At 56.7% G+C, this 57671-nt stretch carries 47 protein-coding genes and 3 pseudogenes (2 of these 50 cut by a window edge); 22 read left to right on the plus strand and 28 right to left on the minus strand.

Annotated elements, in window-relative coordinates; translation table 11 throughout:
* Positions 1 to 753, plus strand: partial view of a Cof-type HAD-IIB family hydrolase gene (locus AFK24_RS24085; RefSeq protein WP_065835614.1) — the 3' portion only. The gene continues 66 nt to the left of window position 1, outside the view; the window shows 753 of its 819 coding nt (coding positions 67–819); its start codon lies off the left edge, out of view; the stop codon is at positions 751 to 753.
* A gap of 54 nt (positions 754 to 807) precedes the next feature.
* Positions 808 to 2628: a glycoside hydrolase family 15 protein gene (locus tag AFK24_RS24090; protein WP_065835615.1), complete on the plus strand. Its 1821-nt coding sequence runs from the start codon at positions 808 to 810 to the stop codon at positions 2626 to 2628.
* A gap of 16 nt (positions 2629 to 2644) precedes the next feature.
* On the opposite strand, the gene alkB is transcribed toward AFK24_RS24090, so the two are convergent.
* The 3 genes from alkB to AFK24_RS24105 are packed head-to-tail and all read right to left on the minus strand — an operon-like array spanning position 2645 to position 3859.
* Positions 2645 to 3325: a DNA oxidative demethylase AlkB gene (alkB, locus tag AFK24_RS24095; RefSeq protein ID WP_065835616.1), complete on the minus strand. Its 681-nt coding sequence runs from the start codon at positions 3323 to 3325 to the stop codon at positions 2645 to 2647.
* Positions 3326 to 3345: 20 nt separating this feature from the next.
* On the minus strand, positions 3346 to 3528 hold the full coding sequence (locus AFK24_RS24100; protein WP_065835617.1) for a hypothetical protein: 183 nt from the start codon (positions 3526 to 3528) through the stop codon (positions 3346 to 3348).
* Between the two features lie 25 nt (positions 3529 to 3553).
* The gene (locus AFK24_RS24105; RefSeq protein ID WP_065835618.1) at positions 3554 to 3859 is read right to left on the minus strand and encodes a DUF1883 domain-containing protein; all 306 of its coding nucleotides are present in this window, start codon (positions 3857 to 3859) and stop codon (positions 3554 to 3556) included.
* A gap of 169 nt (positions 3860 to 4028) precedes the next feature.
* On the opposite strand from AFK24_RS24105, the gene AFK24_RS24110 reads away from it, so the two are divergent.
* On the plus strand, positions 4029 to 4379 hold the full coding sequence (locus tag AFK24_RS24110; RefSeq protein WP_065835619.1) for a hypothetical protein: 351 nt from the start codon (positions 4029 to 4031) through the stop codon (positions 4377 to 4379).
* Between the two features lie 67 nt (positions 4380 to 4446).
* On the opposite strand, the gene AFK24_RS24115 is transcribed toward AFK24_RS24110, so the two are convergent.
* Both AFK24_RS24115 and AFK24_RS24120 read right to left on the minus strand, forming a co-directional pair.
* The gene (locus AFK24_RS24115; protein WP_044901730.1) at positions 4447 to 4728 is read right to left on the minus strand and encodes a hypothetical protein; all 282 of its coding nucleotides are present in this window, start codon (positions 4726 to 4728) and stop codon (positions 4447 to 4449) included.
* Between the two features lie 115 nt (positions 4729 to 4843).
* Entirely contained in the window at positions 4844 to 5032 is a 189-nt protein-coding gene (locus AFK24_RS24120) for a hypothetical protein (RefSeq protein WP_065835620.1), read from the minus strand.
* A 98-nt stretch (positions 5033 to 5130) separates the two neighbouring features.
* Here AFK24_RS24120 and AFK24_RS30185 point away from each other — a divergent pair, with 98 nt between their 5' ends.
* The 4 genes and pseudogenes from AFK24_RS30185 to AFK24_RS24135 all read left to right on the plus strand — a co-directional run.
* Positions 5131 to 5448 (plus strand): UDP binding domain-containing protein, encoded by a 318-nt coding sequence (locus AFK24_RS30185; RefSeq protein WP_240500437.1) that lies wholly within the window; start codon positions 5131 to 5133, stop codon positions 5446 to 5448.
* A gap of 44 nt (positions 5449 to 5492) precedes the next feature.
* Positions 5493 to 6326, plus strand: coding sequence for a UTP--glucose-1-phosphate uridylyltransferase GalU (galU, locus tag AFK24_RS24125; RefSeq protein ID WP_020293893.1), 834 nt, complete (start codon positions 5493 to 5495; stop codon positions 6324 to 6326).
* Positions 6327 to 6438: 112 nt separating this feature from the next.
* The gene (gene gorA, locus AFK24_RS24130; RefSeq protein ID WP_065835621.1) at positions 6439 to 7806 is read left to right on the plus strand and encodes a glutathione-disulfide reductase; all 1368 of its coding nucleotides are present in this window, start codon (positions 6439 to 6441) and stop codon (positions 7804 to 7806) included.
* A gap of 130 nt (positions 7807 to 7936) precedes the next feature.
* Positions 7937 to 9610: pseudogene (locus AFK24_RS24135) on the plus strand (ATP-binding protein); the annotation flags it as partial.
* On the opposite strand, the gene AFK24_RS24140 reads toward AFK24_RS24135, so the two are convergent.
* A complete protein-coding gene (locus AFK24_RS24140; protein WP_065835623.1) occupies positions 9601 to 10611 on the minus strand; it encodes a DNA-binding protein in 1011 nt (336 codons plus the stop codon). The pseudogene AFK24_RS24135 and the gene AFK24_RS24140 sit on opposite strands and share 10 nt — an antisense overlap.
* A 171-nt stretch (positions 10612 to 10782) precedes the next feature.
* Here AFK24_RS24140 and AFK24_RS24145 point away from each other — a divergent pair, with 171 nt between their 5' ends.
* The 3 genes from AFK24_RS24145 to ahpF all read left to right on the plus strand — a co-directional run bounded on the left by AFK24_RS24145 (position 10783) and on the right by ahpF (position 14088).
* Positions 10783 to 11736 (plus strand): site-specific integrase, encoded by a 954-nt coding sequence (locus AFK24_RS24145; RefSeq protein ID WP_065835624.1) that lies wholly within the window; start codon positions 10783 to 10785, stop codon positions 11734 to 11736.
* 101 nt (positions 11737 to 11837) lie between these two features.
* Positions 11838 to 12401: an alkyl hydroperoxide reductase subunit C gene (ahpC, locus tag AFK24_RS24150; protein WP_020293898.1), complete on the plus strand. Its 564-nt coding sequence runs from the start codon at positions 11838 to 11840 to the stop codon at positions 12399 to 12401.
* Between the two features lie 124 nt (positions 12402 to 12525).
* Positions 12526 to 14088 carry an alkyl hydroperoxide reductase subunit F gene (ahpF, locus tag AFK24_RS24155; protein ID WP_065835625.1) on the plus strand — a complete coding sequence of 521 codons (1563 nt, stop codon included), beginning with the start codon at positions 12526 to 12528 and terminating at the stop codon, positions 14086 to 14088.
* A gap of 66 nt (positions 14089 to 14154) precedes the next feature.
* Here ahpF and gloA read toward each other — a convergent pair whose 3' ends face one another.
* Positions 14155 to 14676: a lactoylglutathione lyase gene (gene gloA, locus AFK24_RS24160; protein ID WP_065835626.1), complete on the minus strand. Its 522-nt coding sequence runs from the start codon at positions 14674 to 14676 to the stop codon at positions 14155 to 14157.
* A gap of 154 nt (positions 14677 to 14830) precedes the next feature.
* Between gloA and AFK24_RS24165 the strand changes: the two genes are divergently transcribed.
* On the plus strand, positions 14831 to 15382 hold the full coding sequence (locus AFK24_RS24165; protein WP_065835627.1) for a DUF4946 domain-containing protein: 552 nt from the start codon (positions 14831 to 14833) through the stop codon (positions 15380 to 15382).
* Between the two features lie 474 nt (positions 15383 to 15856).
* Here AFK24_RS24165 and AFK24_RS24170 read toward each other — a convergent pair whose 3' ends face one another.
* From AFK24_RS24170 to AFK24_RS24195, 6 genes are all read right to left on the minus strand, one after another.
* On the minus strand, positions 15857 to 16219 hold the full coding sequence (locus AFK24_RS24170; protein ID WP_044901731.1) for a histone-like nucleoid-structuring protein, MvaT/MvaU family: 363 nt from the start codon (positions 16217 to 16219) through the stop codon (positions 15857 to 15859).
* A gap of 366 nt (positions 16220 to 16585) precedes the next feature.
* A complete protein-coding gene (locus AFK24_RS24175; RefSeq protein WP_065835628.1) occupies positions 16586 to 17686 on the minus strand; it encodes a tetratricopeptide repeat protein in 1101 nt (366 codons plus the stop codon).
* A gap of 135 nt (positions 17687 to 17821) precedes the next feature.
* Entirely contained in the window at positions 17822 to 19216 is a 1395-nt protein-coding gene (locus tag AFK24_RS24180; protein WP_065835629.1) for an efflux transporter outer membrane subunit, read from the minus strand.
* Positions 19213 to 22392 (minus strand): efflux RND transporter permease subunit, encoded by a 3180-nt coding sequence (locus AFK24_RS24185; RefSeq protein WP_065835630.1) that lies wholly within the window; start codon positions 22390 to 22392, stop codon positions 19213 to 19215. The genes AFK24_RS24180 and AFK24_RS24185 overlap by 4 nt, the downstream gene beginning before the upstream one ends.
* Positions 22393 to 22404: 12 nt before the next feature.
* Positions 22405 to 23649 (minus strand): multidrug efflux RND transporter periplasmic adaptor subunit MexE, encoded by a 1245-nt coding sequence (gene mexE, locus AFK24_RS24190; RefSeq protein ID WP_065835631.1) that lies wholly within the window; start codon positions 23647 to 23649, stop codon positions 22405 to 22407.
* Between the two features lie 188 nt (positions 23650 to 23837).
* On the minus strand, positions 23838 to 24473 hold the full coding sequence (locus AFK24_RS24195; RefSeq protein WP_065835632.1) for a LysE family translocator: 636 nt from the start codon (positions 24471 to 24473) through the stop codon (positions 23838 to 23840).
* Positions 24474 to 24617: 144 nt separating this feature from the next.
* Between AFK24_RS24195 and AFK24_RS24200 the strand changes: the two genes are divergently transcribed.
* On the plus strand, positions 24618 to 25100 hold the full coding sequence (locus AFK24_RS24200) for an Lrp/AsnC family transcriptional regulator (RefSeq protein WP_065835633.1): 483 nt from the start codon (positions 24618 to 24620) through the stop codon (positions 25098 to 25100).
* Positions 25101 to 25160: 60 nt separating this feature from the next.
* Here AFK24_RS24200 and AFK24_RS24205 read toward each other — a convergent pair whose 3' ends face one another.
* Positions 25161 to 26705, minus strand: coding sequence for a Fic family protein (locus AFK24_RS24205; RefSeq protein ID WP_065835634.1), 1545 nt, complete (start codon positions 26703 to 26705; stop codon positions 25161 to 25163).
* Positions 26706 to 27171: 466 nt separating this feature from the next.
* Here AFK24_RS24205 and AFK24_RS31670 point away from each other — a divergent pair.
* The 4 genes and pseudogenes from AFK24_RS31670 to AFK24_RS31675 form a co-directional block, all read left to right on the plus strand.
* Positions 27172 to 27414 (plus strand): annotated as a pseudogene (locus tag AFK24_RS31670) (8-oxoguanine deaminase); the annotation flags it as partial.
* 535 nt (positions 27415 to 27949) lie between these two features.
* Positions 27950 to 29032 carry a ComEC/Rec2 family competence protein gene (locus tag AFK24_RS24210; protein WP_065835635.1) on the plus strand — a complete coding sequence of 361 codons (1083 nt, stop codon included), beginning with the start codon at positions 27950 to 27952 and terminating at the stop codon, positions 29030 to 29032.
* Positions 29029 to 29853 carry a hypothetical protein gene (locus tag AFK24_RS24215; protein WP_065835636.1) on the plus strand — a complete coding sequence of 275 codons (825 nt, stop codon included), beginning with the start codon at positions 29029 to 29031 and terminating at the stop codon, positions 29851 to 29853. The genes AFK24_RS24210 and AFK24_RS24215 overlap by 4 nt, the downstream gene beginning before the upstream one ends.
* A gap of 117 nt (positions 29854 to 29970) precedes the next feature.
* A pseudogene (locus AFK24_RS31675) lies at positions 29971 to 30171 on the plus strand (competence protein ComEC); the annotation flags it as partial.
* A gap of 33 nt (positions 30172 to 30204) precedes the next feature.
* Here the strand turns inward: AFK24_RS31675 and AFK24_RS31680 are convergent.
* The 8 genes from AFK24_RS31680 to AFK24_RS24255 all read right to left on the minus strand — a co-directional run bounded on the left by AFK24_RS31680 (position 30205) and on the right by AFK24_RS24255 (position 40653).
* Complete coding sequence (locus AFK24_RS31680; protein ID WP_080482282.1) at positions 30205 to 30786, minus strand: RBBP9/YdeN family alpha/beta hydrolase; 582 nt, start codon at positions 30784 to 30786, stop codon at positions 30205 to 30207.
* A gap of 118 nt (positions 30787 to 30904) precedes the next feature.
* On the minus strand, positions 30905 to 33055 hold the full coding sequence (locus AFK24_RS24225) for a TonB-dependent receptor (protein WP_065835637.1): 2151 nt from the start codon (positions 33053 to 33055) through the stop codon (positions 30905 to 30907).
* Positions 33056 to 33340: 285 nt separating this feature from the next.
* Entirely contained in the window at positions 33341 to 33898 is a 558-nt protein-coding gene (locus tag AFK24_RS24230; RefSeq protein ID WP_065835638.1) for an RBBP9/YdeN family alpha/beta hydrolase, read from the minus strand.
* A 122-nt stretch (positions 33899 to 34020) separates the two neighbouring features.
* Positions 34021 to 35154 carry a cysteine desulfurase family protein gene (locus tag AFK24_RS24235; protein WP_430962177.1) on the minus strand — a complete coding sequence of 378 codons (1134 nt, stop codon included), beginning with the start codon at positions 35152 to 35154 and terminating at the stop codon, positions 34021 to 34023.
* A 54-nt stretch (positions 35155 to 35208) separates the two neighbouring features.
* Positions 35209 to 36156, minus strand: coding sequence for a cysteine synthase A (gene cysK / locus AFK24_RS24240; protein ID WP_065835978.1), 948 nt, complete (start codon positions 36154 to 36156; stop codon positions 35209 to 35211).
* A 278-nt stretch (positions 36157 to 36434) separates the two neighbouring features.
* The gene (locus AFK24_RS24245; protein ID WP_065835979.1) at positions 36435 to 37418 is read right to left on the minus strand and encodes an aldo/keto reductase; all 984 of its coding nucleotides are present in this window, start codon (positions 37416 to 37418) and stop codon (positions 36435 to 36437) included.
* A gap of 898 nt (positions 37419 to 38316) precedes the next feature.
* On the minus strand, positions 38317 to 39585 hold the full coding sequence (locus AFK24_RS24250; RefSeq protein WP_065835640.1) for a tyrosine-type recombinase/integrase: 1269 nt from the start codon (positions 39583 to 39585) through the stop codon (positions 38317 to 38319).
* Between the two features lie 153 nt (positions 39586 to 39738).
* Positions 39739 to 40653 carry a LysR family transcriptional regulator gene (locus AFK24_RS24255; protein ID WP_065835641.1) on the minus strand — a complete coding sequence of 305 codons (915 nt, stop codon included), beginning with the start codon at positions 40651 to 40653 and terminating at the stop codon, positions 39739 to 39741.
* Between the two features lie 470 nt (positions 40654 to 41123).
* On the opposite strand from AFK24_RS24255, the gene AFK24_RS24260 reads away from it, so the two are divergent.
* From AFK24_RS24260 to pgm, 5 genes are all read left to right on the plus strand, one after another.
* On the plus strand, positions 41124 to 42146 hold the full coding sequence (locus tag AFK24_RS24260; protein WP_065835642.1) for a zinc-dependent alcohol dehydrogenase family protein: 1023 nt from the start codon (positions 41124 to 41126) through the stop codon (positions 42144 to 42146).
* A gap of 686 nt (positions 42147 to 42832) precedes the next feature.
* Positions 42833 to 44338: a hypothetical protein gene (locus AFK24_RS24265; RefSeq protein ID WP_065835643.1), complete on the plus strand. Its 1506-nt coding sequence runs from the start codon at positions 42833 to 42835 to the stop codon at positions 44336 to 44338.
* A 103-nt stretch (positions 44339 to 44441) separates the two neighbouring features.
* On the plus strand, positions 44442 to 45848 hold the full coding sequence (locus AFK24_RS24270; RefSeq protein WP_065835644.1) for a PLP-dependent aminotransferase family protein: 1407 nt from the start codon (positions 44442 to 44444) through the stop codon (positions 45846 to 45848).
* A gap of 147 nt (positions 45849 to 45995) precedes the next feature.
* On the plus strand, positions 45996 to 48272 hold the full coding sequence (locus AFK24_RS24275; RefSeq protein WP_065835645.1) for an ATP-dependent DNA helicase: 2277 nt from the start codon (positions 45996 to 45998) through the stop codon (positions 48270 to 48272).
* A gap of 134 nt (positions 48273 to 48406) precedes the next feature.
* Entirely contained in the window at positions 48407 to 50053 is a 1647-nt protein-coding gene (pgm, locus tag AFK24_RS24280; protein WP_065835646.1) for a phosphoglucomutase (alpha-D-glucose-1,6-bisphosphate-dependent), read from the plus strand.
* A 74-nt stretch (positions 50054 to 50127) separates the two neighbouring features.
* Here pgm and AFK24_RS24285 read toward each other — a convergent pair whose 3' ends face one another.
* Positions 50128 to 50823, minus strand: a complete 696-nt coding sequence (locus tag AFK24_RS24285) for a pirin family protein (RefSeq protein ID WP_065835647.1) — start codon at positions 50821 to 50823, stop codon at positions 50128 to 50130.
* A gap of 358 nt (positions 50824 to 51181) precedes the next feature.
* Between AFK24_RS24285 and AFK24_RS24290 the strand changes: the two genes are divergently transcribed.
* Complete coding sequence (locus AFK24_RS24290) at positions 51182 to 53578, plus strand: UvrD-helicase domain-containing protein (protein WP_430962178.1); 2397 nt, start codon at positions 51182 to 51184, stop codon at positions 53576 to 53578.
* A gap of 3 nt (positions 53579 to 53581) precedes the next feature.
* Here the strand turns inward: AFK24_RS24290 and AFK24_RS24295 are convergent, their stop codons facing one another.
* The 5 genes from AFK24_RS24295 to AFK24_RS24315 all read right to left on the minus strand — a co-directional run.
* Entirely contained in the window at positions 53582 to 53839 is a 258-nt protein-coding gene (locus AFK24_RS24295; protein ID WP_065835649.1) for a DUF1652 domain-containing protein, read from the minus strand.
* 355 nt (positions 53840 to 54194) lie between these two features.
* The gene (locus AFK24_RS24300) at positions 54195 to 55178 is read right to left on the minus strand and encodes a 2-hydroxyacid dehydrogenase (RefSeq protein ID WP_065835650.1); all 984 of its coding nucleotides are present in this window, start codon (positions 55176 to 55178) and stop codon (positions 54195 to 54197) included.
* A gap of 16 nt (positions 55179 to 55194) precedes the next feature.
* Positions 55195 to 56511: an MFS transporter gene (locus AFK24_RS24305; protein WP_065835651.1), complete on the minus strand. Its 1317-nt coding sequence runs from the start codon at positions 56509 to 56511 to the stop codon at positions 55195 to 55197.
* 65 nt (positions 56512 to 56576) lie between these two features.
* The gene (locus tag AFK24_RS24310; RefSeq protein WP_065835652.1) at positions 56577 to 57542 is read right to left on the minus strand and encodes a sugar kinase; all 966 of its coding nucleotides are present in this window, start codon (positions 57540 to 57542) and stop codon (positions 56577 to 56579) included.
* Positions 57535 to 57671, minus strand: the final stretch of a protein-coding gene (locus tag AFK24_RS24315; RefSeq protein WP_065835653.1) for a sugar phosphate isomerase/epimerase family protein. The gene runs 661 nt beyond the window's last position; only the last 137 of its 798 coding nucleotides appear in the window; its start codon lies off the right edge, out of view; it ends in the stop codon at positions 57535 to 57537. Before AFK24_RS24315 ends, AFK24_RS24310 begins: the two co-directional genes overlap by 8 nt.

The raw sequence follows: 57671 nt of genomic DNA on the forward strand, positions 1-57671 counted from the left end.
CCCGATCATAGCCTGAGTCAGGCCAATATCGACGCCGTTGCACGGCTCAAGGCCGCCGGCATTCTCTTCACGGTCGCGAGCAGTCGTCCACCCCGTGCCATGCGGCAGCAGATTGAAGCCTTGGGTATCGATCTGCCCTCGGTGGCCTTCAATGGCGGCAATATCATCAACCCTGACGGCAGCGTGCTCAAAGCCTACCGAATAGCCGAGGAGGCGGCACGCACCTGTATCAATCTGTTTGCCGATTACCCGGTATCGCTTTGGGTATTTGCCGATGATCAATGGTTCCTGATTGATCCTGCGGGCGACTACGTTGACCACGAGCGCACGACATTGGGTTACGAGCCGGTGCAGGTGGAAAGCTTCGAACCCTACATTGGGCGAGTCGACAAAATCGTCGCAGCGAGCAAGGACTTCGAACTGCTCAAGCGTCTTGAGTCGCAGCTCAATCCGCTTATCGCCGGGCTGGCGCTGGCTGCGCGTTCGCAGCTGTATTATCTGGACGTCACGGCGCTGGACGCCAATAAAGGCAAGGCGTTGTTAACCCTGGCAGAACTGTTTGGCATCGAGCCAGCGCAGACCGTAGCCATTGGCGACGGTGGCAATGATGTTGCCATGTTCCATCAGGCCGGTTTGTCGATAGCCATGGGGCAAGGCGAAGAAAGCGTGCGCCGAGAGGCGGATCACGTGACGGGCAGCAATCTCGAAGACGGTGTCGCTGCAGCGATTGAGCGCTACATCCTGCCGCGCTGATCAAGCTGGGCAGAGCGCAGGTAACGAACACTTCCACGATGGCGGACGTTTTTCATGGCTGCACTGATCGAAGACTACGCATTGCTCGGTAACTGCAAGACTGCCGCGCTGGTCGCCAGGGACGGGTCGCTGGACTGGTTATGTTTCCCACGGTTCGATTCGCCGGCCTGCTTCGCAGCATTGCTCGGTTCGAGCGATAACGGCCGCTGGAAGATCTCGCCAAAAGAGCCGGTTATCTTTACCGAGCGACGGTATCGCGAAGGGACCTTGATCCTGGAAACGGTCTTCCAGACCGCAGGCGGTCGAGCCATGCTCATCGACTTCATGCCCGTCGACGAAGGCAGTCACGTGGTACGGATCGTGGTCGGGCTTGAAGGTGAAGTCGCCTTCGGCATGGACTTGGCCATCCGTTTCGATTACGGCAGCACCGTTCCGTGGGTGGAAAACAGAGATGGCGAGACATTGACCGCGATTGCCGGTCCGGAAATGCTGGTGTTGCGCGCCACGGAGACCCTGCACGCGCTGGATCACCATACTGGCTGCGATTTTCGCGTCACGGCGGGCCATCGCGAGACGTTCATATTGAGCCATCAGGCTTCCACTGAAACCCTGCAAACAGCCATTGATACCGAGCAGGAGCTGCAGCGCACCGAGGGTTTCTGGCGCGAGTTTTCGGATCGCTGTCCTGACGTCGGGCAGTGGACTGCGCAGGTCAAACGCTCGCTGATCACCCTCAAAGCCATGACCTATGCGCCCACTGGCGGCATCGTCGCGGCGGTCACCACGTCGCTGCCCGAGCAATTGGGTGGCGAGCGCAACTGGGACTACCGGTTTTGCTGGCTGCGTGATGCAACGATGACGTTGCTCGCGTTCATGAACCTGGGGTATTTCGAGGAAGCGTCGGCGTGGCGTGAATGGCTGCTGCGCTCAGTGGCCGGTAATCCGGAACAGATTCAGATCATGTATGGGCTGGGTGGCGAAAGGCGCTTGCCGGAATACGAGCTGCCCTGGCTAAGCGGTTACGAAAACTCCAAACCGGTACGCATCGGCAACGCGGCGGCGACGCAAATGCAACTGGACGTCTATGGCGAAGTCGCTGACGCCATGATACAGGCGTTGAAAGGCGGCCTGCCACGGCTGCCGCGCAGCGTAGCGATTTCCAAAGTCATCATGCCGTTCCTTGAGAAGGTTTGGCATATGCCGGACAAAGGCATCTGGGAGATTCGCGCTGAACCACGGCATTTTACCCATTCCAAAGTCATGACCTGGGTCGCCTTCGATCGCAACGCGTCGCTGATTGCGCAGACTGCTGTCACCGATGAGGACCGGGCATTGGCCCAGCACTACCGCAGCGTGGCTGACCAGATACATGCAGATGTGTGCCTGAATGGATTTGATTCGGCGCTGGGCAGTTTCGTTCAGACCTACGGCGCCAAGGCGCTGGACGCCAGCCTGCTGCAAATCGCGTTGACGGGGTTCTTGCCGGCTGATGACCCACGGGTTGTCGGGACGGTCGCGCAGATCGAGCGCAGCCTGATGCAGGATGGCTTGCTGTTGCGTTATGACAGTGATCGTAGCGCGGACGGCGTTTCCGGCAGTGAAGGGACTTTTCTGGTCTGCTCATTCTGGCTGGCGGACGTCTACGTCCTGCTGGGGCGGCGCCAGGAAGCCAGGGAGTTGTTCGACCGCTTATGCGGGCTGAGCAATGACGTGGGGCTGCTGGCCGAGCAATATGACCCTCGCAGCAAGCGCATGTTGGGCAATTTCCCCCAGGCGTTCAGTCACATCGGCATTATCAACACGGCTTTGAACCTGCACCGCGTGATGTGCCCGGTCAAGGCTCGGGCGATGTGCGAGGCTACAACTGCCGAATAACCGGTCAACTGCCGGGTTACATGGCTTTTCTGAACGTGATATTGATCCGCTGTTCGCCCAGCAGCGGGTGCTCCGCTGGCTTGATCGGCAACACGCCGTGAAAACGCAGGCGATCGACACCGCCCCAGACCACCACGTCGCCGTGCTGCAAGACGATCCGCTGTGCCTTGTCGGCGCGCTCGAAGCCGCCAAACAGAAACACCGCCGCAATTCCCAATGACAGCGATACCACCGGCCATTGCAGATCCTGCTCGTCCTTGTCCTGATGCAGGGACATTTTCGCGCCCGGAATATAGCAGTTGATCAGGCAGGCGTCGGGGGTAAAACCGGGGAAGCCGGTGGCCGATGCCGCTTCGCGTGCCAGTTGCATCAGCACCTCGGGTATTGGCGGCCAGGGCTGGCTCGTTTGTGGATCCACGGCGCTGTAACGATAGCCGTGACGGTCGGTAGACCAGCCAAAACTGCCGCAACTGCTGAGTGCGGCAGACATGGTGAAACCGCCGGGAGTCACCATGTGCCGAAACGGCGCCTGGGCCAGCACGCTCTCCAATGCGGGAAGCACGCGCTCGATCCAGGGCGTCGCAAAGCTGCGCAATACCCAGGAGCAAGGACCGATCTGTTCAACCGCAGGCTCCACCTGCTGCGGATCATCGCTGAACAGATCGAAGGTGAGTGGAGTATTGCCTTCACGCTTCATGGTGTGCAGACGGGCAGGGCTTACAAAGCTTTGCTGACTTTGACATCAGAGATGGTGTCGCCGCTCTGATCGTGCATTTTTTCCAGTGCCGCACGCGCTTCGTCAACCGAGGCTGAACTCAGTTGAGCAAATTCGAAGCGGCGCTCGCCGTTGAGTTTGTAGCTGATGGCGAACTTGGTAGTCGGTGTCGCAGGCGTATTCAAGAGATCTCCTTGATGAAAGCTGTGATCAGCTCAGTCGTGTGGTCGAACGACGGACGATTTTGATCGAGTGCGTGAACGTGCTTTTACGCCCGCCATTGGTGTCCAGCTTGCGACCGGCAGTATCAATAGTGATATTCCAGAAGCCAGTGCTGGGCGCAGCGATCTTGGCCGGGAATTTGTCGAAAGCACCGCCATGATAGGTGTGGCGGCCTCCGTTCTTGAAGCTGCGGAAGTTTGAATCGTTCATTAGGCGAATATTGCAGAGCTGGGAGCACTCGATAACGACCAGGTCGTCTTCGTTGAGGTGCTCGCGCTGGTGTACGAATTTCATGAATGTCTCCGACGATAAGGCTTTTTTCGAAAAACCAAAACGATAGCACGGTGAGCCCCGGCATTACCCGGCGATTGAAACTTTATTGCAGTGTTTCTGGCTAAAAGTGCCCTAACCGGGATTTAATCGCCCCCACGCTTGTCGTAGCACTTTTATTTGGGAGGATTGTATGAAATTGGGTGTTGTCATTTTGGCTCTCGCGATGACCGGTTGCGCCACCGTCGCGGACATCGAACACACACCGGCCACGATGAACGTGATGTCTGGCAAAAATCCGCAGGAATATGCCGAGTGTTTCGTCAAAAAAATTGCCGACAGTCGTAAGCCGCCGACCATTGAGCCGCATCACGATGGTTTAAGGGTGATCGTTGCGCAGAAACTCAACAAAGACCCGGCCGCCATTCTGGATATCGAAACGCGCTCCGGCGGCAGCTCCATCAAGGTCTACGAACGCTTGTCGAATTTGCCGCTGCGGCCTAAAGATGTACAGCGCGCGGCCACTGCCTGTATTTCCGGTTGATTCGTTCTGGCCGCTGAACAGCGGCCTTCACCAGGAATGACACTACGTTGCGGGGCTGGAGAAACGGCTATTTGCAAACCACCAGCACACTGCGGCTTTTGAAATTGCCTACGTCCACCCCCAGCGTCTTGTCAGCTTCTTTGGGCTGCGGCGTGCCGTCGGTCCCGACAATCTCGTAACCTGTGCCGGCACAGGAGGCGTCAGCCTTCTCGTAACAGCTGGCCCATGACATGGCTTCGCCCGAGCAATCAATGCTCAGGCCTTGCTTACCGTTTTTCATGTAGGTGTTAGATGCAGTCGCACAGCCAGCAAGGCCCAGTACAGCAATAACGGACAAAAGTCTGATCATGTTTTTTTGCGCTTCATGGTAAGGCTAATTGGGAAAAGTTGCGGTTCGCAGGTTCGACACAGCGAATATGCCATCGTTCCGACATCATTCGGGCAACCTTACGATCAAGGCGCGATCAAGGCTTGGTGCTGGACCGACGACGTGCCGCCTTGGGTTGATCCTGCAAGACCGCAGCCACTTCGATGGCTGCACTCTCAGTGGCGAATGGTCCGGCAATTGACTCGCCGTCGGCGGCGGTTACCCACCATTGGCCATCTTCAAGTTTTTTGATCAGATACCCGTTTACGCTTTTTACGTCCGACATCGAAACTGCCTCGTTCAGTAGTGTTCAAGCCGCGCATGATAAAGCGCCTGCCATCTAGCTGTCGCCCCCGCGTCACAGGGTCGCAACGGGTTCACGTTGTGAAGGCCGAGGCTCGACGTGATGGTCCGGACCCTGCGACCTTAGCAGCGCAATATTCCCGCGCAATCCAGACGCTTCAGCTACGCTTGCACGAATCGTTGTACAGCTGTGTAGAAGGCGCAGATGCAGTTGTTCTGGTCACCGATTTGAAGCAGTTTCGCCAGCCAGATTTAGCCCGGATACGTGGTTTGATGCGTATGCTGGTGCTGTTCGATGGTCGCAATATCTATGATTTTGCGGAACTATCTGCTCAGGGATTCCTCTACCATGGCATCGGACGGCCAGTGGCGGGGCATTGTAAGGTGACCTCCGCCTGATTAGACTGCGCCGCAAACACCCACAGCCCTTATCAAGGACTCTTATGATCAAAAAATGCTTGTTCCCAGCAGCCGGTTACGGCACTCGCTTTTTGCCAGCGACCAAAGCCATGCCCAAGGAAATGCTGCCGGTGGTCAACAAGCCACTGATCCAATATGGCGTGGAAGAAGCACTTGATGCAGGTCTGAATGAAATCTCCATCGTCACTGGTCGTGGCAAACGCGCTCTCGAAGACCATTTCGACATCAGCTATGAGCTGGAAAATCAAATCAAAGGCACCGACAAGGAAAAATACCTGGTCGGTATTCGCCGCCTGATCGACGAGTGCAGCTTTTCCTACACCCGTCAGACCGAAATGAAAGGTCTGGGTCACGCGATCCTCAGCGGTCGCCCGCTGATCGGTAACGAAGCCTTCGCCGTGGTTCTGGCCGATGACTTGTGTGTAAACCTCGACGGCGAGGGTGTACTGGCCCAGATGGTCAAGCTGCACAAGCACTATGGCTGCTCAATCGTTGCCATTCAGGAAGTTGATCCGAGCGAAACCCAGAAATACGGTGTTATTGCCGGTGAAGAAATCAAGCCAGGTCTGTTCCGCGTGACGGACATGGTTGAAAAGCCGAAACCAGAAGATGCGCCGTCCAACCTGGCGATCATTGGTCGTTACATTCTGACGCCGGACATCTTCGAAAAAATCGAGGCGACAGAGCCGGGCAAAGGCGGTGAAATCCAGATCACCGACGCCCTGATGAAACAGGCGGCTGAAGGCAACGTGCTGGCTTACAAGTTCAAAGGCACTCGCTTCGACTGCGGCGGCGCTGAAGGTTACATCGAAGCAACCAACTTCTGCTTCGAGCATTTCTACAAGAAAGGCAGCTAAAGCTCTGAGATTCTTTCAGACTTTCTTGTAGGACAAAGCCACCTTCGGGTGGCTTTGTCGTTTCTGACTGAGCGCTAAGCGGTTATGCTGTCGTTCTGTTCAGGAGACTCACATGGCTTACGATTTCGACCTCTTTGTAATTGGCGCTGGCTCCGGCGGCGTACGTGCTGGCCGATTTGCTGCAGGATTTGGTGCCCGCGTGGCGGTTGCCGAAAGCCGTTATCTGGGAGGTACCTGTGTCAATGTTGGCTGCGTACCCAAGAAATTTCTGGTTTATGGCGCCCATTACGCGGAAGACTTCGAGCAAGCCAAGAGCTTTGGCTGGACCAGTGGCGAACCGGGTTTCAACTGGTCCACACTGATCGCCAATAAAGACAAGCAAATCCATCACCTCAACGGCATCTATCGCAATCTGCTGGTCAACAGCGGCGTAACGCTACTTGAAGGCCACGCACAGCTGACCGGGCCGAACCAGGTGTTGATCAACGGTCAGACCTACAGCGCCGAACATATCCTCATCGCCACCGGCGGCTGGCCGCAAATGCCCGACATTCCAGGCCGTGAGCACGCGATCAACTCCAACGAAGCCTTCTTTCTAAAAGAATTGCCCAAGCGCATCGTCGTTGTCGGTGGTGGTTACATTGCGGTGGAATTCGCTTCGATTTTCCATGGCCTGGGCGCCGACACCACGCTGATGTATCGCGGCGAGCTGTTCCTGCGAGGCTTCGATGGCAGCGTGCGTACGCACTTGCATGAAGAGCTGACCAAGCGCGGCATGAAGGTTCGTTTCAACTCGAATATCGAGCGTATCGAAAAACTGGCCGATGGCACTCTGCAGGCGCATCTTGAAGATGGCAGTTCCTTGAGCACCGATTGCGTGTTCTATGCCACCGGGCGCCGGCCGATGCTCGACAACCTTGGCCTGGAAACAGTAGACGTCAAGCTCAACAAAGACGGCTTTGTTGATGTAGACGAGAACTATCAGACCTGCGAGCCCTCAATCCTGGCGATTGGCGATGTGATCGGTCGTGTGCAGCTCACGCCGGTTGCACTGGCTGAAGGCATGGCCGTGGCGCGGCGCCTGTTTCAACCTGATCAGTATCGTCCAGTGGATTACTCGCACATTCCGACCGCGGTATTCAGCCTGCCGAACATCGGTACGGTTGGTCTCACCGAGGAAGAGGCGCGCAAGGCCGGTCACGAAGTGCAGATCTTCGAAAGCCGCTTCCGGCCGATGAAGCTGACCCTGACCGACAATCAAGAGCGCACCCTGATGAAACTGGTGGTCGATGCCACTACCGACAAGGTTCTGGGATGCCATATGGTCGGTCCGGATGCCGGTGAAATTGTCCAGAGTCTGGCAATCGCGCTGAAGGCTGGCGCGACCAAGCGCATTTTCGACGACACCATCGGCGTACATCCGACACTGGCTGAAGAGTTTGTGACGATGCGTACTCCGGTCTCCCCCAAGCAAGCCTGATTAACGCGAACACGCGCTAACCCGAGATTCAGGATGAAACTCGGGAACACCCTATATTTGTGGAAGGACCCGGCCATTGAGCAGAAATCACCCTTGGGCAGTACTACCACTGCACCCTGCCGAGCAAGACGAAGACTCTATGCGCAAGATAGATGCGTTGCGTGAAAGCGAACGACAATTCCGTATGCTGGCTGACAACATGAGTCAGCTGGCCTGGACTGCTGATTCGGCGGGCAATGTCTATTGGTACAACGAGCGCTGGTATACCTACACCGGCTCATCCCTTGAAGCCATGCAGGCTCTGGGTTGGCGGTCGGTGCATCATCCTGATCACGTGGAGCGAGTCACAACCCGGTCGGCGCATTGCTTTGCTACCGGCTCGATCTGGGAAGACACATTTCCGCTGCTGGGCAAAGATGGCACTTACAGCTGGTTTCTGTCCCGCGCATTGCCCATGCGTGATGAGCAAGGTCATATCACCCACTGGCTGGGGACCAATACCGACATCACCGCTCAGGTGAGTGCCGAAGAGGCTTTACGCGAGCTCAATGAAAGTCTCGAGCGCCGGGTCGCCGAGCGGACTCGCGAACTGGCCACCATCAACGAACTGTTGCAAAGAGAGATGGCCGAGCGCGAGCAGGCCCAGGAAGCGTTGCGGCACGCGCAGAAAATGGATGCCATCGGCCAATTGACTGGCGGGATCGCCCATGATTTCAACAATATGCTCACCGGCGTATTGGGCGCTCTGGACCTGATCCAGCGCCGAATAGCGGCTGGACGTGTCGGTGAAATCGACCGTTATATTCAGGTCGCAGTAACTTCCGCCAATCGCGCCGCCGCGTTGACTCACCGGCTACTGGCCTTCGCACGCCGCCAATCACTCAACAACCGCAACGTAGACGTCAACCACATGGTGACGTCCATGGAAGAATTGTTGCGCCGCACCACGGGTGAAAGCATCGAGTTGTGCATCGACCTGGACCACGACCTGCGGCAAACGCATACCGATGAGCATCAGTTGGAAAATGCACTTCTGAATCTGGTCATCAACGCCAGGGATGCGATGCCCGAAGGCGGTCAATTGATCGTGCGCAGTCGCAACGTCGACATTCGCGCTCCGCAGGGCGTGGTCAGTCCTGGCGAGTATGTGCAACTCAGTATTGAAGACACTGGCTGCGGGATGTCCGCAGACGTTATCGAACGCGCTTTTGATCCCTTCTTCACCACCAAACCCATTGGGCAGGGCACCGGCCTGGGCTTGTCCATGGTTTATGGCTTTATCAAACAAGCCGGCGGCCACGTTCAAATCGACAGCGTTGAAGGGCGGGGTACGCGCATCGATCTTTATCTGCCATGCCGGTTCAAGGAAGCTGTGCGGGATGTGGCGGAGGCGGGTGCCGCCCATTCGCCCCGAGCTGTCGAGGGCGAGCGCGTACTGGTCGTTGAAGACGAAGATGCAGTCAGGATGCTGGTGATCGATGTGTTGCGCGAGCTGGGTTACTCAACCCTTGAGGCCAGTGATGCCAAGGTGGCGTTACCCCTGTTGCAGGGCGCCGAGCGTATTGATCTGCTGATCACCGATGTAGGCTTGCCTGGCATGAATGGCCGACAGCTTGCGGAGATTGCTCGACAGCAGCGTCCGGCATTGCAAGTGCTGTTCATTACCGGCTACGCGCCCAGCGCTGAGAACCGCAGTGACTTCCTCGACTCAGGGATGGACATGTTGGCCAAGCCGTTTAGTGTCGATGAGCTTGCACTGCGGATTCGGAAAATGATCGAAGGGCGCATGCCGGTTCACGCCTGAGCCGGCGGCGGGGCTTCTTCTTCAGGTGATGCCAGATCCTTGCGCAGATTATCCAGCGCCAGCTCGGTTTTGATCAGAATCAACTCCAGCACCCGGCTCTGTTGCTCCTGATCGGTCAGGCGTTGTTTCAGTTCTCCAACTTCCTCATGACTGTTGTGCAGTCGCTCTTCCAGCAGCGCCCGCTGGGTCTGCGCTTGTTGCAGTTGCTCTACTGCGCTGTTGGCCTGGATGGTCAGTCTGGCCAGTTGATCCTTATGCGTGTCCAGTTCGCGGGATGTGCTGCGGCTTTCAGTGAGCAGCCGCTCGTTGGCGCGATTGAGCTGAGTAATTTCCTCCTGTCGCACCAGCGCGCTTTGCTGGGCCTGGCGCAACTCCATCTGGACTTGCTGCACCTGACCTTCGTGGCGCCGCTGCTCCTGGTCGCGCTGTTCCTTCACCGAATTGCGGTAATGCTCAAGGGCATCGCGGGCATGCAGGTGCTTTTCTTCCAGCGAGCGGATTTGTCCATCCTTGTCTTCAAGACGCGTCGCCATGTCCTGGCTGGCTTGCTGAAGCCGCGCATTCTCGGTTTGCTGGCTCTGTAACTGCTGGCGAGTGTCGAGCAGCGCAGCAGTATGCTGATCAATGATTTGAGTCTGATCGGCGCAACGCTGACTCGCATCATTCAGCTCTTTCCTGGTGCTATTCAGCTCCTCTTGCAACGTACGTTGCTGTGTATCGAAGGCCGTCTGCGCCTGATCGATACGTTCCTGGGCCTGTTCCTGCAGGCGCTGTGCGAGGCGGGCGACCAGCTCGGTCAGCTCATCGCCAATCGTTTCCTGGGGCGCGCCACGGCGCAAATCGGTTTCATCCAGCTCCCTTAAATAGCGATGGATCGTGGTTTTCGAGCCGGTATTGCCCATCTCCACGCGTACTGCATCGATGCTGGGATGCTCGCCTCGGGCGATAAGCGCCAGGCGCGCCGTCTGCACTGTTGCCTTGTTTACACCGCCGCGAGCCATGTTGCCTCCTACGATTATGTACTGTGGTATGTACTCTGTAATTACATACTAACTCACGGACTTTAAATTTGATAACAAGGATTAATACTACACGGGATAATGGCGTATTATCCCATGTCAGCAGCTAATTGGCCGTTAATACGCTTGAAACCAGTACGCAAGGGAGCCGCCATGAGCGACATCGATCGCTATATTGAAGCCGCGACCCGGGACAACACCCGACGCAGCTATCGAGCGTCCATCGAGCATTTTGAAGCGACGTGGGGCGGTTTCCTGCCTGCCACCAGCGAGGCCGTGGCTCGTTATCTCGCCACCTATGCCGGTTCGTTGTCAGTCAATACGTTGAAACTGCGGCTCTCGGCTTTGGCTCAGTGGCATAGCAGCCAAGGCTTCCCGGACCCGACGAAAGCGCCGGTTGTTCGCAAAGTGCTCAAGGGCATTCGCGCATTGCACCCGGCTCAGGAAAAACAGGCGGAACCGCTGCAGTTGCAACATCTGGAGCAAGTCGCGCTTTGGCTTGAGCATGAAGCCGCGCAAGCAACGGCAGAGGGTGATCGTCCACGGCTATTGCGCTGCCGACGAGACAGCGCGCTGATTTTGCTGGGGTTCTGGCGGGGGTTTCGCAGCGATGAGCTGTGTCGCGTACAGATTCAGGATGTGCAGGCGACAGCGGGTTCGGGCATCACCCTGTATCTGGCCCGCAGCAAAGGCGATCGAGACAATCTGGGCAAGCGCTACCAGACACCGGCTTTGCGGCGTCTCTGCCCGGTGCAGGCGTACGTGGAATGGATCAACTGTTCTGCGCTAGTGCGCGGCCCGGTGTTTCGCGGGATCGATCGCTGGGGCAACCTCAGCGAAGAGCCGCTGCACGCCAACAGCATCATTCCTTTGTTGCGTCAGGCGCTGGAACGAGCAGGCGTCGCGGCCGAGTTGTACACCAGTCATTCCCTGCGTCGTGGTTTTGCAACCTGGGCTCATCACAATGGCTGGGACCTCAAGTCGCTGATGAGCTATGTCGGCTGGAAGGACATGAAATCGGCCATGCGCTATCTCGAGGCCACACCGTTCGCCAGCCGGGAAGAAAATCTCATGCAAATTTCGTCTATTAATAAAGATCTCTTATAGTGAAAAGCAATCAGGAGCATGAGCTTTGCCAATGAGCCCATGCCGACGATTGTGCGTAAGCTCCACGTCATCGAATTCAAAACCCATCAGGAGATTCACCGATGCCTATCATCAACAGCCAAGTAAAACCGTTCAAAGCCACTGCATTCCAGAACGGCGCGTTCGTCGACGTCTCTGAAGCTGACTTTAAAGGCAAGTGGTCTGTCGTGTTCTTCTACCCAGCCGACTTCACTTTTGTATGCCCGACCGAACTGGAAGACCTGGCTGACAACTACGCCGAGTTCAAGAAACTGGGCGTCGAAATCTACGGCGTGTCCACCGACACCCATTTCGCACACGCTGCATGGCACAACACCTCGCCAGCCATTGGCAAGATCCAGTACCCACTGATCGGCGACCCGACTCACCTGCTGTCGCGTAACTTCGACGTTCTGATCGAAGAAGCAGGTCTTGCTGACCGTGGCACCTTCGTGATCAACCCAGAAGGCCAGATCAAGATCGTTGAGCTGAACGACGGCGGTGTTGGCCGTGACGCTACTGAGCTGCTGCGCAAAGTCAAAGCCGCTCAATACGTTGCTGCCCACCCAGGCGAAGTTTGCCCAGCCAAATGGAAAGAAGGCGAAGCTACTCTGGCTCCGTCCCTGGACCTGGTTGGCAAGATCTAAGTCGATGATTCGGCTGGGGGCTTTGAGCTCTTGAGCACGTAAACCGCATCGCCCCTAAAAAACGCCCGGGCGACCATCGCCTGGGCGTTGTTTTTTCTACCCTCTTAAAATGGAAATCGCCCGCATGTTGGACGCCAATCTTAAAGCCCAGTTGAAGTCGTACCTGGAACGGGTCACACAACCGATCGAGATCGTCGCGTCCCTTGATGACGGCGCGAAATCCCAGGAAATGCTGGCACTGCTCAACGACGTGATCAGCGTTTCGAAAGACATCACCCTGAATGACAGCGGCACCGACGTGCGCACTCCGTCGTTCTCGCTCAACAGCCCGGGGAAAGACATCAGCCTGCGTTTCGCCGGCATTCCGATGGGCCACGAATTTACCTCGCTGGTGCTGGCGCTGCTGCAAGTCGGCGGTTATCCGTCCAAGGCCAGTGCCGAAGCCATCGAACAGGCTCGCTCGCTGCAAGGCGAGTTCAGGTTTGAAACTTATTTCTCCCAGTCTTGCCAGAACTGCCCGGACGTCGTCCAGGCGCTGAACCTGCTGGCCGTACTCAACCCGAACGTGCATCACGTGGCCATCGACGGTGCGCTGTTTCAGGATGAAGTGACCGACCGGCACGTCATGTCGGTGCCTAGCATCTATCTGAACGGTGAGCTGTTCGGCCAGGGCCGCATGGGCCTGGAAGAAATTCTCGCCAAGATCGACACCGGTGCCGGTGATCGTCAGGCGGCCAAACTCAACGCCAAGGAAGCCTTTGACGTGCTGGTGGTCGGCGGTGGCCCGGCAGGTTCGGCTGCAGCCGTTTATGCAGCCCGCAAAGGCATTCGTACTGGTGTCGCGGCAGAGCGTTTCGGCGGTCAGGTGTTGGATACCATGGCCATCGAAAACTTCATTTCGGTACAACACACCGAAGGCCCGAAACTGGCCGTAGCCCTTGAAGAGCACGTCAAGCAGTACGAAGTCGACATCATGAACCTGCAACGCGCCGAACAGCTGATTCCCGGCACGGACGGCGCATTGCATGAAGTGAAATTTGCCGGTGGCGCCAGCCTCAAGACCAAGACCGTGATTCTGGCGACTGGTGCACGCTGGAGAGAAATGAATGTTCCTGGCGAGCAGCAATACCGCAACAAGGGCGTAGCTTATTGCCCGCACTGCGACGGTCCGCTGTTCAAAGGCAAGCGCGTTGCGGTGATCGGCGGCGGTAACTCCGGCGTGGAAGCGGCAATCGACCTGGCCGGTATCGTCAGCCACGTCACACTGCTGGAATTCGATGTGCAACTGCGCGCCGATGCTGTTCTGCAACGCAAATTGCACAGCCTGCCGAACGTGACGGTCATCACCAACGCGCAGACCTCAGAAGTGACGGGCGATGAGCTGAAGGTCAACGGCCTGCGCTACAAGAACCGCTTGAATGGCGAAGAAGTGGCGGTAGCGCTTGAGGGCATCTTCGTGCAGATCGGTCTGCTGCCCAATACCGATTGGCTCAAGGGCACCATCGAGCTGTCACCACGGGGCGAAATCGTTGTCGACTCTCGCGGCGAGACGTCGATCCCAGGGATCTTCGCTGCTGGCGACGTGACCACCACGCCTTACAAGCAGATCATCATTGCTTTGGGCGAGGGTGCCAAGGCATCGCTTAGCGCCTTCGATCACTTGATCCGCACGTCCGCGCCAGCCTGATACTCATCGGCAAGGCAAAAAAAAGGCCTCATGAGCAATCATGGGGCCTTTTGTCATTTCAGCGCATCACAGCGGCGCTGGCTGGATGATCTCTACCCAATAGCCATCCGGATCCTTGATAAAAGCGAGGCTGTTCATGCGGCCGTCAGCCAGGCGTTTCTGGAAGTCCACACCCAGGGTTTCGAAGCGTGCGCAGGCAACGTGAACGTCTGGCACCGAGATGCAGATGTGGCCGAAACCGCGAGGATCGGTATTGCCATTGTGGTAGGCGAACGCCGGATCGTTTTCCGTGCCATGGTTGTGGGTCAGTTCCAGGATGCCGGGGATCGATTTCATCCACAGTGTGCGCGCCGCAGCGTCAGCCGGGATCTGCGCCTTGTCGACCAGTGCAAGGAAATACAGGCTGAATTCGGCTTCTGCGAAATCGCGTTTCTCCACCAGGCTGAAGCCCAGCACGCGGGTATAGAAATCCAGCGAGGCGGTAATGTCTTTCACGCGCAGCATAGTGTGATTGAACACGAACTGTTGGGTCGCAGCTTCCGGTTGCGCTGTCACGCCGGGAAAAGTATTGAGGTCTTGCAGGCTCATGAATAGCTCCGGTTGAGTGTTCAAATTGGGTCAAATGATACGGGGCATGCCGCTGAAATGCCAAATGCTCCGATGGATGTACTGGCATTGCTCTTGTTCATGAAGGCGTTGCGCGTCAGACTTTCCTGCTTATGCCTTCAGGAAAGCGTCCGTCATGCTCAGCCGGTTCTCCCACGTATCGATTGCAGGCCTTCTCCTGTTATGTGCTTCAGGCTTCGTTCAGGCGGACGATGCCATGATCACCTGGCCTGAAGGGTGGCAGATTGAATCCATGCCTCCCGAAGCAGACGCCACCGGCAAACCCGCTGCGCAGTTAAGACAGCGAGCGGTCAAGAACGATCAGGCGGGTAATCCGATGATGGTCATGGAGCTGACCCAATCGGCTCTGGTCGCGGGGCATCAGGTCAATGTCGAGGGTGTGCTGCTGGAGATGCGCAAGGCGATCCAGGTGATGTTTGCCCGAAGCGGATTTCAAAGCGTTTGTACCCGAACCCGGCAGGGCACCTTGAGCCAGATACCTGCGCTGGAAACGACTTGCACGATTACCCAGAACGGGGTGCACGTAATGACTCAAACGTTGGTAGCCGCAGCCAGCAAGAACATGGCCTGGTCGCTTTCCTACGCGGGTTCCGCTGACGGTTATGCGGCGACCAAGGAAGAAGCCCGGCGGATTCGCGATGGCGTGCGCCTCGGTGGCAGTCAGTAGGCGCGACTGGGACAAATTTCAGGCAAAAAGAAGCCCGCCGAAGCGGGCATTGGGGCGCTAATCCTTTAGCAGCCTCTATCCTGAGATACCGGGTGTGAAAAATTCGTGAACCATTCGTTCAAAATTCGGATGGGGGGACGCTTAAAAATCAGAAGTTTCTGACAGATTAGAACGAAGCAACTGACGATTTTCATTTTTTTATATCTTGGATTTCTATCAGGCCGCCGCTCATAACGAACCGATATTTAAAAATTTTCGAAGCGGAATTTCGCGCTCGGTAATCACCGCTAAATAGAGTCAGACATGCCAAGGGACTAATACGATAGTTCTAACATAATGAAACGGTATTGAACGAAATTGAACGCTCACTGGCGCTGCCTGCTGTACTCGATACCGCCGATGTATTCGGCACTATTCATTGACGTCAATAAAAAAGCCCTGCAGAGCAGGGCTTTTTATATTCAATGGTTTCGCTCAAGCGCGAAGCCATGAATCGACGGTATCAATACCGTATTGTTCTTTCCAGGACTTCAGACCGCGATGATTTCCACCTTTGGTCTCGATCAGTTCGCCCGTGTGAGGGTTTTGATAAACCTTGATCACTCGGGCCCGGCGGCGCTTGGGCCCGGCAGGGGCGGCCTGGGCGGAAGAGCCTCTAGGGTCGAGGATTGCGATGATGTCACGCAGGCCCTTGTCATAGCTGCTCATCAAGCCCTGGAGTTTCTGCTCGAATTCAATCTCCTTTTTTAGTCCGGCATCGTTCTTCAAGGATTCCAGCTGTGCCAGCTGCTCTTGAAGGGCTTTTTCTGCTGCTCGAAACTCGGCAAGTCTAGACAAATAACATACTCCGACAGTGTAGTGGCTGTAACCGGCCAACAACGCATCCAGAAAAAAGCGGTTGGCTGGTTCGCTCGCGAGACGCATTACCCTGGGACCAGGTGCACAGTGCCTTGATGAACATAAAGCTGGCTGTCAGTCCCGTCCCGAAGAGAGGGTAGTTGCATCGGCTGCGTGTAAATCATGCACGTTTTTTTTCAGTTAGAAAATAGTCTGGGGATAATTAAGTATAAGAACGACTGATGAGGAGTTGCCGGTTTTTACCCGGCCTTGTGTTATTGCGTGAAGCGAGACGTAAGTAATTTCTGATATTAGAGCCCGCCGGGAAAAGATCGAGAGGTCAACCCCGATCTGATTTGCGCAGCGTTACAAGCCCTGCTGCAAGACTGGATCGTCCGGATTCTGCTGCTCCAGCTCGGCCAAAAGCACCTGGACCATCTGTAATTGCCCGTTCTCTTTCCAGTAATTGATCAGCAATACCCGTGCGCGTCGGTTTCCTGGCTGACGCTTGAGAATTTCGATCAACTGTTTTTGCGCGGCCTCCAATTGGTCCAGATCATGAAGGGCAACCGCCAGGTCATAACGATAATCGTTGTTTTCCGGCTCCAGCTCCAAAGCCTTCGCCAGCCCCAATAGCGCGAATTCGGTCTGATCGTGCTGCAGCAGCCACATTCCCAACGCATGCTGCAGTCGCGCCGACTGCGGATGCCGCTCCAGAAGCTGCCTGAACAATTGCCGCGCCTTGTCGGTCTGCCCTTGTTTGTCCACCAGCTCGATCTGCGTCAAGGCGGCGTCCAGATTGTCCGGTTCAAGGGTCAACGCTAGCTGCACGCTGGCCAAGGCTTGAGCCGGTTGGCCCTGATGCATGGTCAGTCGTGCCAGTTGCAGTTGATTGGTAACGCTGGGTGGCTCGGTTTTCAAAGTAACCGCATAGTCTTCGGCGCTTTTTTCCAGCGCTGCGTAATACAGCCCCAGATCATCAGGAGAAAGCCCGAGCAAGGCGCGGATTGCGCTGAACTTTACCGCTGGCTCCGGATCATCCAGCAAAGGACCAAGCAACAGGCTGCGCTGGTTGGGTGAAACCATCGTCGTGACCACTGATACAGCCGCCTGGCGCACCAGCGGTGAGTCGTTGTGCAGGTCGGCATCCACCAGTTTCAGGGCATTGGGACTGGGGTAATTGCCCAGTTCGGCCAACAGACTGGCGCGTCGGATATCCGACAGGTCGGTTCGTGCCAGTTGCTGATAGAGCACGCGAGCGGCGCCTGGCTTGCCGTTATGCGCCTGTTCGAGGGCCTCGGCATAGGTATGACCCAGCGGGGCCGAGACGTTGGTCGACGGCGAGCTGCGCCAGACGAAAAATCCGAGAATCAGCAGGATCGGCAGAAGGGCAAGTGCGCCTCTTTTCAGCCAGAGACGTCGAGCAGTTACCTGAGAGGAAGAACCTGGTAAAGGCGATTTGGGCATACCGGTATCCGAGTCATGTCGGGTTGCAGCTTCGGGGAGTGATGGCCGACTGTCAAACGGCATGGCATAAAAAAGCCCCGCGACCGGACAGTCGCGGGGCTTTCACATCCAGCTATTCAGCTACCTGACGGTGAGTCAGGCCCGAGGTTGCCAACCGCCGCCCATTGCCTTGTAAATCGCGACAATGCCACGGTACAAGTCGATTTCGGCCTGGGCCTGGGAGTCTTCAGCCGCCAGACGCTCGCGCTCTGCATCGAGCAAGACGAGGAAGTCTGCGGTGCCTTCCCGGTATTGAACCGAGGCCAGATTCGCCGCCGCGCGACTCGACTCGCTTTGGCGAATGATCGACAGCAAGCGTTGCTGGCGTTTGTCGTAGTCGCTGAAAGCGTTTTCCGATTCCTCCAGCGCCAGCAGCACTTGTTGCTCGTAGTTGGCCAGTGCGCCTTCGGCATCTGCATCGGCACCGCGAATGCGAGCCCGCACGCTGCCCAGATCGAACGCAGCCCAGGTAATGCTCGGCCCTAAAGCCCAAGCCTTGGCTGCCGAAGAACCAATCTGCGAGCCGCGTCCGGCGGTGAAGCCAAGGAAGCCGCTGAGGCTGACTCTCGGAAACAGATCAGCGGTTTCCACGCCGATTCGTGCGGTCGAGGAGGCCAGCTGCCGTTCGGCGGCCCAGACATCGGGGCGATGACGCAGCACCTGGGTTGGATCACCGATAGCCAGCTGTTTGGAAATGGCTGGCAGCTTCGACGGGCTCAAGTCGACGCTGAGGGTTTCCGGCCGCTCACCCAACAAGGTGGCGATCCGGTTACGCTGCCGGACCTGCTCGGCCTGCAGTTGCGGCACTGAAGCTTCCACCGCCGCCAGTCGCGCATCGGCACGCACCACGTCCAGCTCGTTGCCCACGCCTGCATCACGCAGTTGCGCTGTTACACCTCGGGAATCCTGTTGATTCTTGAGGTTGTCACGGGCAATGCGTTCGCGAAGCTGTGCGCCGCGCAACTGGCCGTAGGCATCGACCACTTCGGCAGTCAGAGTGACTTGCAGGTCGTACAAGTTGGCTTCGGCGGCGTCCTGATCGGCGTTGCTGGCTTCCAGTTGACGCTGGATGCGCCCGAACAAGTCGATCTCCCAGGCCATGTCCAGACCCAGGTCATAACGTTCGCTGTGCACGCGCTGCTCGGTGATGCCCGGTTGTTGCCCTTTGGCCTGGTCACTGCTGACCCGGCTGGTAATGACCGGCATCGCATCGTTGCTGACGTCGTCGCGGATGGCGCGGGCGGCCTTGAGTCGGGCGAAGGCCACGCGCAGTTCGCGGTTACCGTTGAGCGACTGAGCCACCAGTTTATTCAGGGTCGGGTCATCGAATTGCTGCCACCAGATGGCATCCAGACGGCTGCGATCATAATTGCCCTGAGCGGCCGCCGCGACTTTGGCCGGGGCCGTGTCGGGCGTTTTGTAGTCCGGTCCGACAGCACAGGCGGCCAGGGCCAGAACCAGCAGGCTCGGTAGAAACAGTTTTACGCTCATTGATGCGTCTCCAGCTTCAGAGCCTTGTCAGCCTTGCGGGTTTCTTTACGTTCAACAAAGTTGCGGATCAGCACATAAAACACTGGCGTCAGCAGCAAGCCGAAGAAGGTCACACCCAACATCCCGGAGAACACCGCTACACCCATGGCGTGGCGCATTTCAGCACCGGCGCCGCTGGAGAACACCAGCGGCACAACGCCCATGATGAACGCGAAGGAGGTCATCAGAATCGGGCGTAACCGCAGGCGGCAAGCTTCGAGCACCGCAGCCAGTGGTGTCATGCCTTCGCTTTGTTTGTCCTTGGCGAACTCGACGATCAGAATCGCGTTCTTACAGGCAAGCCCCACCAGTACGATCAGTCCGATCTGGGTAAAGATGTTGTTGTCGCTGCCGGTCAGAATCACCCCGGTAATGGCCGACAACAGCGTCATTGGCACGATCAGGATCACCGCCAGCGGCAGGCTCCAGCTTTCGTATTGAGCCGCCAGGACCAGGAACGCCAGCAGTACACAGAGCGGGAACACCAACAGCGCCGTGTTACCGGAGAGGATTTGCTGATAGGTAATCTCGGTCCATTCGTAGGTCATGCCGTTGGGCAATTCATCCTTGAGCAGTTTTTCCATGGCTGCCTGAGCCTGGCCCGAGCTGTAGCCCGGTGCTGCCGCGCCGTTGATTTCCGCAGTGATGAAACCGTTGTAGTGCATGACCCGGTCCGGGCCTGCGGTATCGGTGACATTGATGAAGGTTGCCAGCGGGACCATCTCGCCGACGTTGTTGCGGACCTTCAGCTGACCAATCTGATCGGCATCCTGACGGAACTGTTGTTCTGCCTGAACGTTGACCTGATAGGTCCGACCGAAGCGGTTGAAGTCGTTGGCATACAGCGAACCCAGGTAAACCTGCAGGGTGTCGAAGATGTCGCTGATGGCAACCCCGTGGGTCTTGGCTTTTTCGCGATCGATTGCCGCATCGACCTGTGGCACGTTGACGGTGTAACTGGTGAACAACGCGGCCAACTCAGGAACGTTGTGGCTCTTGGTGATCACGTTCATGGTTTCTTTGTACAGCTCGTCGTACCCCAGGTTGCCCCGGTCTTCGATCTGCAGACGGAACCCGCCGATGGTGCCCAGACCTTGTACCGGCGGCGGCGGGAAGATCGCCATGTACGCGTCCTGAATGGCGCCGTACTTGCCATTCAGCGCCCCGGCAATTGCGCCGGCGGACTGGCTGGCGTCCTTGCGTTGGTCGAACGGTTTCAGCGTCACAAACACGATGCCTGCGTTCGGGCTGTTGGTGAAGCCGTTGATCGAAAGACCAGGGAACGCAATCGCGCTCTCAACACCGTCCTGTTTCAGGGCGATATCCGACATGCGCTTGATGACATCTTCAGTGCGGTCAAGGCTTGCGGCATCTGGGAGTTGCGCGAAGGCCACCAGATATTGCTTGTCCTGCGGCGGCACGAAACCGGTTGGCGTGGTAGCAAAACCAAAATAGGTCAGCACCATCAATCCTGCGTAGAGGATCAGCGCGATACCACTGCCACGGATCACGCGCCCGACGACGCCTACGTAGCTCTTGCTGGCCCGTTCAAATACTCGGTTAAAAGGCTTGAACAGCCATCCGCCAAGGATTCGATCGAGGAATTTTGAAAAGCGGTCTTTGGGGGCGTCGTGAGCCTTGAGCAGCACTGCCGACAATGCCGGTGACAACGTCAGTGAGTTGAACGCCGAGATCACGGTCGAAATCGCGATTGTCAACGCAAACTGCTTATAGAACTGCCCCGTCAACCCGGAAATAAAGGCTGCTGGCACAAATACCGCACAGAGTACCAGCGCGGTGGCAATGATTGGCCCGGTGACTTCACGCATGGCGCGCTTGGTCGCTTCGACGGGGTTGTGCCCCAGTTCGATATTTCGCTCGACGTTTTCCACCACCACGATGGCGTCATCGACCACGATCCCGATGGCCAGTACCAGGCCGAACAGCGACAACGCATTCAGCGAGAAGCCAAAAAGGTGCATCACAGCAAAGGTGCCGATCAGGGAAACCGGTACCGCAACCAAGGGGATGATTGACGCCCGCCAGGTCTGCAGGAACAGAATGACTACCAGAACCACCAGGATCAGTGCCTCAAACAGCGTATGAATTACCGCTTCGATAGAGCCTCGAACAAAGACAGTGGGGTCATAGGCGATGGCGTAATCCATGCCCTCCGGGAAGCCCTTCTTCAGTTCGGCCATTTTGGCGCGAACACCGTTGGAGATGTCGATGGCGTTGGAGCCAGGGCGTTGGAAAATCGGAATGGCCACGGCGGGCTGATTATCCAGCAGCGAACGCAAGGCGTACTGGTTGGAACCCAACTCGATCCGGGCAACATCACGCAGGCGAGTGATTTCGCCATCCGCGCCAGCGCGGATCACGATGTTCTCGAATTCCTCTTCACTGACCAGACGGCCCTGGGTGTTGATCGACATCTGGAAGCTGGTCGCAGACGGCGAGGGCGGAGCACCCAGCTGGCCGGCGGCTACCTGACGGTTTTGCTCGCGAATCGCGTTGACGACGTCGGTGGCGGTGATATTGCGCGAAGCGGTCTTGTTCGGATCCAGCCAGACCCGCAACGAGTAATCGCCCATGCCGAACAGCTGCACATCACCTACGCCGCCAAGACGCGCCAACTCATCCTTGATATTAAGGATGGCGTAGTTGGACAGGTAGAGCATGTCGTAGCGTTTGTCTGGCGAGGTCAAGTGGACCACCATCGTCAGATCCGGCGAAGCCTTGTCCACCGTGATACCGATGCGCGTTACTTCTTCGGGAAGTTTCGGCTCGGTCCGGGTCACACGGTTTTGCACCTGCACCTGGGCGTTGTCCAGATCAGTGCCCAGCGCGAAGGTGATCGTCAGGGTGATCTTGCCGTCAGCGGTGGATTGCGAAGACATGTACAACATGTTTTCGACACCGGTAATGGCTTGCTCAAGCGGTGCTGCGACGGTTTCACCGATGACTTTCGGGTTGGCACCCGGGAAGTTGGCGCGCACCACAACAGTGGGCGGCACGACTTCGGGGTATTCGCTGATGGGCAACTGGAACAGCGAGATGGCGCCAGCGATCAGAATCATCAACGACAGTACTGCCGCGAAGATGGGTCGCGAGATAAAAAATTGCGAGAAATTCATCTATATAGTCCCTTAACCGCGTGGCGTAGCAGTGCTGGCGACTTTGACGGCCACTTTAGGCGGCGTCACTTGCGGCAGATTGCTGGCTTCGAGGGCTTGGCGTTGTTTGAGAAGAGCGGCGAGGGTTTCAGCACTGGCCATCTGCGTGACTTCCGGGTCCACAGGTTGACCGGGACGTACGCGCTGCAGGCCTTTGACGACAATGGTGTCGTCTTTATTCAGGCCGTTGCGCACGATGCGCAAGCCTTCGACCTTCGGCCCCAGTTCAACCGGGCGATAAGCCGGTTTGTTGTCCTTGTCCATCACCAGGACAAATTTCTTGCCCAGATCGGTACCGACGGCCTCGTCGTTGATCAGCACCGCTGAATACGTGCCGCTGCCGACCAGCTTGAGCCGCGCATACAAGCCTGGGGTATAGCTGCCGTCGGCGTTATCAAAGACTGCCCGACCGCGAATGGTGCCGGTTTTCGGGTTGACCTGATTGTCGACGAAGTTCATCTGGCCTTCGTGGGGATTGCCTGTCTCGTTGGACAGCCCCAGATAGACCGGAGTGGTCTGGCCGCGTTGGCCCTTGCGTGCCAGGTCGGTGTACTTGAGGAACACGCGCTCGTCGGCATCGAAATAGGCGTAAACCTTGTCAGTCGATACGACGCTGGTCAACGCAGTGACATCGGCAGTCACGATGTTGCCTGCGGTGATTTCTGCACGGCTGACGCGGCCGCTGATTGGGGAGGTCACCCGGGTAAAGCTCAGATTCAAACGGGCCAGATCAAGTTGGGCCTGGATCGCTGCCACGCCGGCCCGTGCTTCCTGGGCGCTGGTAGTGCGCGACTCGGCCAGTTCGGCAGAAATTGCGTTGTTGGTGCGCAGACGCTCGCCGCGTTGGGCTTCGTTATCAGTGCGGGTTGCGGTAGCGCGAACTTGCTGAAGCTGGGCTTCGAGGCGGCGAACCTCAGACTGGAACGGGCGGGGATCGATCTGAAACAGCAGATCGCCTTTCTTGACCAGGGCGCCATCGGTGAAGGCAACGGAATCTATCTGGCCGGAGACCCGTGGGCGGATTTCCACAGTTTCCGGCGCTTCGAGGCGTCCGGTGAACTCGTCCCATTCATTGATCGGTTGCTCCAGCACCTTGGCGACGCTGACTTTGGCAGCTGCCGGAGCCATCGTCGCCTCAGGCGCCCGACCGCAGGCGCTGATCACCACCAGGGCCAAGGCGGCGAGGGGGTAGCGCAAATGATTGAATGTCTGAGCCATTGGAGAATCCGCCGATAGTATTGAGATGGGCGGATTCTGTTCTGAGGGGTGTTATTGCACGAATCGAATGAAGCAAAGGTGAATATCATTCGGAATGATATTGACCATCCTCCATCCGGTAACAATCGAAGACTATCAAAGTAACCGGCTGACAGCAGGATCACCCGGCTAAAAAATCAGTCAGACGGTTACTGGGGTCTGCCAGCCAGGGCCAGGCGGGCTCCGAACGCGATAAGCATTGCTGCGAATGTCCAGCGCTGCACAGTCTGCATCATCGGATGCCGTTCTATCCAGTAGCCCAAGGCGACGCCCGCCATCGCATAAATGAAATCGAACAGCAGCCCGATCACCACCAATACCACGCCAAGCAACAGGAATTGGCTGGGCACGCTGCCAGCGTCGGCCTGCACGAACTGCGGCAGCAACACCGAACAGAATAGCAGCGCCTTAGGATTGGTGATGTTGGTCAACAAACCGCGCCTCATGGCGGCAAGGTAGGCCATCGATGATGCGTCGGTTGCTGCCGTGGAGAGTTGCGGTGCGAGGGATGAGGCCCGCGCCAGCTTGATTCCCAGCCAGACCAGATACGCCACACCGACCATTCTGACCACCTCAAAAGCCCAGGGCACCGTGTTGAGGAGTGTTGCAAGACCTGCCGCCGCCAATGTGACGTGGGCAGCGCGCGCCAGCCCCAAACCTATTGCGGTAGCTATTGCTTGTCCGCGTCCTTGGGTGCTGGAGGTCTGCAGCAACAACACCATGTCAGGCCCTGGTACGAGAAAAACGACGAACAATGCGCCAATGAACATTCCGAGATTCGCCATGCCTGCAAGCCGTCCGCCATTAAATGAGTAAGCCGGAATTATAATTTCTGACGGACCGGGGCATGTTGCGATGTACGTCGTCACGAGGGTGATTATTGGCATATCATGCTATTAAACATCATAGATAGTTGAGTTTATGCCAATATGAAACTCGATAACCTTGACCGGCGAATTCTCAGTGCACTTCAGCGCGATGCCCGATTGACCAACGTGCAGCTCTCGGAAGAAGTGGGCTTGTCACCGTCCCCATGTCTGCGCCGTGTTCGCCTGCTTGAGGAGGCCGGCATCATCCGTGGTTATCACGCCGATGTGGATCGAGCCGGCATTGGCTTGGGGTTGACCGTATTCGTGGGAGTGAAGGTGGAGCGTCATCATGACGAGGCATGGACCGCCTTTCGCAATGCGGTGGTTCTTTTGCCCGAGGTGGTGTCGTGCCACCTTGTATCCGGCGAATCCGATTTTCTCTTGCAGGTGCTGGTGCCGGATTTGTCGGCCTATGAGAGTTTTCTGCTCGGCTCGCTGCTGAAGCTGCCGGGCATCAGGGACATTCGGAGCAATTTCGCCATTGCCACGGTCAAGGCACAGGCAGCCATCCCACTTGGGCATCTGCCACACGCGACGCAATAATCTCAATACGTGGTCAACAGGCGAGCGGGTCTGTCGATTACAAAGACGTGAGGTTGAAGATCACTCTTCGCCGCTCCCCACTTCTCGTTCTTCGAATGCGGAGCGCACAGCTTCCACAACACGTTCCGCCCGGTGAGCGTCGTCCAGCTGCGGATACGTTTTCTTCAACTTGCCGGAGACCTGCCAGCCATTTTCCTTGAGAGAGCGAATGATGCGGTTCGCGTCCTGATCCGGCATTTCCAGCACCTCTTTGAGTCGCTGCTGGGCGTGCTGGAAAATGACCAGAACACGGGCCTCATCGGCCATCTCGGTACGGATCGTATGCGCCACGACCTGGGCCGTGTACAGGACGTGTTCGGTCAAATCGGGATAGCGCCATGCGAATTGCGCGTCGTCATAGTCATCGAAAATCAGGTTGCTCGAGGTTCCATCCTCGTAGACGACGAGTTCGCCAAACCGATGGGACGCTGCGTAGCGCTGCATGAATGGCCGCGAAAACACCTCCAGCGTGCGATCGTAGCGCGCCCGGAAATCGATCGAACTGGTGATGCTGGCCGACACCGGCAGGATCACGCCATCAGGCACTGCCTTATCGCGGATCAGGGTGTCGTTGATCAGGAAGCGATGGATCCGACCATTGCCGTCCCGCATGGGGTGGATATACACAAAGGCGAAGGCGATTGCAGCTGCCCGGGCCAGCGGCTCGGCGCCCCGTGTTGCCAGCTCGAATGCCTTCAGACCCTCGAGCAGTTGCGGTATCTGCTCAAATTGCGGCGCGATGTAGTGCACGATGTCCTCGCGCATGGTCGCCTGTCCTACGAACACCGGCGATTGCCGCAGACCCAGCCCGAAGGACTCATGACCCAAAATAGCGGCTTGCAACGTGTGCAGGCTATCGTTGCTCAGCGGATCCTTGATATGGCCACAGTACTTGGCGATCACGTGGGCAAACCGTTGGATCCTGTCGGCCTGGTCGGCCTCTTTCTCGATCAGAAAGCTCGCACGCGACTCCTTGAACGTCAGCCAGCTGGCCGTGCGTATCAATATGTCGGCGCCAAAGGTCTGGTTCAGCTCGCGCAGTGCCGCATCCAGGTCAAATTGCAGCGCTTGCTGTACGGTATCGGTGCGGCGGACCAGGGGGCAGAACTCCGGCACGCCGGGCAGATTATCGTTGATGCGCCAGCGCCGTATCCGCAGTGGCTCGACGCGGGTCAGGTACTGCTGCGATGAAACGGCATCGACATAGCCGCCATTGGTCACATCCGGCACATCCAGATGCTGTCCGGTTAGCCACTCGTACAGGAATCCGCTGCGGCGGGCATATTGGCCAAAGGGCGCTTGCCGGCACCAGGCTTCGATGGACTCTGGGCCGACAGCGGCAAACAGACGGGCGAAAAACTCGAGGTGAATTTCTTCGTACTTGAGCCCAAACTCGAAATGCCCCGCGAAATTGTCCACCGGCTGGTAGCTGGCGGGATACTTGTTCTCGACATGTCCGTTGCTCTCGCGGCTCATCCGTGTCGTACCGATCACCGATTCCACACGTAGGGGTTGTGCAAGCGCGATAGCGTAGCGATCGGCGAGTGCCTTGAAGCCTACTTGCATGCTCGAATCCCCTAACGAGAGCTAAAAAATGATAACCAGAAGGGGATAGTACGCGAAAACACTAATTTAGTGGGCGCGGAAACGTTAACGCTCACATGAATTCGATAATTATTAAGCTATTTCTATCGAAAATGATAAAAGGGCAAGACATCCGTTGGAGACGTGCGTTGTCGGCATTGCTGCCAATCAGAGACTGTCCGGATCGCCGAAAAACATTTTGACTGGGCTCTAGGGCGGTAGTTACAGCCTGAAAAAATCGAATTGTGCCCCCAGTTTTGCCCCCATTCGCATCGGGTGTACAAGCGATCGCGAACGGCGATTTTCAGCGGTCCCAAGTCTGGCAGTGCCTGGATCAGTGTATTCCGTTTGGGCTTCGGTGTAGGTTGGAGGTTTCTTCGCGTAAATTAGTCTATGGTTGTTTGAGATGAAGGTTTGATCAGCCACTTTCCATAGCGGCCATCGGTTCGGTGGCGCCCAGTGCCCGTGCTCGAGCATACGCCTGGCGTCGGGCAACACGCCAATCCGCAAGATGCGCAACCGCTGTGTGCCGGTGGGTCTTGGGGGGACGCTGGGCTTTCAACAATGACGCCAGCATGAGCGGTGAGGTGCACCAAACCTACTGTCGGAGCAGGTCGGTTTCGGCCTCTATGCGATAAATGCGTGCGAAGCACCGGAATTTGGCAACTTGGGCGGTGCCAAGGAGCTCAACCCTTAGAGTATCGCCGCCTTGGCCCCGTGCATATCTAGCTACCCCATGTATGGGGTGCTAGGGGTCGAGTGTTCGAATCACTCCGTCCCGACCATATTATTCAATGAGTTAGCCCAATCTTTTCAGGTTGGGCTTTTTCATGCCTACAAAATTACTCCCACATTTACTCCCACGGATATCTTGGATCTTGGTGGCGCTGCGAGCTGAGATGGCGTATTTGTGTTCGAGTCTCGTCCGCTGCACCATATTTGCTTCCACAAGGCTCGCTGAAGGCCTGGAAGCCACGGAAATAGAGGCTTTTCGGCGCTTTTTTCGTTTTCTGAATTCCACTGGAATCTATCTGTCGCCAGCACTCTGGGCCTCGCTCATGAAATAAATTTCACGTCTCCCCTTGAAGAAATTGGATCCATCCCAAAATCGATTGATCTGTAGTGGCCATTGGCTGCGTTTCAGCTCTCGCTTATCGATATTCTGGTGGACAATCACGAAAATCGGGCCGCGGCAGCTCAACGAAACAATACTTGGGGAGCGCGATATGGCTGAGAGCATTGAGATTGACTTTCTACCGGTGGGAAAGGGCGAGCATAGCGGCGATGCGATTGCGATCCGCTGGCGTGAAAATGACGAATATAAAGTAATGGTTTATGACGGCGGAACCCGAGATTACGGCGTCGCACTGGTCAAGCATATCCAAGAGCACTTTGAAACCAACTACGTCGACTATGTCGTCAATTCTCACCCTGACAATGATCATGCCGGAGGACTGCTGCACGTCTTGGAAACTCTCACGGTTGGCGAGTTATGGATGCACCGCCCTTGGGAGTACAGCGACCAGATCCGAGATTATTTTCACGACGGCAGAATGACTGACGAAAGCCTGGCAAACCGACTGAAGCAGAAAATGTCGGCTGCCCACGCGCTTGAAGAGGCTGCCTTGAAGCGGGATATTCCGATTCAAGAACCGTTTGCGGGTGACCAGATCGGGATCTTCACAGTTCTATCACCCGGTAAGTACCGTTACGTACACGATTTGGTCCCGGCTTTCGAGAAGGCTCCTGAGCTCAAAGAAAACCAGAGCGCTATTGCTTCTGTACTTGACGCCGTTAAAGGTGTTGCAGGCTATGTTGCTGCGAAATGGGGTATGGAATATCTGCCTGAAACAGTGATCACCTCAGCAGAAAACGAAAGTAGTGCGATTCTTTTTGCTTCCATAGGTGAACGAGGGTACCTCCTGACTGGGGACGCCGGAATTGAATCGCTCAGAGCCGCTGCAATTTTTGCCACTGAAAATGGCATTGACCTGCCTAATCGCGTGACCTTCGCCCAGATTCCCCATCATGGCGGTCGTCACAACGTCTCTACAGAAACGCTGAACATGCTTGTGGGGGATCCGCTTGCTGAGATGCCCGAGAATCCAAGCCGCCGAGCCTATGTATCTGCGGCAGAGAAAGCGCCACGTCATCCGAAGAAGGCTGTAACGAACGCATTTGTTCTTCGCGGTTTCAAGGTAGTTAAGACAAAGGGACAGTACATCTCCCACCGCTCTCCTGGCGGGGCTAAGCGTGAAGGATGGGGACCGGCTAGCTACGAGCCTTTCCATGAGGAAATCGAAGAATGAGCGAAGGAGCCGGAGTTTCAGGCTTTGCCAAAGCCATCACTCAGTTCTCGGACACCTATGAGCGCCAAGCCCGGCTGTATCCTGCTCTGCTAGCACTCTCGCCCATTATTGTGACTGCGATGGCATTGTACGGGGATAGACTCGGACTGATTTCTGGGGTCGTATCGCTGCTGGTCGCGTTCGGGCTACTTCACCTGCTTTCCGACTACGCGAGAAGCCGGGGAAAAGAAAACGAGCAGGCGATGTGGAGGAAGTGGGGCGGGCCTCCTAGTACGCAGGTATTGCGCCATCGCGATGGAATTTTCGAGCCAGGGGAGCTACTTGGTTATCACGTCAAGCTTGCCACACTGATGAACAAACCTTTCCCTTCGAGTGCTGAAGAAGCATCCGATCCTCAAGGTGCCGACGCGGTGTACGCGGAAGCCTGCGGAATGCTACGCGCCGCCACGCGGGATACCAAAAAATTCAACCTGTTGTTTAAGGACAATATCTCCTACGGTTTCCGTAGAAATGCTTTAGGTCTTCGAAATATTGCCGTGGCTTCGTGCTTCGTCAGCTTATTCTGGGTTGCTATTCGCCAAGGCCCTTCGATGTGGGTATCTCGTTATCAAGCAGCAACGACTCCAGAGGCGTTTTTTACGGTCAACGAAGTCACAGCCATTGGGGCGTCGCTAGTCATGCTGCTGATGTGGACGACATTCATCACGGAAAAGTCTGTCCGAGCGGCGGCTTTTTCCTACGCCCGGATGCTTGTCTCCGCCTGCGAGGTTTTGGCCGCGAAGCCTAAGGCTAGTCGAGGGAAGAAAGAAACGGTGAAGTGAGCCCTCTCACTTCCGTTTTGGTACTTGGAAGTGCGTCGAGCTGTCAGCAGGTCGATGCCACCCTTAAAACCTTGGCCTCCCTACAACTCACTAGCCATCGCAAAGCAGGAAGTTGCAATGTCGCACATAGAGATCGATTTCATCGGTGTAGAGACCGCGAAAAGCGGTGACGCAATTACCATTCGTTACGAGAAAAATGGAGTTACGGGCGTTCATGTAGTGGACGGAGGGTATGTCGACACTGGAGCTCAGGTCATTGAGCAACTCCGCAAATTTTACGGTACCACCAAGATTGATAACGTAGTCCTAACTCATCCAGACCTTGATCATGCCAACGGTCTGCGGGCAGTGCTAGAGGAGTGCGATGTCGGTAAGCTTTGGCTCAATCGACCTTGGCTCTATGCTGATGAATTGATTGACAGGTTTGCCACCTATACGTCCGTGGATGCGCTTGAGCGAAAGCTCCGATCTGTGTACAGCACCGGCAATTTCGAGGCGAGCGCCCCACGCGTCGGCGAAATGCTGCGCGCGCGGCAAACTCACTTTCGGGTCGTTGGTACTGGCGACCACTACTGTCTTGAACGGCAGTAACTTCAGCGGGAGGGGTGAAAACCCCCTGATGCCTGGCGGGTAATCAGGTGCTTCAATATCGCTCGGAGCGACCAGCAGCGCAGCAAGCACTGGTCCGCTGTAACGCTTGGCCCAATGGGCGACCAGGATAACGGAAAGTGAATGCGCGATCAGAACCACCGGGTCGTCATTTTCGCTTATGACGGCTTGTAATGTGTTTACCCAGTCTTCGAGGTCCGGATTTTGCCATTCCTTTTGCAGTACCCGTTCATAGGACGGGTTGTTATTCTGCCAATGGGTTTGCCAATGACCCTCTCCGGAGTTGCCCCGTCCTGGAAGAATCAGAACGCGTACATCTGTCATCTGTGAATCCTCGCTAAGCTGGTTGAACGACGCGGGTGAGCTCTGCAGGTGTTCCGCGCAGTGTGGGGGGCTTTTGTAGGGGGACGTTTAAATAGTTGGATTTTCCGGTAGTGCGCCGTCAGAAGTCGTAACGAGCGCCGGCGAGCCATGTTCGGGGCGAGTTGTAGTAGTAGCCGAACGCGGAGGGCGTCTCATAAGTTTTGTCTAGAAGGTTTTTTCCCGAAACGAACAGCGTTAGCGATGTTCCTCTAGGGGTGTAGAAAGCGCCGAGGTCGACATAGGTTTGCGCCGGGGTCTCGAAGGTATTTTCAACACCTGTATAAAACTTGCTGGAACGGCGGACGTTCCCGTTCAGGCGGAGATCGCCGCCAGGCACTGAAACGTCGTAAACCGTGTTCAAGTTGTAGGTCATGCGCGGTGCGAATGGGAGCTCGTTGCCGGTGTAGTCGGCGGTCGAAGAGACACCGCCTGGTAAGAACTGGTCAATCCCGGTCCGTAGGTAGGACGCCGAAAAACTGGTCTTCCAGTTGGACGTAATCTGAAAAGAAGACTCCAGCTCGGCACCGTAGGTGTGTGCAGAATCAGCATTGGCGAGCACGCCGCCTATTACGGGCACTCCGTTAAATACTGGATTGCTTAAGCTGGTCTGGTAGTTGTCGTATTTGTTGTAGAACATCGCAATGTTGTTTTGCACGCGATTATTGAATGCCGTGGTTTTTATTCCCCACTCATAGGACGTGACTTCTTCCGGGTCTATCGGGCGTTCAACCAGATCGATGCGGTTCACCGGCGCAGGGTTCCACCCTCCGGAAGTTTCGCCTTTGGCCCAAGTGAGATAGGTGAATACATTCGGGCTAAAGGTGTAATCAAGGATAAGTTTCGGGGTGAGAGAGCTGTTTTTTTCGCTCCAGTTATTGAAGGTAAATCGTTGGGAGAGCAAGTCACCACCGGCATTACTGTTGTAGGCATCGCCGGACAGGATGTGCTCCTCGCGCGAATAGCGAAGCCCGCCTGTAATGCCGAAGGCATCGGTGACCTTGTAGTGCAGTTGGCCGAAAATCCCCTTGCTTTCCTTTTCGTTGCGGGAACTGGTGGCTTGCCAGGCAGGCGCCGTGCCGAGTGCGGTCAAGCGATCAAAATCAAAATTCTCGTGGAAGTAAGTCGCTCCCGTGACAAAATCAAATCGCTCGTACTCACCGAGCAATTGGAACTCCTGGGAGAACTGCCGCTGATTCACCTCCTGATAAAATTTGTTGAATGTGTACGTCTCGCGGCCGTCGCTGTCCCACGGCTGCCCGTCTTTGATTCGACGAAACGCGCTGATCGACTTCAAGGTCAAGTTGTCATTCAACTGGTCGGTGATCTTGAAAGAAATGCCACCGTTGTTCTGATCCGTACGAGTGTCCCAGGAAGCAAGGGTACGATTGTCCTTGAGGTGAGGCGTGAGTGGCGAAGGAACACCATTGTCCGAGTGGTCACTGGCTTCATCGATGGCCAAATCGAAGCGTAGGTTTTCGGATGGGCGGAATAACAGCTTGGCCCGGACTTGATCCGTATCAAAACCGTTGACGTCCTTGTTCAAGGTGTAGTTGTGGGCATAGCCGTCGCTCTTGCGACTGGACACTGCCAGGCTGCCCAGTAACACATCCGGGATTAGCGGCCCGCTGAAATAGCCCTTGGATTCGAAGGTGCCAAAGTTGCCGCCACCCCCTTCGACGAAACCCGTAAACTGGTTACTGGGGTCCTTGCTGATGATTTTGAGCGCGCCTGAGCTGGTGTTTTGTCCATACAGCGTACCCTGAGGGCCCCGCAGAATTTCCACCCGCTCGATATCTGGAAGATTAGAGAACGCATTACCAAATTGTCGGGCGATATAGACGTCATCAAGGTATACCCCGACCGATGGATTGCCAGCTGGGCGGGAATTGCCGATGCCGCGAATAAAGACATATTGTTGATTGATGTATGGGCTCGGTAGGGTAACGCCTGCAGCCTGGCCGGCGAGGTCGGCCAGTGAGTGGACCTGACGTTCCTGCAGTTGGCTCTCTCCAACTGCACTTACCGCTACGGCAGTTTTCTGTAGATCAGTTGTTCGGCGCTCGGCCGTGACCGTTACGGCGGTCAGTGCGACTTCTTTTTTATCTTTTGCGGGCTGCTCGGCTGCGTCATTACCGTTGGTATCTGCTGCTTCGACGATACCGCTGGACAATGCAAATACCGACACCAGCGCCAAATACAACGGCCGGCGGACAAAGGGTACTGCGTTCAAAGGATGACTCCTCATCTCAAACCTCATTCTCAATAATCACAACGGATCAATCGGATGCCGTGCCACTTCCAGCGGCGGGCACGAAAGCAATAAGCCTTCGTGCAATTAACTCCGGCCTACTGGTAGGTGGTACGGAAGAGATGGAAGTGCGCGAGGGAGGACAACGCACTGTGACACTGCGGCAAGTTGTGGGCAGGTTAAACAGAAGTTGGAAGAGTGCGAACTGATATTATCTGCGTTGCTTGCGCGGCAATTGCATATAGGTTTATTACACGCGAGTCCTTTTCAGGCTTGTTCGATAAGGGCTTGTAGCAACGAGTAGCCATAAGGCCAATCGCCCAGCTCAGCGAAGGAGCCGAGGTGTCCAAACGCTCCCGGTACTTGCAGGCTTGAACCCCAATCCGTCGCAAATTGGCGCGCTCGTGCCAACGTTACTCTAGTATCGTTGGTGCTGGTTACAACGGTGCTGGGGAAGGGCAATTTCATTGAGGGCATTGGCGCAAAACCGATTGCGCCGGGCGGATACGAAGGGTCCTCGACATCGCTTGGGGCGACCAGTAGAGCGCCTCTCACGCAGCCATTATAAGGCGGCGCGGCATGGCGCAATGCCCAGTGCGCCACCTGAGCAACCGACAGTGAGTGGGCGACCAGAATCGTCGGAAAATCCTCTTCGGTAATGGCCTGCTCCAAGGTCTCGACCCATTCGTCAATGTGGGGGTTTTCCCAGTCCCGCTGGAGAACTCGGCGGCAGTATGAGTGGCTTCGCTCCCAGAAGCTTTGCCAGTGTTTGTCGCCAGAGTTGCCCCTGCCAGGCAAAATCAGTACGCGTATTTCAGTCTGCATCTCGGACCACCTTTGGCATCAAACGCGCAGGCTATCTGAAGTGCCATGATCCGGCGACAAGCCAAATGGCATAACGAAATAACCCGCAGCGTCATAAGCCTGCCTTGGTCCGGTGTTCGTGATCATGGGACAGGCAAGAGTAGCGCTTCCTCAATCAACTTTGCCGCCCGATCAACTTCCATCTCGGTACTGAATCGGCCCAGACTTAAACGGATGGTACGCAACGCTTCAGCACGCTGAAGGCCAATGCCCAGCAGTACATGGGACGGCTCAGTGATTGCTGAGTTGCATGCAGATGTCGAAGACAGCGCCAGTTCGTTGCTCAGAGAAAAATCCCGGTCGGCGGTCAGGCTCAGTGTGTGCGGTACATGTGTTGTGAGGTTGGCGTTAACACGTATAGGCAGGCGTTTTAGTTTTTTCAATACTCTGTTGCGCAACTCCAGGATGCGAGAGTGCTCCTCAGCCCGTACGTGGCCTGCGATGGCGAATGCTTCCCCCATACCGACAATCTGGTGGGTCGCCAGCGTGCCGGAGCGCAGACCTTGTTCATGTCCGCCTCCATGTATCTGCGCGCTCAATTGAGGCGCTGCGCGAGGGCCAACGAATAGCGCGCCTATGCCTTTAGGGCCATAAGTTTTGTGAGCAGAGAAAGACATCAAATCGACTGCAAGATTCGTTAGATTGATGTCCACTTTGCCCGTTGCCTGGGCTGCATCGACATGGAACAGCGCGCCATGTTCGTTTACGACCTGGCCGATCGCGGCGATATCGGTCACCGCGCCCAGTTCGTTGTTTACCAGCATTAAAGAGACCAGGAATGTATCTGCGCGCAGCGCTTGGATCACCGCCTGAGCAGTGATGGAACCGTCCTGATCGGGCGTCAGGTACGTGACAGAAAATCCTTTTTTTTCTAACTCGGCAAGCGTGTCGAGCACTGCTTTGTGCTCAAGTGGGCTACTGATTATGTGCCCCTTGCTGTCCCATCGAGTGAAGGCGACACCCTTTAAGGCGAGGTTGTTTGATTCGGTCGCGCCCGAGGTCCATATGATCTGCTCGGGACGAGCATTCACTAGTTCTGCGACTTGTTCGCGCGCGCGTTCGACCCTGTCTCTGGCGCGTAGGCCAAACGCATGAGAATTGGAAGCCGGGTTACCGAACGTTCCAGTCCTGCCCAGGCATTCGATCATTCGAGCAATGACACGTTCGTCGACGGGCGTAGTGGCTGCATAGTCAAAATACAGCTGCGCTGTCTTGATGTCGGCGACCTGAGCGGGCCAGATCCACGGGAGAATTTTCGACATGGCTTTTTCTCAGACCTCATCGAACAGGACGGTGGACAGGTAGCGTTCGGCGAAACTTGGGATAATGGTGACGATCACTTTTCCTTCGTTTTCTGGACGCTGCCCTATGATGCGTGCGGCGGCCAGCGCGGCACCGGAACTGATTCCCACTGGTGCCCCCTCGAGCCTGGCAATTTGTCGCGCTGTATTGAGTGCATCTTCATCGTCGATGGCGAGGATTTCGTCGATCACCTGCAAATTAAGGATTTTCGACAAAAAACCAGAACCGATGCCCTGAATTTTGTGTGGTCCGGGCCTGCCACCCGACAGCACGGCACTACCCGAGGGCTCTACACCAATAATTTGGATCGAGGGTTTGTAGGCCTTCAGGACTTCGCCCACTCCGGTAATAGTGCCGCCGGTGCCGATCCCAGCCACCACTATATCGACCTCACCCGCGGTGTCTGTCCAGATTTCTTCAGCGGTCGTGATCTTGTGAATAGCAGGGTTGGCAGGGTTCTCGAACTGCTGGAGCACTACTGAGTTGGGAATCTCTTTCTGTAATTCATGAGCCCTTGCAATTGCACCACTCATACTTTGGCCGGCAGGCGTCAGTTCCAGTTCCGCGCCCAGGAATCGAAGCATTTTGCGCCGCTCCTCGGACATACTTTCCGGCATGCATAGGATCAGCCGGTAGCCCCTGGCAGCAGCAATAAAGGCCAGAGCAATGCCGGTATTGCCAGAGGTTGGCTCAATAATGGTTGAACCCGGCTGGATACGCCCGGATTGTTCTGCGTCGTTTATAAGTGCAAGACCCAGGCGATCTTTAACTGAAGAAAGTGGATTGAAGAACTCGAGCTTGCCTAATAATTGAACAGGGATATCCGACTCGGCTGCGAAGCGGTTGAAGCGCACCAGCGGAGTTGCTCCGATGGTATCTATAATACTGTCGTAAACTTTACCTCTGAATGTTGACATGTGTCCTCGCAAATATTTATTCATACAGTTAGTGCCCGCACGCCACTACGAGCGATTCAAGGTGGAAAACTACCGACATAGGAAATCAATGCAAAACGAAAAAAATGGCGAAGCTTAGATGGCGAGCGGGATAGGGCGGTCAAACACGCAACACGGGATAGGTGTGTTGGATCGCCCGGTTATCTGAAAGGCATATAAGTGGCTGAGTGCATTGTGTACAACCGGAACACCCCCAGATGCTTGCTCGCAAGTCGGCAGCGTCGATGACAGAACTTGTCTTACGCAAAACCTGACACTTGGTGCGGCACGTAGTCCTGCTGCAGGCGCTGAGTTTCTTCTTGAGTGAGTATCAGCGATGTCGCAGCTACAGCATCAGTCAGGTGATGCGGCTTTCTAGCCCCTACAATTGGAGCAGTAATCCCCGCTGACTGCGCGACCCAAGCCAGTGCGACTTGGGCTCGAGGTACGCCGCGTGCTGAAGCCACATCCGCCACGGCTTCGACTATCTTACGATCTGACTCAGCCGTTTGCGGGAGATATAAGGTTTTGCCGAATTCGTCATCGTCGTATCGAATGCTGCCTTCATTCCAGTCACGCGTCAGAAGCCCCCTCGCCAATGGGCTCCAAGGTAGAACAGCAATACCCTGATCACGGCACAGGGGTAACATTTCCCGCTCCTCTTCTCGATTGATCAAGTTCAGATGGTTTTGCATTGAAACAAAACTTGCCCAGCCATTGGATTTCGAGGTGTGTAACGCTTTGGCGAATTGCCAGGCGAACATCGAAGATGCCCCGATATACAACGCTTTGCCCGCTTTCACGATATCGTGTAGAGCTTCTAGCGTTTCTTCGATTGGTGTTTGATAGTCCCAGCGGTGGATTTGATAAAGGTCAATGTAATCGGTACCTAAACGACGCAAGCTGTTATCGATTTCGGTGAAAATTGCCTTGCGCGAGAGACCTCCGATATTGGGGGCTTGACGCGACGCTGAAAAGACTTTGGTGGCGATGACAACCTCGTCACGCTTCGCAAAATCACGCAGTGCTTTTCCGACGATTTCCTCGGAAGTGCCGTCGGAGTAACCATTGGCCGTATCAAAAAAATTAATACCAAGCTCAAGAGCGTGTTTAATCAGCGGGCGGCTACTTTCTTCGTCCAGGGTCCATGAGTGTTTGCCTCGCTCAGGGCTCCCGAAGCTCATGCAGCCTACGACGACAGATGAAACCTTTAACCCTGTGTTACCCAGTGATTTATAGATCATGGAATAGTGTGCCTCGAAGATCTTAATATTTTGGTAGATCACTACTTGGGGCGATCTTAGGCTGGGAGTGATAAAATAGAATATCAAACTGGAAATGTATCCTGCTTGTGTACGTCGCCCACATTGTGCACCCGCAGGTAACTACTAGTTACAAGCTGGTTGAATAGTAGGTTTTCCGACTGGCGATCTGAAGCGATAAAAACGGCTAAGCATAGGTGGAATACAAGCTTTTCAGGAGGCTAAACGTTGCAATACTTCTTACATACGATACTGAACTCACGCCGCGCCCAGTGCCTTCTATTCAGGAAAGTGCATTGCCAAAAAATAAGCAATGCAGTGAGTAAGGCAGGTCTAAAATCTATACTCCTCTTGAACCTGCTGAGCGATAAACTTCTGCATGTGCTCAGAAAGCTGATTTGCAGCTTCGACGATGGCCCAGCACCGGCAGCAGCATGCTGAAGGTTAGCGCTTAAACACTCGTTAATCCTTTACGAGGCGTTCGGCGAAACCATGATGCATTTGTACCAGGCCTACTCCAGCACAGGCTTCGACTCTGCAGTGATGTAGATACCAACCTGACCATCAGTAAAACAAATTTCAGCGACAGCGTACTCTCAGTCGATAGGGACCCCTGCCAACCGGCAATGCATCGCCCAGTATAGCGAGCTGTTCGGCCACTATCAGGTCACTGGCATCTGCTGGACGGCGATGTACCTCAGGTCTTTTCGTTCGACAGGTCAAAAACTACCGCAGGGCCTACACACTCAACTGTATCGACGGGCTGTCCCTGGCGGCCTCGTCCACGGACGGCCAGTTTTGGCTCTTCCTCTCTTACTGGGTGGAAAAACAGAAATGCCTGTCACCCGGTCTAATCTCCTGATTTGTATTCGCTGTATCATCAATCTGTGGTTATTCGCGCAGCGTTTTGCCGCAACTGATCTAAATAGTCAGCCCATTGCTGAGCAGCCTCCCGGCGCTGCACCAGCAGTTGCGCGCGCGCATATACAGCTCCAAGAGCTCCTGGCATTCGGTGAGATAACGAAAGTTCGAGCACGATTGGATCGATACCCAAGTGCTCGTGGGCAATGGTTCTGTAGGTGGCGCGAAAGCCGTGAGCAGTGATGTCGTACTCCGGCCAAATACGCTGAAATGACTTGAGCATGGAGGTTGGGTTTATGGGACGTCCCGGATAGACCGGCGAGACGAATACCCAGCCTTTGCCTTCTTCATCCACCACGCGGGTTTTATGGAGCTCGCGTAACAGAACCAAGGCTTGCTCAGGCAACGGCACGATGTGTTTGCTCTTGTCCAGATGCTTGGTCTTGCTCACCACATAACGCCAATCGGCGCCCACCAAGTCGACATCTTCCCAGCGCATCTGCACCAGCTCGCCTGGTCGGACAGGCAACATGACCAGCAGGCGCATTGCGGCGGCAACGCTGCCGTCGTTGCAGTCATCAAGGCGTATAAGAAACCTGCCCAGGTCGGCTGGCCTTTCGATTGCCGGGTTGCTGGTCACGACATGGCGGATCTTCAACTCCTCAATGTTGCTGAGCGCCACGTTGCGTTCCACCCAGCCGCGCCCTTCAGCAAAGCCCAGAACGGCACGTATGATGGTACGTACGCGCCGGGCCATGGCCATTGTGCGCTGGCGGCGCAACTCCGTAATGATTGTGGTGATGTGCTCGAGCTTGATCTCGCTGACCGGTTTTTTACCGATCGCGGGCAAGATGTGGTTGTTCAGCGCTCCGTTAAATCCCGAGATGGATTTGGGCACCAGTTCGGCAGACTTGAACGCCAACCATTGCTTGGCTACGTATTCGAAGGTGCGCACCTCGTTGAGCAGGTGTGCTTCGATCTTGGCGGTCTTGGCCTTGAGCGGCGCGGTGTGGTTAGCCACGTCGCGGCGTGCGCCGCGGGCAATGTCGCGCGCGTCCTTCAGGCCGATTTCGGGGTAAGCGCCGATGGAGAAGCGGTTTTCCTTGCCATGCAGCCGATACTTCAATCGCCAAACCTTGGAAGGGGGTTTGCCGACCTTGCTCGACGCCCTTACCTCCAAGTAGAGCCCAGGGACTTCGCCATCGGCGTGTTTGCCGGGTTCGGTCAGCGAGCGGATCAAGGCATCGCTGAGTTTGCGTTTGAAAACAACCGCATTATCTGGGGGCATCGGTGGGGGCATCCTTTTTAAGGAACCGAGATTTGCCCCCAATTATGCCCCCGTGAGTCGTGGAATCCATTGGATTTAGACAGGCGGCAGTAGACTCAGGTTATCAATAACTCGTTGTTATAAAACGGTTTTATGGAATTTAGTGGAATTCCATTAGAGGCTATCGGGGTCCCCAAAAAACATCTGAATCCTCGAGCGCAGCCATCGCTCACCGGGATCGTTGTCTTGTGAACCGCGCCAGGCCATATGCAGCTCGAACGTCTGCGTCTCGATTGGCAATTCCTCGGCCCGCACTCCGCCTGCCGCAGTCAACACTGCGGCGGCATAATCCGGCACGGTGGCGATGATGTCGGTGCCCGCCAGCAATGTTGCCAGGCCATTGAACTGCGGGACCGCCAGCACGACATGCCGTTTGCAGCCGATCTTTTCCAGGACGCCATCGATGAAACCACTCAAGTCCCCGGCGAACGACACAAGTGCGTGCGGACGCGAGCAGAAATCATCCAGGCTCAACGCACCAGGCATTGAGTCGGCGCGCAGCAACATAGGCTTGCTGCGGCGCAGCACCTTGCGCTTGGCGTTGGCGGGCAGGTCGTTGGTGTAGCTGACGCCGATGGAAATCTCGCCGGAGGCCAGCAACGCCGGCATCAATATATAGTTGACGCGACGTACCACCAGCACGATGCCGGGCGCTTCGGAGCGCAACCGCTTGAGCAGCGCAGGCAGCAAGGCGAATTCCGCATCGTCGGAGAGCCCAATGCGAAAAACGGCGGTGCTGGTTGCGGGATCGAACTCGGAAGCGCGGCTGACTGCGGTGGAAATCGAATCCAGGGCAGGCGAGAGCAGTCCGAAGATTTCCGTCGCTCGGGCGGTTGGCTCCATGCTGCGGCCGGTGCGTACGAACAGCGGATCGTCAAACAGCCCGCGCAGCCGTGACAGGGCGGCGCTGATTGCCGGTTGGCCGAGAAACAACTTCTCTGCGGCGCGTGTCACGCTGCGTTCATGCATCAGGGTTTCGAAAACGATCAGCAAATTGAGGTCGACGCGACGCAGGTCGTTGCGATTCATGGCAGGTGATCTCGGGACATTTGTCGAAGCAGTGGGCAGCCAGCAGAAAGCCGGTGTGTTCAACGCTGGCGTGAATAGTACGAGCAAATACGCGGTTTGCGCATGCATAAATTCATCGCGAGATCAGATACCTGCATCCAGAGTCGCTAATCAGCCTGAGATTCATTGAACGTCCGGGAGCACCGATGACCAAAGATTTACCGGGTCAGGGTCGAACCTTGGGGTTTGTCGGCGATGGCTCGTCGGACGGCGGAAGATGAAACATTCCATGGGTTGCAATGTACGTGCGACATGCGAACAATGGCCGCCCATGACCACATAGGCAGTCTGTGATTGTCTCAAGGCGATAAGCCTACGGAATGTGATGACAATCGATGACAGACATGTCGACTATTAATAGCCACTGATAGTGTTCCCGGCAGCGCCCGGATAGAGTTCATGGCATCAAGGTTCATTAGGCGAGGTTCGAAATGTCCCGCACGATTCGTTTTCATCAGTTTGGCCCAGCAGAGGTGCTCAAGATCGAAGAGCATCCTGCCGCGTTGCCTGGACCCGGTGAGGTACAAGTACGTGTCCAGGCGATAGGCATCAGCTGGTATGACGTCCTCTGGCGGCAAAACCTGGCGTCTTCCCAGGCGCGACTTCCGGCGGGCATGGGCCATGAAATGGCTGGCGTTGTCACCGCACTGGGTGAAGGCGTCGACGATTTTGCTGTGGGCGACAACGTTGCCAGCTTCCCGGCGGCAGACCCAAACCAGCATCCGGTTTACGGCGAGGTTGTGGTGCTGCCACAGTCTGCGTTGACCCGTTACCCGGACGTGCTGACGCCACTGCAGGCCAGCGTGCATTACACGCCGCTGCTGGTTGCCTATTTTGCCTACATGGACCTGGCGCGTATCAAGCCTGGGCAGACCGCTCTGGTGACTGATGCCAGCCACTGCGCCGGCCCGGCGTTTGTCCAGTTGGGCAAGGCATTGGGGGTGCGAGTGATCGCTGCCACCAAGACTGACGATGCACGGGATTACCTGCTGTCACTGGGGGCCGATAAAGTCGTGGTCACCGAAGAGCAGGATCTGCTGATGGCGATCAACAAGTACACTGAAAATCGTGGCGTCGATGTTGTGCTCGACGGTCTCGGCGGTCCGCAGATGTCAATCATGGGCGACGTCCTGGCACCACGCGGCAGTCTGGTGCTGTATGGTTTGCAAGGCGGCAACCAGACTCCATTTCCGGCGTGTGCTGCGTTCCAGAAAAATATTCAGTTCTTCGTGCATTGCCTCGGCAACTTTACCGGCAAGCCTGAACTGGGCATCACTCAGGATGAAGCAGCGTTGCAACGCGCACTGCGCGACATCAATCAGTTGACCGCAGATCGCGTGCTGGTGCCGCTCAAGATGCGCGTGTTTCCATTCAGCGAAGTGGTCCAGGCTCACCGTTATATGGATGGCTGCCCAATTGGCGGGCGAGCGGTACTCGAAGTGGAGCCTGTCTGATCAACGCCTGAGAAGTGCTGCCGCAGCACTTCTGTCTCCTCGACGCCTCCAGCCAGGCGTCGACGCATTTAACCCCTCGCCACGCCTTCAACTTCATTCCTTGTTCGGCTTTCGACTTTTCAGCATTCGGCATATAAATCATCTGCGCGTTATAGCTGCAAGCGCTAAGTGTGGTTGATTGAATAGTTGAGCCCGCGGCATTTAATGAGCTTCAATTTGAAATGCCGCTATTTGACAAAAAAAAGAATAAACATGACTGGGTGTTTCTCGGAAACATCGACGGGGCGGGTTTAATATCACCTCCGTTTCGAGGGTTTATAACCGGGCACGCGTCCGTGATGCTTGCTGTGACACTCACCCCTGTCTTACGCCTGTACCGGAAATCTCCGTGCGGGCTGCGAAAATCCTTGCGCTGCGGGCTTGGCAGGGGAAACCGAACTCGGAAAATACATCTATTTACACGGCAGAATTAAACTAACCTGTTTAACTGTTTATGTTTAAATCGCTTAAGGTGAGCCGTGTTTTGCGACTTATCTGTACCTTGTAATTGGTGGATTAATATTGATAATAGTTGGGTAATTATTACTCAGGGAATGAGTCATGGTCGATTATTCATCCAGACGGCTGCTCGATGTAAATTCAATCTGCACACCCTCGCGCGCCGATACGCAGGCAGGTGAAACACGATGAGTTCTATACACGAGCAAGCGATGAGTTATGTGTATCAGCAAGTGTTGCAACGCTTGTTGGGTCACTTTACCCGCGCCGAGCGGACCGCCTTGCAGTTATTGATTCAACGTTTGATCGTGGCCGCAGGCGGCATTGAGCGTATTGCCAGCTTCAAGGTCATGGTCGCATTCAGCGGTGGCAAGGACAGTGCGTACACCGTCGCCTTCCTGCGGGCTGCGCAGCTAAGCATTGCCGGCAGATCCCCCGGGACATTCAATCTGCGCATCGCCACCATGCGTCATGCAGGCATGACCCCCGCCGTCATGGGCAACATTCAGCGCACCTACTCGGGACTCTTTCTCCACGACGATCCCCGGGTCGAATTGCTGGTGGTGGATAACCAGTATGTACAGATATTCGAGCCGGAGCTGCCGTTCTCCCAGGCAGGGCGCGAACAAAACCGCTCGGACATGCTGCTGAGCGGGCATTTGTCGGCAGGGGACGGCCGCACCACGTTCTGCAATAGCTGCTATTTGGGGATCGCGGAGTTTTTCGGGCGTGCCGCCGCCTGGGGCACTGGCGTCGATGCGCTGGTCAGTGGCGATTCGCGCAAGGAACAAAAGCAATATATCGCCTGGATCATGCGTCTGGTGCCACGCAACGCGCAGCGTTTCAGTGATTGGGGCAATCAGAATTTCAACGGCGTGCTGCGCACAATCGACAGCATTGGCCAGGCGTACTATCAGGAACTGTACGGCGATGGCAGCGAAATGGCTGGCCGCGTCGTTCGCCCATTGGGTTTTCCGAACAAATCCGTCGTGCCGTCGTACATCACCATTTCTGATCTCATGCACAGCAACGTGGAAGAACACTGGAACCTGCTCACCGAGTTTCTCGGCTTTCGTTTCGATGACCTGGCGTTCAGCTTCAGTGAATCAGACTGTGCCAATCCGTTGCTGATGGCGCATATGCGCGGCCTCAAAGCCCAATATGTGCAAGGACGCGCCTATGCCGATGGCATTGCCGAATACCTCGAACTGGCCAAGGCAATGATGCGCAGGAAACAAATGCCTCAGCGTCTGATCGATCAGGCGTTGGGCGCGTACGTCGGCGAGACGCGCTTGCAGGCGCGGCGGGAGCTGGCGGCAGCCTTTGCTCTGGAAGGGTTCGGCCTGAATGAAGCACAACTGGTGTGCCTGCTTTTTTCACCCTTCGTCGATGAAGGGCGAGAGTTGGAGATCTTCCTGCGCCGTTGTCATCCAGGAATGCTGGTTGCGCTGCCGGACCTGCATAAGGCTCTGGCAGGAATGACCGCACCCGAGCAAGTGACTCAGTGGTTGATCGATATCAGCGGCCTGAGCATCAAAGGCCTGCAGAACCTCTATCTCAAGCAGCGTGTTGATTTCAGCCAGCAACACTCGATCATTGCCCGGGTGCGCGCCGCCGATCCTGATAAACGAAAGATTTCGACGGTCGACTCGGTCACCGGTGAAGCGGTTACGGAAATGATATCCGGGCGCTGATCCATCTTCCGTCTCGGAGCTACGTGGCCGGCGCCATGTCAGGCATATCATCAGTCAACAAGAAATTTGGCCCCAGCGTTTTGCGCATGGACCGGTGCCGCTCATGAAAACTAAACCTGATTTCGCCTATCACACGGTGTATCGCTATCTTGTCGGGCTGATCAATGACGCTCCGAGCGATACGGCAACCCGGCTCCCTTCATTGCGTCAGCTGGCGCTGCGTTTGAAGGTGTCGATTTCGACGGTGCAAAATGCCTATTCGATACTGGAAAAGGAAGGCCGGGTCTGCCCTGTGCCTAAATCCGGTTACTTTGCGCAACCCAATGGCTGCGGCGACTGCTCGCAAGGCCGTTCGGACGGATCGCAAAGCCTTCTGGAAACCCTCTACAACAGCGCGCGCCGCCCCGGAATGCTGGTGCTCGGCAACGATCAGCCTACCCAGGTGCAGTCGTTGGAAAGTCCGCTTTTGTTGATTGAGCGCGAACTGGTCCGGCAGTATCCCGGGCCACTGGATCCGAACTTCCAACCATTTGGCGATGTGGAACTGCGGTCTGCATTGGCGGCTCATTACACGGTATCGACGCAGCGCAGCTGGCTTCCGGAAGATGCCTTTGTCGGACCAGACCTGTTGGCCATGATGAAGGTTGTGCTTGAAACCCTGGCGCTGCGCGGCAGCACGGTTCTGGTTGAGTCACCCTGCACCTGGACGCTTCTGCGCCTGTTGCAGTCATTCAACATCCGGGTCATCGAGTTGCCCGTGGATCAGGCAGGGTGTATCAACGTCCCGGCGCTGGATCAGGCGTTGCTCACCGAAGGTATAGGCCTGGCCCTATTGCCGTCGTTTCTCAATGCGGTCCGTGGCAGTGCCCTTGCCGCCGAGAATCGCCAGGCGGTTGCGGATCTGTTGAACCGTTACCGAATCTGGGTGCTGGAGAACGACAGTCATGGCGAGCTCAGCTTCGAGACACCCCACAGTCGGTTGCGCAACCTGATCGACCCCGAGCGGCTGTTGATCATTGGCTCATTCGAAAAAATCCTTGGCGCCGAAGCACCTTATGGCTACTTGCTGGGCAAGTTTTTCAATCCGCAATGGCAGCAATACTTCCTGTTGCAGGCATTCAACCTGCCGCCGATCCGGCAGAAGGCTATTGCGCGGCTCTACAGCAGCGGGCGTCTGGATCTGCATCTGGTAGAACTGCGCCGGTTGCTGGAGCAGCGAATGTTAGCCATGACTTTGCTGATTGACCGTCATCTGGGACGCTTGCTGCAGTATGAAATGCCACAGGGCGGGGCAGTAATCTGGGCCGAAAGCGTGTCTTGCGTGGACATGCGCCAGGTATTTGACCAGTTGTTGCAGGAGCGTATCGTCATCGCTCCGGGCGAGCTGTTCAGCCTGCAGGGTTTGCATCGGCAGAACCTGCGCATCAGCTATGCCATAGGTGAACATTTGCCCATCGAGACCACGCTCGCGACCTTGCGCCGGGCGTTGTCCGAGGCACGATGCGCTTGAGGCCGGCGACAATCGGGCCGTCGATCCATTTAGATTTGCCAGACCCGCGACAGACTGTTATCTGTACAACCATCCAGTACCGGCAATCGATGGTTCGTCCCTGCAGTGACTTCAGCTCCTACTTTAATCCCCCTCAGCGAAGCGCTCGTGCCGGATGGCGCGGACGCCTCGGTCTATGTCGTGGCGGTCCGCGCGCTGTGCGAGTTTACGGCGAAGGCCGGTGACCTCGACCTGCGCTTCACCCCGGCGCCAACTGCTCTGCAGGGCATTGCCGGGCATCGTACCGTTGCCGCGCGGCGCGGCCCGGATTACCAGACTGAAGTGGCGCTTTCCGGCGAGTACCAGCAATTAAAAGTCCGGGGCAGGGCGGACGGTTATGACCCGCAGCGCAATCAGCTTGAAGAGGTGAAGACTTACCGTGGCGACTTTGCCGCCATTCCCGACAACCATCGGCAATTGCATTGGGCCCAGGCAAAGATTTACGGTTGGCTGCTGTGCCAGCAATTGCAATTGAGTGAAGTGAATCTGGCGCTGGTGTACTTCAACATCATCAGCGAAGAGGAGACCTTGATTTGTGAACGGCATACGGCTGAAGAGCTGCGGGCATTTTTCGACAAGCACTGCGGGATATTCCTGCAGTGGGCGCGTCAGGAATTGGCTCACAGCCACCAACGCAATGACGTGCTACGCGGCTTGAAATTTCCCCACGCGGGCTTTCGTATTGGCCAGCGGCATCTGGCCGAGTCCGTCTACAAAGCGGTCAGCACTGGCCGTTGTCTGATGGCTCAGGCGCCCACCGGCATCGGCAAGACCATCGGTACCTTGTTTCCCATGCTCAAGGCGGCGCCCAGCCAGCAGCTCGACAAACTATTCTTCCTGACCGCCAAAACACCAGGGCGCAAGCTGGCTCTGGACGCTCTGGGGGTGATCAGGCACAGCGCGCCGGAGCTTGAATTGCGCGTGCTGGAGCTGGTGGCTCGGGACAAGGCCTGCGAACACCTGGACAAAGCCTGCAATGGCGACTCTTGTCCGCTGGCCCGCGGCTTTTATGACCGTCTGCCCGCAGCGCGCAGCGCGGCATTGACTGCACCGTGGCTGGATCAGGCGGGTTTGCGTCAGGTAGCGCTTGAGTATCAAGTGTGTCCGTACTACCTCAGCCAGGAAATGGCGCGCTGGTCGGACGTGGTGATCGCCGACTATAACTATTATTTCGACCTGAGTGCCTTGCTGTTCGGCCTGGCGCAGTTCAATCAATGGCGCGTCGCGGTGTTGGTGGACGAAGCGCACAACATGGTCGAGCGCGCCCGGCAGATGTACAGCGCCAGCCTTGATCAGCAGAGCATGAACGCCATCCGCGACGTTGCGCCCGCGCCCTTGAAAAACTCCCTGCAACGCCTGAATCGCGACTGGAATGCGCTGCATAAAGAGCAGATCGCGGCGTATCAAGCCTATCCCGGCACGCCGGGCAAGCTGCTGCAAAGTCTCAACCTGTGCGTAACGGCGATGGGGGATTACTTCAATGAGCATCCCGACGCCGTTGATGGGCCCCTGCAAAGTTTTTACTTCGAAGCAATAGCCTTTGTGCGGATTGCTGAACTGTTCGATGAGCATTTCATCTTCGACATCAGCAAGCGCGAATCAAGGGGCAAGCGCAGCAGTTTGTCGCGGCTCTGCCTGCGCAACGTGGTGCCAGCAAATTTCATCCGCCCGCGATTGACCGCAGCGCGTAGCAGCGTGCTGTTTTCCGCCACCCTCAGCCCTCGGCACTATTACGCCGACATGCTCGGCTTACCCGTCGATACAGCATGGATCGATGTCGAATCGCCCTTCAATCGCCAGCAGCTGGACGTGCGCATCGTCAGCCAGATATCTACCCGTTTCACCCATCGCCAGGCCTCGCTGGCCCCCATCGTCGAGTTGATGGCCGAACAGTTTGCAGCGCGACCAGGCAATTATCTGGCTTTCTTCAGCAGCTTTGATTATTTGCAACAAGTCGCGCAGTTGATGCAGGCCCGACATCCGCAGGTGCCGATCTGGCAGCAGGCGCGCGGCATGAGCGAGGCTGATCGTCACGGCTTTCTTGCGCGTTTTACCCTTGAAAGCCAGGGCATTGGCTTTGCGGTGCTGGGCGGTGCATTCGGCGAGGGGATCGATTTGCCCGGTGCGCGGTTGATCGGGGCGTTCATTGCCACGTTGGGCCTGGCCCAGCTCAATCCGGTCAACGAACAACTTAAACAGCGCATGGCCGCGCTGTTTGGCGCAGGCTACGATTACACCTACCTTTATCCGGGCCTGCAAAAAGTCGTGCAGGCCGCTGGCCGGGTGATCCGCAGTCAGGAGGACCGTGGTGTAGTGATGCTGATCGACGACCGTTTCGCCGAGCGCAAGGTGCAACAGTTGTTGCCCAAATGGTGGCAGCTTTGATGCTCAAGGGTTTAGGGATCGATAGCCGAGCGCAATGGTCAAACTGCCAGTAAACTGCCGCGCCGCTGCTATTTTTCTATTCAAAGCCCACAGCTGCCTGCGTTATTTCTATTTCCTGTCTCCATGGAGGTTGTATGAGTCTGAGTCCTTTCGCCGGCAAACTGGCACCCGCCGAATTGCTGGTCGATGTTCCTCGATTGGTAACCGCCTATTACACCGGCCAGCCGGACGCTTCGGTCGCGACCCAACGGGTTGCTTTCGGCACCTCCGGGCACCGTGGCAGTTCTTTTGATTTGAGTTTCAACGAATGGCATGTTCTGGCCATCAGCCAGGCCATCTGCCTGTACCGTCAGCTGAACGGCATCGACGGCCCGCTGTTTCTCGGCGCCGACACCCACGCCTTATCAACGCCCGCCAGTGCCACGGCCCTGGAAGTCCTGGCCGCCAACGGCGTGCACGTGATGATTTCCGAAGGCGATGAATACACCCCGACACCGGCAATTTCCCACGCGATCATCTGCTACAACCGGGGTCGCACAACAGGCTTGGCCGACGGCATCGTCATCACGCCTTCGCACAATCCGCCAGAAAGCGGCGGCTTCAAATACAACCCGCCCAATGGCGGTCCGGCCGACAGCCATATCACCAAGTGGATCGAAGCCAAGGCCAACGAACTGCTGGCCGAGAAGATTCTCGGCGTGACGCGCATGAGCCATGACAGAGCGTTGCGCGCTGAAACGACCCACCGCCACGATTACCTCAACACCTACGTTGCGGACCTGAAAAACGTCATCGACATGGACGCCATCCGCAACGCCAATCTGCGCCTGGGCGTCGATCCGCTGGGCGGAGCAGGGGTGCGCTACTGGTCGGCGATTGGCGAGCATTACGGCCTGAATCTGGACGTGGTCAACAAGTTCGTCGATCCAACGTTCCGCTTCATGAGCGTCGACTGGGACGGCCGGATTCGCATGGACCCGTCGTCCAATTTCGCCATGCAGGGCCTGATTGGTCTCAAGGACAAATATCAGGTCGCCTTTGCCTGCGACCCGGACCATGACCGCCACGGCATCGTCACGCCAAGCGGCGGCCTGCTCGCGCCGAACAATTACCTGGCAGTGTCCATCGATTATCTTTTCCAGAACCGCCCGGATTGGCGTGCCGATGCGGCCGTGGGCAAGACCGTGGTCAGCAGCGGCATGATTGACCGAGTTGCCGCGCGCCTGGGGCGTCGTTTGTATGAAGTGCCGGTGGGCTTCAAGTTCTTCGCCGAAGGGCTGTTCGATGGCTCGCTGGGTTTCGGTGGCGAAGAAAGTGCCGGCGCGTCGTTCCTGCGCAGAGACGGCACCGTCTGGACCACCGACAAGGACGGGCTGATTCCGGCCTTGCTGGCGGCTGAGATCACTGCGCGTAAAGGTCGTGATCCAAGTGAGATCTACCAGGCTTTGACCGAGGAGTTGGGCGACCCGTTTTCGACGCGCGTTGAAGCCAAGGCCAATCCTGAGCAGAAAGCGTTGCTCGGCAAGCTGTCGCCCGATCAGGTGCAATCCACTGAATTGGCTGGCGAGCCGATCCTCAGCGTGCTCAGCCATGCACCGGGGAACAATCAGGCCATCGGCGGCCTCAAGGTCATGACTGAAAATGGCTGGTTCGCTGCGCGTCCATCCGGTACCGAGGACATCTACAAGATCTACGCCGAGAGTTTCGTTGGCGAAGATCACCTCAAGCGCCTGGTGGCTGAAGCGCAGGTTCTGGTGGATGCGGCGATTGCGCCCAACTGATCTTTTTTACTGATATGCAAAAAGCCCCGACTCTTGCGAGCCGGGGCTTTTGTCTTTCTGCGTGAGGCAGATTGTTATGCGACGTCTACCAGCACGATTTCACTGTCCTCGATGGCGGTGACGCGCAGCACTTGCTCATCCTCAACTGCGATGCCATCGCGAGCCACAGCGTGCAGGCCGTTGACTTCGATGCTGCCGGTTGCCGGAACCAGATACGCACGACGACCTGCGTCCAGACGGTATTCCGCGGTTTCACCGGCTTTCAGGTTGGCCGCTACCAGACGTGCATCGGCGCGAATGCGCAGGCTGACGTCATCGCCGCTCTTGCCGCTGGCCAGGGTCACAAAGCCTTCGCGATCCCCTTTGGGAAAGGGTTTGGCGCCCCATGAAGGTGCCGCGCCGGTTTCGTTGGGCATGATCCAGATCTGGAAGATCCTGGTCGCCGTGGATTCCATGTTGTATTCGCTGTGGGCAATCCCGGTGCCAGCACTCATCACCTGCACATCGCCTGCTTCGGTACGGCCCTTGTTGCCCAGATTGTCTTCATGGGTAATCGCGCCTTCACGAACGTAGGTGATGATTTCCATATCGCGGTGCGAGTGTTTCGGGAAACCGGTGCCGGCTTCGATCACATCGTCGTTCCAGACCCGCAGTTGACCCCAGTTCATGCGTTTCGGGTCGTAGTAGTCGGCGAACGAGAAGTGGTGATGTGCGTCCAGCCAGCCGTGGTTGGCGCCGCCCAAGGTGTTGAAAGGTCGTAATTGCAGCATGGTGTGGCCTCCTGAGCAGTGCCGGACACTGTGTGAATGTCCGGGCTGCTGAACGATGATTCGTGGTTGATGGAGCAATGATCTATCAAATATGCATCGGTAAAAAGCGGGTATTTTGGCTAGTTACTATCTGATTAATTGATATATCAAGCGCATCGGATTCTCCAATTCACCTGCAATTGATCGGCTAATAGCTTGATCGCCAAGCTTTTCACTGGAGCTCAACCGCGAATAGCGCGACCATGGCGCCTTCGCTCATCTGTTTACTGCTGGAGCCTGCGTGCCGGACACCGATCTTCATCCTCATGCCGAGCTGGAACTGACACCCGCTGATCATCTGCCTTTCTTCAAACGCCTGATGGCCCGGCTGCTGGGTAAATCCCTGACACGACTGGGCTCGCAACACAGCCCTTCATGGTCCCAAGGACACGCCGACGGTTATCTGAATGGCCATTTGCAAGGCGTTGATGAGGGTTATGCCGAAGGGCATCTGGACGGGATTGAGCAAGGTCGGCAGGTGCTGGTGATCCGCGACACGCGCCCCAGCGAACATCGCGGGCCGAAAGTCGACGATCATCTGTTCGACGATTGGCGCCTGCCGCTGAGCGCCGAACTGAAGAAAGCGATCAAGACCGATGTCGCGCTCAAGCTGCCGCCCCATGCGCAGCCCAGTGCGGCGCAGTGGAAGATGATTTTCAGCGACACCCCTTCAACCTATGTGATTGCGGGCGCAGGCGCGGGTAAATCCACTTCGCTGGTATTGCGCGTCCTGGTCCTCAGTCATTACCTGGGATTCGAGCTGGACTCGATGACCGTAGTGACCTTCACCCGCGAGTCGCGCAAGGACTTCGTCAACAAGCTGATCGAGATTTTCGGCTTCTGGGGCCATGACCTGAGTCAGAAGCAGGCGCGCGAGCTGGTACGAACCTTCCATTCTCGGATCTTGCCACTGGTGCGCAGCCTGCCGGGTTTCGAACAGCTGGCGGCGTTCGAGAATCTCGGCAGCCAGTCGACCGTTGGCCTAGAGGAGGGCGCTGACAGCAACCCTTTCGATTTACGCATCAATGACGCGCAACGTCAGCAGTTGAATCTGTGTTATCGCGACCTGTACGCCAGCAACGAGCGGTTCCGCGAAGTCATGGCACCGCTCTACCGGCAGGCGCTGCAACTCAAGGAACTTGAGCGCGACCATCCGGACGTACAAAAGCGTGTCACCGTGACCGAGCTGTCGGCCAAGCGTGATGAAGAATTGTGCGACACCATTGAAGACTTGTGGATTCGCGCCAAAGCATGGCCAATCAAAGGCATCGAGCCGATGCGCCAGACGGTGGAGATCAACGGATTCGGTTTTCACCTGCACGGGTATATCGCCGAATTGGACGCCTGGGTGGTTCTGGGCTTCGACCCATCGGAAGACCAGCAGCTGAAACGTCCGGGGGCGAAATTGCCGGTCTGGGCTGAGTGGGTCATCAAACGCACCCTGTTTCAAGCTTTCTGCCGCAAACCTTTGATATGGTTGGAAAGCTATGAGGCTGGTGGCCGGGTTCTACAATCGCTTTCCGGCGCTGCGGTAGCCGGGCCGGGGTTTGATTACAAGGTCAAAGGCGAACTTGGCGCTGCGCCGCTGCTGGACAGTTTCGTGGCTGCGGCGAGCTTCATCGAAAATCTTGGCCTCGATGTGCCCGCTGCCGTGGCCGAAATGAGCTTCGCGAAAGACGATCCTGATCGCTACTTTTTCGAGGCGCTGAGCTTGTTCTGGAAAGCCTTCGAAACTCACCTGCTGGCGCAGACTCCGCCGGTCATGACCTATAACCGGATGTTTGCCCTGTTTGGCGAAAATTCTCCGGAAAACCTGAAAGTTGTAGGTGATGCGCAGCTCAGGCCACTTTCGCACTTGATGATCGATGAATTCCAGGATGTGTCGCCACAGATCGTTTCGTGGGTCCGGGCGAGTCTTCGGGAAATACGCCGGCGAGGTCCGGCGTTGCACATCGGGCGCACGGCCCAGCACGCCTCGCTGTTGTGTGTCGGCGACGACTGGCAATCGATCTACGGCTGGCGCGGCAGCTCACCCAAGTTCTTCATGGAATTCCCCAAGGAGTTTTCCTCGCCGGCAACCACCAAAGTGATGCTCAGCGAGAACTATCGCAGCCATCAGCACATCATCGACGCTGCCGAACATATCGTTCGCGCCGCACCGGCCATCGCTGGCAAAAAAGCCCGTGCCTGCGGAGCCGCGCAGGAGTTACTGCCGGTCACCGTGCTGAATCGTGAGGATCAAGCGCTTGAAGCGCGTTTGATGGAACATTACAAGGACGGCGATTCGATTCTATTGCTGTACCGAAAAAGCAGTGAGAAAGCGTCTTTATCCAAAGAGTTACAAGCACTTATTAATGCAGACTATGCGCAGTCGCCCGAGCAGCGTCGCTTCAAGCAATTGACCTATCACAGCGCCAAGGGGCTGCAAGCCGATGCGGTATTCCTGCTGGGCGATTGCCAGCATCTGACCCATTCGCCCTACAAAAACCAGCTGTATCGCCTGGCCGGGCTGGGTAACGATGGCGATACAGACGCATTCGATAACGCGCAAAAAGATGAGGTGATGCGCCTGGCCTATGTCGCGATCACCCGCGCCGTTCGTCACTGCTACTGGTTTATCGATGGCAGCGCGAAAGAGGGGGCGAATGTCACCAAAGCGTCGGATCGGATCGACGCTGGCAAGGTATTTTTCGAGGATTTGCGCCACAAAACCTGAGGCTCAGGACGCGTTCAACACTCTGGATGGGCGGAACGACTCCAGTTCCGCTTCGATCGCCTCGATAATCAGCTCCACCTCCGTCGCATTCATCACCGTTGCGCAAGGCAGGCCTGCGATGGCGATGACTGTTTCGCCGCTGGCGCGATCGAAAAGTCGGGCAACCATGCTGCTGGGTGCATCCATGGTGGCTTCGAAGCCGACCGGGTGGAAGTACCAGCGCATCAGCTGGCAAGCATTGGGGAACGTGACTTTGTTCATTCAGCCCACCTCGTCTACATCAGCACTGGCAATTGCTCCAATGGGTAGGGAAGGACCGGTCGAGATGGCCAGCGAAAGCACGTGTTGACCTGGAAGCGGGGTCTTGGGGAAGATTCCCACAATGGTCGGGGCGCTTTCCTGATAAGAAATCTGAACAGTCCTATCGAGAAACAAAAATAGCACTGCATCGGTTACAAACAGAAAACTTTTTTCCCGATGGGGCGAAGTTTTGCATTTTTATGATCCAGGTCATGTTGGTTATTCCTTAAACATCTTTCAGAACGGGCCGACGGCCCATTCTGGCTTGAAGGTATGCCGAGATGCGCTGGAGCGAGGCTTGCCCGCGATGAGGTCTTTAGCGCCGTGCCTCCCAACCCTTCGGATTAACCAGATTCGCCGGCTTCTCACCCTGGAGCGCACTGATGAGATTGTCCACTGCGCAGCTGGCCATCGCCTCGCGGGTTTCATGGGTTGCCGAGCCCATGTGCGGCGTCGCCACGACATTGTTCAGCCTGAGCAAGGGCGAATCGCTGGCCAGCGGTTCGCGCTCGAACACATCGAGCCCCGCCCCGCGTATCTGGCCGCTTTGCAGCGCCTCAATGAGCGCCTGCTCGTCGACCACCTTGCCCCGCGCGATATTGATCAGAATGCTTTCCGAGCGCATCAGGGCCAGTTGGTCCTTGCCGATCAATCCCTCGGTTTCAGCGGTCAACGGCACCGTCAGGCAAACAAAGTCGGCTTCGCGCAACAACGCCTCAAGGCTGCGATAGCCCGCATTGAAGCGGGCTTCCACGGCCGGTTTGGGGGAATGGCTGTGATACAGCACCGGCATGCCGAAACCGAAATGGCCGCGTTGGGCCAGTGCCTCGCCGATCCGGCCCATGCCGATGATGCCTAACGTCTTGCCATGCACATCGCTGCCGAAATGCGCGGCGCCGATGTTCTGCTTCCAGTCACCATTGCGCACCATATTGGCCAGTTCGACCACCCGCCGTGCCGTGGCCATGATCAGCGCAAAGCCGGTATCGGCGGTGGTTTCAGTCAGCACATCCGGGGTATTGCACAGCGCAATACCCCGGCGGTCCAGATCCTCAATGTCGTAATTGTCCACGCCGACCGAAACAGTGGAGATCGCCTCCAGCTGCGGCGCGAGGTCCAACAAGCGTGCATCGAGCTTGAGGCTTGCGCCCAAAAGCCCCTGCGCATAAGGCAGGGCCGCGCGCAATCGGGCGAAATCGTCACGTTTGGGATCTTCGATAAACGTGACTTCAGCGTGGGCTTGCAAACGCTCCATGAGCGGGGGCGACAGTTGCTTGTAGAGAACGACATGCTTTTTCATCGTGGATATTTCCCTTTCAAGGATGGGCCGGGGCGCGGGGAGCATTGCGCTGGTCAGCAACAGGCTTGGTTTTGTTGTCTGGCCTGAGCATCAGGGTCAGGAATACCGACATCAGTAACGAGCCGCTCATGAACAGATACGAAGCGCTCAGGGTTCCGGTCACGCCATTGAGGTAACCCACCAGATACGAGCCAGCAAACGAACCCAATGCGCCGAGACTGTTGATCAGTGCCATGGCACCGCCGGCCACATTCGACGGCAGGATTTCCGGAACGATGGCAAAGAACGGCCCATAAGGCGCATACATGCAGGCACCGGCAATCACCAACAGCGAATAGGACCACCAGAAATGTTCAGTGCCCAAGGCGTAGGAACCGTAGAAGGCAATCGCGGCCAGCAACAACGGCGGCCATACAAACAGTTTGCGCTTTTGCAGTTTGTCCGAGGCCCAGGACACCACGATCATGCCGATCACGGCAGCCAGATAAGGCAAGGCCGACAACCAACCGGCCTCAACCATGTCCATCTGCATGCCTTTTTTCAGAATGGTCGGCAGCCACAGCACGAAGCCGTACACGCCGATGCTCCAGCAGAAGTACTGCGCTGCGAGCAGCAACACTTTTGGCGAGCGAAACGCCTCAGCGTAGTTTTTGACCGGTTTGATGCCGACCTGCTCGGCGTCCAGGCGCGCTTGCAGTTCGGTTTTTTCGGCTTCGCTGAGCCACTTGGCCTGGGCAGGACGCTCGTCCACCAGACGCCACCAGATAAACGCCCAGATAACGGCTGGCAAGCCTTCGACGATAAACATCCAGCGCCAGCTGAAATGGGCTACGAGATAACCGGAAACCACTGACATCCAGAGCATGGTCACCGGGTTGCCGAGAATCAGCACGGTATTGGCCCGGGAGCGCTCGGCGCGAGTGAACCAGTAGCAGAGATAGACCAGCATGGCGGGCATTACGGCAGCTTCAACCACACCAAGCATGAAGCGAATGCCGATCAGCATGTAGGCATTGGAAACAATGCCGGTCAGCGTCGCGAGGCTGCCCCACAGAATCAGGCTGACAAAAATCAGCTTTTTCACGCTTTTCTTCTGCGCGTAGATCGCTCCCGGCACCTGAAAGAAGAAGTAACCGAGGAAGAACAGTGCGCCTAGCAATGACGACATGCCGGGCGTGATGTGCAGGTCTTCGGCCATGCCGGATGCCGCAGCGAAGCCATAGTTGGCCCGATCCAGATAGGCCAGGCTGTAAGTGATGAAGACGATGGGCATGATCCACAACCAGCGACGTTTCAAGCCGCTGGTTTTAACGCTATCGAGTAACTTTTCCATTTCGATCTCCTGAGCTTTTTGTTGTTGTCGCAGCAGGTACGGTTATTCAGTTGAGCAGGGCTGGTTCAGACCAGTTCCGCCAGTTTTCGGCTAATGGGCAGGGCCGCGTCGAGCGCCGCGCGTGACGGCAGGCCTTCCATATCGCCGCGACTTTGCACGGCCTGGCTGCCGATCCAGTTGCCCCGGGCCACGGCCTGGGCAAAACCCTGGTTTTCCAGCAGGGCGCTGATCACGCCGACGGCGAAACCATCTCCGGCGCCGACGGTGTCAACGACCTGGTTGACCGGTACGCCAGCGACAAACCCCTGGTCGCTTTGCGTGCGGTAATACGCGCCGTTAGCCCCGAGCTTGATCACCACCGCTTCGACGCCCTGATCCAGGTAGAACGCGGCAATGTCCGGCGGATCTTCATAGCCAGTGAGCACCAGGCCTTCGGCCAAGCCTGGAAAGACCCAATGCGCCAGGCTGGCGAGGTAGTTGATTTCGTTGATCATGCGCGCTTGGTTCGGCCACAGGGACGGGCGCAAGTTAGGATCGAACGACACACTGCGCCCGGCGTTATGCATGCAGGTCATCAATTCCCGGGACAGGTCACGGCAGCTGCCCGACAGCGCAGCCGGGATGCCGGTTGCGTGCAAATGCCGGGCGTCGAGCAGGCGCGGTTCGATGTCCTTGAGCGACAGGCGACTGGCTGCCGAACCCTTGCGGAAATACTCCACGACAGGATCTGCGCCCTCCAGCTCCCGGGACTTGAGCTGAAAACCGGTAGGGTGCAGCGGGTCCACTGTCACGTGCTGACAACTCACGCCTTCGCGCTGCAGGCTGTCAACGACGAAACGACCCAGCGAGTCATCACCGACGCGGCTCAGCCAGGCAACCTTGAACCCCAGGCGCGCCAGGCCGATGGCAACGTTGCTGTCGGCACCGGCAATGCGTTTCTCAAAATGGCTGACCTGAGCCAGATCGCCAGGCTGCTCCGCGACGAACATCGCCATGGTTTCGCCGAATGAAAGGATATCGATCTCAGACATGGCTCAATACCTCCCGCTGCTGAATTTGCGAATCCGGAGCGAGGCGAGCCAGGATGTCCACCTGCTGGCGGGTGATCGCCAGCAAATCGTCACCTTGCAACGGGTATTCGATGGCACGCGGGACGGCGT

Source organism: Pseudomonas syringae, assembly GCF_001698815.1.
GTDB lineage: Bacteria > Pseudomonadota > Gammaproteobacteria > Pseudomonadales > Pseudomonadaceae > Aquipseudomonas > Aquipseudomonas syringae_A.

Excerpts from the sequence above, each read along its gene's own strand:
- AFK24_RS24090 (WP_065835615.1), top strand. The coding sequence starts at position 808 with ATGGCTGCACTGATCGAAGACTACGCATTGCTCGGTAACTGCAAGACT.
- alkB (WP_065835616.1), bottom strand. The coding sequence starts at position 3,325 with ATGAAGCGTGAAGGCAATACTCCACTCACCTTCGATCTGTTCAGCGAT.
- AFK24_RS24105 (WP_065835618.1), bottom strand. The coding sequence starts at position 3,859 with ATGAAATTCGTACACCAGCGCGAGCACCTCAACGAAGACGACCTGGTC.
- AFK24_RS24110 (WP_065835619.1), top strand. The coding sequence starts at position 4,029 with ATGAAATTGGGTGTTGTCATTTTGGCTCTCGCGATGACCGGTTGCGCC.
- AFK24_RS24115 (WP_044901730.1), bottom strand. The coding sequence starts at position 4,728 with ATGATCAGACTTTTGTCCGTTATTGCTGTACTGGGCCTTGCTGGCTGT.
- AFK24_RS24120 (WP_065835620.1), bottom strand. The coding sequence starts at position 5,032 with ATGTCGGACGTAAAAAGCGTAAACGGGTATCTGATCAAAAAACTTGAA.
- galU (WP_020293893.1), top strand. The coding sequence starts at position 5,493 with ATGATCAAAAAATGCTTGTTCCCAGCAGCCGGTTACGGCACTCGCTTT.
- gorA (WP_065835621.1), top strand. The coding sequence starts at position 6,439 with ATGGCTTACGATTTCGACCTCTTTGTAATTGGCGCTGGCTCCGGCGGC.
- AFK24_RS24140 (WP_065835623.1), bottom strand. The coding sequence starts at position 10,611 with ATGGCTCGCGGCGGTGTAAACAAGGCAACAGTGCAGACGGCGCGCCTG.
- AFK24_RS24145 (WP_065835624.1), top strand. The coding sequence starts at position 10,783 with ATGAGCGACATCGATCGCTATATTGAAGCCGCGACCCGGGACAACACC.
- ahpC (WP_020293898.1), top strand. The coding sequence starts at position 11,838 with ATGCCTATCATCAACAGCCAAGTAAAACCGTTCAAAGCCACTGCATTC.
- ahpF (WP_065835625.1), top strand. The coding sequence starts at position 12,526 with ATGTTGGACGCCAATCTTAAAGCCCAGTTGAAGTCGTACCTGGAACGG.
- gloA (WP_065835626.1), bottom strand. The coding sequence starts at position 14,676 with ATGAGCCTGCAAGACCTCAATACTTTTCCCGGCGTGACAGCGCAACCG.
- AFK24_RS24165 (WP_065835627.1), top strand. The coding sequence starts at position 14,831 with ATGCTCAGCCGGTTCTCCCACGTATCGATTGCAGGCCTTCTCCTGTTA.
- AFK24_RS24175 (WP_065835628.1), bottom strand. The coding sequence starts at position 17,686 with ATGCCCAAATCGCCTTTACCAGGTTCTTCCTCTCAGGTAACTGCTCGA.
- AFK24_RS24180 (WP_065835629.1), bottom strand. The coding sequence starts at position 19,216 with ATGAGCGTAAAACTGTTTCTACCGAGCCTGCTGGTTCTGGCCCTGGCC.
- AFK24_RS24185 (WP_065835630.1), bottom strand. The coding sequence starts at position 22,392 with ATGAATTTCTCGCAATTTTTTATCTCGCGACCCATCTTCGCGGCAGTA.
- mexE (WP_065835631.1), bottom strand. The coding sequence starts at position 23,649 with ATGGCTCAGACATTCAATCATTTGCGCTACCCCCTCGCCGCCTTGGCC.
- AFK24_RS24195 (WP_065835632.1), bottom strand. The coding sequence starts at position 24,473 with ATGGCGAATCTCGGAATGTTCATTGGCGCATTGTTCGTCGTTTTTCTC.
- AFK24_RS24200 (WP_065835633.1), top strand. The coding sequence starts at position 24,618 with ATGAAACTCGATAACCTTGACCGGCGAATTCTCAGTGCACTTCAGCGC.
- AFK24_RS24205 (WP_065835634.1), bottom strand. The coding sequence starts at position 26,705 with ATGCAAGTAGGCTTCAAGGCACTCGCCGATCGCTACGCTATCGCGCTT.
- AFK24_RS24210 (WP_065835635.1), top strand. The coding sequence starts at position 27,950 with ATGGCTGAGAGCATTGAGATTGACTTTCTACCGGTGGGAAAGGGCGAG.
- AFK24_RS24215 (WP_065835636.1), top strand. The coding sequence starts at position 29,029 with ATGAGCGAAGGAGCCGGAGTTTCAGGCTTTGCCAAAGCCATCACTCAG.
- AFK24_RS31680 (WP_080482282.1), bottom strand. The coding sequence starts at position 30,786 with ATGACAGATGTACGCGTTCTGATTCTTCCAGGACGGGGCAACTCCGGA.
- AFK24_RS24230 (WP_065835638.1), bottom strand. The coding sequence starts at position 33,898 with ATGCAGACTGAAATACGCGTACTGATTTTGCCTGGCAGGGGCAACTCT.
- cysK (WP_065835978.1), bottom strand. The coding sequence starts at position 36,156 with ATGTCAACATTCAGAGGTAAAGTTTACGACAGTATTATAGATACCATC.
- AFK24_RS24245 (WP_065835979.1), bottom strand. The coding sequence starts at position 37,418 with ATGATCTATAAATCACTGGGTAACACAGGGTTAAAGGTTTCATCTGTC.
- AFK24_RS24250 (WP_065835640.1), bottom strand. The coding sequence starts at position 39,585 with ATGCCCCCAGATAATGCGGTTGTTTTCAAACGCAAACTCAGCGATGCC.
- AFK24_RS24255 (WP_065835641.1), bottom strand. The coding sequence starts at position 40,653 with ATGAATCGCAACGACCTGCGTCGCGTCGACCTCAATTTGCTGATCGTT.
- AFK24_RS24260 (WP_065835642.1), top strand. The coding sequence starts at position 41,124 with ATGTCCCGCACGATTCGTTTTCATCAGTTTGGCCCAGCAGAGGTGCTC.
- AFK24_RS24265 (WP_065835643.1), top strand. The coding sequence starts at position 42,833 with ATGAGTTCTATACACGAGCAAGCGATGAGTTATGTGTATCAGCAAGTG.
- AFK24_RS24270 (WP_065835644.1), top strand. The coding sequence starts at position 44,442 with ATGAAAACTAAACCTGATTTCGCCTATCACACGGTGTATCGCTATCTT.
- pgm (WP_065835646.1), top strand. The coding sequence starts at position 48,407 with ATGAGTCTGAGTCCTTTCGCCGGCAAACTGGCACCCGCCGAATTGCTG.
- AFK24_RS24285 (WP_065835647.1), bottom strand. The coding sequence starts at position 50,823 with ATGCTGCAATTACGACCTTTCAACACCTTGGGCGGCGCCAACCACGGC.
- AFK24_RS24290 (WP_430962178.1), top strand. The coding sequence starts at position 51,182 with ATGGCCCGGCTGCTGGGTAAATCCCTGACACGACTGGGCTCGCAACAC.
- AFK24_RS24295 (WP_065835649.1), bottom strand. The coding sequence starts at position 53,839 with ATGAACAAAGTCACGTTCCCCAATGCTTGCCAGCTGATGCGCTGGTAC.
- AFK24_RS24300 (WP_065835650.1), bottom strand. The coding sequence starts at position 55,178 with ATGAAAAAGCATGTCGTTCTCTACAAGCAACTGTCGCCCCCGCTCATG.
- AFK24_RS24305 (WP_065835651.1), bottom strand. The coding sequence starts at position 56,511 with ATGGAAAAGTTACTCGATAGCGTTAAAACCAGCGGCTTGAAACGTCGC.
- AFK24_RS24310 (WP_065835652.1), bottom strand. The coding sequence starts at position 57,542 with ATGTCTGAGATCGATATCCTTTCATTCGGCGAAACCATGGCGATGTTC.